This window comes from Flavobacterium glycines, assembly GCF_900100165.1.
GTDB classification, from domain to species: domain Bacteria; phylum Bacteroidota; class Bacteroidia; order Flavobacteriales; family Flavobacteriaceae; genus Flavobacterium; species Flavobacterium glycines.
Window position 1 is genome coordinate 1 of record NZ_FNEO01000006.1, and the last position, 57,671, is coordinate 57,671.

A 57,671-nucleotide genomic window follows, 5' to 3' on the forward strand; every position below is an offset into this window, starting at 1 on the left:
AGCCGAGTAGTACTAATAACCTGTAAGCTTATGTACATCCGCTTGTCCCAGTGTAAGCTGGGACAGCAAACTTTCTAATACTAAAATACTTTTCTTTATCTCAGTATGTTAAGATATTAGCTCGACGCGAGCAGTTATGGGTTGTGAGTTATCAGTTTAAAACAATAAACTAAAAACAACAAACCATTAACTAAAAACCTTAAGGTGGTTATTGCGGCGGGGCTCACCTCTTCCCATCCCGAACAGAGAAGTTAAGCCCGCCTGCGCAGATGGTACTGCAGTTTTGTGGGAGAGTATGTCGTCGCCTTTCTTTATTGAAGCCCAATCTTTTCAGGTTGGGCTTCTTTTTTTTCATTGGAACGACGTGTTCGGCTAAAGCCTCGGTTCGTCCCCTTTAGCTTCGCTCCGTTCGGGCTAATGCCCTCGGGTCTTTGAAAACCCTATCCAATTCGGATAGGGTTTTTTGTTTTATATGTATTTTTGGAACCTAATTTAAGAATTTATAAAACTATGAGTAAAGAAAAATTAGTGGACATGACCCGCGGAGCGATTACTCCGAAGATTATTCATTATACTTTGCCCTTAATTATTGGTAATTTTTTTGTGTTGTCTTACAACGCGACTGATTCAATAATTGTGGGAAGGTATATTGGTGCTAATGCTTTGGCTGCATTAGGTGCTGCGAGTCCAGTAATGAATATTTTACTTTTTTTAATTATAGGAATTTGCTTAGGCATGTCGGTATTGATGGGGCAAAGTTTTGGTAAACAGGATTATTCTAAATTGAAGAGGTTAATATCGACTTCCTTTATTGCTGGTGGTACTTTTACCTTAGTATTAATCGCATTTGGATTTGTTTTTTCAAGATCGATACTCCTTTTTTTAAATACGCCTTTGGTTATTTTAGATGATGCCACTTCCTATTTACAAATCATTTTTATTGGTTTAGTTTTTTCTTTTATTTATCATATTTATGCTTCTACTTTGAGAAGTATGGGGAATTCTAAAGCCTCGCTCTATTTTTTGATAGCTTCAGCTTTGTTGAATGTTGTAATGGATTATCTTTTTGTGGTGGAATGGCATAAAGGAATTGAAGGTGCTGCCTGGGCAACTGTAATGGCCGAGGCTATAGCTGCATTATTTTGTGTTCTTTATGTTCGATTTCGGATTCCAATTTTACGTTTTAAATCAAAGGATTTTGTTTTTGATAAAGATTTGTTGCGAACAATTGTTAGTTATAGTTCAGTGGCAGCTATGCAGCAAATTACGTTGCATTTAGGTAAGTTTTTCATACAAGGTGCGGTAAATCCATTAGGTGTGGTTGCTATTGCGGCCTTTAATGCAGTGACCCGAATTGATGATTTTGTGATGGTTGTCCAACAAAATATTGCGCATGGGACTACAGGTTTTATAGCTCAAAATAATGGTAAAAGAAATTTTTCCCGAATAAGTAGAGGATTTCGCATAGGTTTCAAAATGGAAGTTGTTTATTCTGTTTTGGCAATGCTAGTAGTTTTGTTTTTTTCAAAAGAACTTATTTCGTTATTTGTAGGTGAAGGAGCTAACGATATCATTAGTGAAGGTGTAAAATATTTAAGAGTGATGGTGTTTCTTTATCTTCTTCCTGGAATTACTAATGTTATTCAGGGATATTTCAGAGGTTTAGGAATGATGAAAATTACTTTGAATGCTACCTTTTCACAAATGTTAGGAAGAGTAATTGCGGCTTATTTTTGGGCTCCTTATTTTGGAATAAAAGGAATTGCATTAGCCTGTTTAGTGGGTTGGATTTGTATGTTGTCTTATGAATCTCCGTTGTTTTATAAGAGTTGGAAACAAGGTAAATAATTCTTTAATATTATTTTGTCTAGGGGTTTGTGTTAGGGATTGAAGCGGATAGCCCGCAGTCCCGATTTTTTTATCGGGACGAGGACTTGTAGCGGAAAGCCCGACCTCGTTGCTGAACAAAATGGAATTTTTTATCCAAAAGTTCTGCAACGAGGGAACGCCATAAAAAAAAGAGTTTAACTAAATGCTAAACTCTCTCTGATAAAATATTTTGTTGAAGAATTTATTCTTCGTTTTCTTCCATAGTGTGATAAACGTTCATTACGTCATCGTCCTCTTCGATTTTCTCGATTAATTTTTCAACATCTGCAATTTGTTCTGCGTTTAGTTTTTTAGTAATCTGAGGAATTCTTTCAAAACCTGAAGAAAGAATATCGATACTTCTGTTTTCTAATTCTTTCTGGATAGTTCCAAAGCTGTTGAAAGGTGCGTAAATTAAGATTCCGTCTTCGTCTTCAAAAACTTCTTCGGCACCAAAATCGATGAATTCTAATTCTAATTCTTCGGCATCCAAACCTTCTTTTGGAATTCGGAAGTTGCAGGTATGATCAAACATGAATTCTACCGAACCCTGAGTTCCCATAGTTCCGTTACATTTGTTGAAATAACTACGGATGTTAGCTACGGTTCTGTTGTTGTTATCAGAAGCCGTTTCAATCAGGATAGCGATTCCGTGAGGAGCGTATCCTTCAAATAAAATTTCTTTATAGTTAGCCGTATCCTTGTTAGATGCATTTTTAATGGCGCGTTCTACGTTGTCCTTAGGCATGTTAGCAGCCTTAGCATTTTGAATTACAGCTCTCAGTCTGGAGTTGGTTTCAGGATTTGGACCTCCTTCTTTTACAGCCATTACAATATCTTTACCAATTCTGGTAAATGTTTTGGCCATAGCAGCCCAACGTTTCATTTTTCTTCCTTTTCTAAATTCGAATGCTCTTCCCATTTCTGATTCTTTTTTTAACGGTGCAAAAATACAATTATTCTGTTTTTTTTAAAGTTTTAGTTTTTATAAAATGGCATTTTTACCACTTTGGCAGCTACATCTTTTTTTCTGATTCGAATAAAGATTTCACTGTCTACAGCGCTATTGTCCACAGTTACATATCCCATTCCGATACCTTTGTTCAATGAAGGCGACATAGTTCCTGAAGTTACAATTCCAATAGTATTTCCATTGGCATCAACAATCTCGTAATCGTGTCTTGGAATAGCGCGTTCCTGCATTTCAAAACCGATTAGTTTTTTAGTTACTCCGGCTTCCTTTTGTTTTGCTAAAGTATCTGAGTTTGTAAATTCTTTATTGAATTTTGTAATCCAACCCAATCCTGCTTCTATTGGCGAAGTAGTGTCGTTGATGTCGTTTCCGTAAAGACAGAATCCCATTTCAAGACGTAAAGTATCACGGGCTGCTAAACCAATTGGCTGAATACCAAAAGGAGCTCCAGCTTCGAAAACCTTGTTCCAGATTTGTTCTACTTCTTCATTTTTACAATAAATCTCAAAACCTCCGGCACCTGTATATCCTGTAGCCGAAATGATCACATTTTCGATTCCTGCAAAATCACCTACTTCAAAATGATAATATTTTATCGAAGATAAATCTACTGAAGTCAATGATTGTAAAGCTTCAACAGCTTTAGGTCCCTGAATAGCCAATAAAGAATAGTCGTCAGAAAGGTTTTTCATTTCAACCCCTAAATCATTATGAGCCGAAATCCAATCCCAGTCTTTATCAATATTGGAAGCATTTACCACTAATAAATACTGCTCTTCTTTCATTTTGTAAACCAATAAATCATCTACAATTCCGCCTTCGTTGTTAGGTAAACAGGAATATTGTACTCTTCCTGTTGTCAAGGTAGCAGCATCATTAGAAGTTACTTTTTGAATCAAGGCTAAGGCATTTGGACCAGAAAGTAAAAATTCCCCCATGTGCGAGACATCAAAAACACCAACAGCCGTTCGCACGGTTTCGTGTTCAGCGTTTATTCCTTCATAAGTTATAGGCATATTGTATCCTGCAAACGGTAGCATTTTTGCTCCCAAGGCTTCGTGTATGTGCGTTAGCGCAGTATTTTTCATTATGATTTTTGTGTAAATTTTGATGGCGCTAATTTATTGCTTTTATTTTGAGTAACAAAGGCGTGAGAGTCAAAGTTTATCGGTAATTGGTGGCAAAGAAAAATAGTTGAGAAATTTATTTTATTAACGGAAATAGAACTAAATTAGAGTATATTTTTAAAAAGTAACTTTTATGTTGAAGTCAATTGCTATCGACCGAAATGAAGTCTTAAAGCATTACAAAACCATTGCTGTGGATACGCACAAAGGAATCCAGGGACATGCTTTGCTTATTGGCGGGAGTTATGGAAAAATGGGGGCTGTTTGCCTGTCTTCGAAAGCGGCGCTGAAAACAGGCTGCGGATTAGTGACTGCTTTTGTTCCTAAATGTGGCTATGAAATTCTTCAAATTGCGATTCCCGAGGTGATGGTTTTGACCGATGCGAAGAAACGCTGTATCTCCAATATCAATTTCGATTTTCAGCCCAATGCTATTGGAATTGGTCCCGGAATGGGGCAGGACGAAGTGACTCAGAAGACTTTTTTGAAACTGCTAAGAACCAATAAATCTCCTTTGGTAATTGATGCCGATGCTTTGAATATTTTATCAAAAAACAAAGCATGGTTTCTTCTTTTACCAGCCAGAACGATACTTACGCCTCATCCGAAAGAACTGGAACGATTGATAGGGGAATGGAATTCGGAAGAAGAAAAATTCGAAAAAACCATTTCTTTTTCGTTGCAATATAATGTGATTGTGGTGATGAAAGGAGTTCCCACGCATATTGTTGACGGCGAAACGATTTATAAAAACACCACAGGAAATCCAGCCTTGGCAACGGCCGGAAGTGGCGATGTACTGACCGGAATAATTACAAGTTTGTTGGCACAATCTTATGAAGCTGTTCAAGCGGCTATTTTAGGAGTCTATCTACACGGATTAACGGCTGATATTGCTGTGCCTAAAACCGGATTTCAATCGTTTATAGCCTCGGATATTATTAGTCATATTGGTGAAGCTTTTTTGAGTTTGGAATGAAATAGTTGGTGGTCTTTCAAGATTCCACACGAAAGAATTTATGCGGAAGCGTGAGTGATGTTGTTTATAGTTTGCTTTTTAAATCCATTCTTCCATGGAGAATTCTTATGATTTCTATTTCATTCTTTGCTATAATGGAATAAAAGATAATATGCTCTCCTGATTTAAAACCTAATATTCCTTTGGTCACCATATCATAGTTTCTACCAAATTCCGGATTATTTGCTAAATCATCACAGGATGCTAAAAGTAAATAGTAATATTTTTCAGCTTGCAATTCAGACCAGGTTTCGATTGTATAGTCCCAAATGTCCGATAAGTCCTCAACAGCTTTATTTGTTAAATAATATTTAGCCATTTGATTTCTTTTTTGCTTTTAAAACAGCAAGATGTTTTTTAGCATCAAAATCTACTGCACGTCCGCTTTCTATTCCATCATTGATCGCTTTTCTTAAAGCTATAATTTTATTTTCCTCCTCTTCTAAAAGACGAAGACCGGCTCTCACTACTTCACTGGCGTTGTTGAATCTTCCATCATTTACACTCTGTTCTATAAAACTTTCAAAATGATGACCTAATGATATTGATGTGTTTTTTCCCATAATTGCTACAATTTTAAGTAAAGTTACCAAATTTTGGTAATTATGCCATCTTTGTAATGTAAAGGTTTTGACAAAATGTATCAAGAAGCTACAAGAAAGGATTGACTTCGTCGAATTTCATTTCGTGCGGCAGCGTGGGGGGACAGTTACCGCTGTTATGTGTTCGCCTTTTATAATTAGCTCATTTCACTAATTAGTTTGTTCCATTTTTCTTTGTGTTCAAATTTTAATGCATTATCGTTCTCAAGTAGATTTACATATTTATCAACAAATTCAAAAGTATTGTCAAGTAAGCGCAAATAATATTTTAATGATTGCATAATTCCATTTACAATTAACTGACAACCATGCACATTTTTAATGCGCTGTATTTCGTCTTGAATTTTACCCCATTCTTCTTCGTTAGGTTGTGGCGCAGTTGAAAGTATATAATAGCGATTTACGGGAGTTGTTTGAAATTTTGCATAAGCATCCAAGACTAGTTGTAAAGTTATAGTGATTCCATGCTTCACTTCAACTGCTTCAAAGGATCTTTCGTTTTCATCAATAATATCAATATCTCCAATTCTACCACTTCTTGCATCAGCGGAGGTATGGCTTTCAATTGGAAGTAGTTGTTTGTTTTCAAAACGCTTAGCTTCGTTTATTAAACATTCATAAATCGCATAAAATGCTAAAACAGGAAGGCGCGAAGCACCTTCTGCTTTATATGTAGCATTAAAATGATTTCCCAAAAGATATAAAATTGAATTAATAGAGAGCGCTGTTGGTTTTGCTAAATCAATTGTATGTTGATTTCGTTTAATAATTAATCCTTGAAGCATAAAGCTTAAATATTCTTTGCAATCTGCTCCTTTTTGGATATTGTCAAGTAAAGTTAAAAATGCCCCTTTTAAATTGTCTGGTTTAATTGAACCTGTATAATTCAAGTCATAAGGAACTTTTTGTTCTAGGGAACGTGTAAGCCAACCACTTTCAGCCATGGCGGGAAATTTATGCTGTTTTAAAAATGGTGTAATATTTTTGTTATCAAAAGTTCTACCAGAATATCCATTTTGAATTCCATCCTGATGATTTCTTATATCTTGTTGTGGATTCAATATTTTATAAACTACACTTGTAATAAAAACGGTGAGAACTCCTTTTGCTGATTCTGAATATTGCAAAATGGTATTTATAAGAGCCTGTTCAGTTTCAGTTAATTTTGATGTAATTGTTTCTTTTGAGCCGACGATTGACATTGCGTCATTATATTGTTCATTAAGAAATTCTGATGGTGTAGCCATTTTATAGTAATTGTTTTTTTATTTCTTTCATTATTTCTTTGACCATAGGAACGCAAACACTATTGCCAACTTGCCTATATAATTCACTTAGATTATTTATTTTAATAAAATTTTCTGGAAATCCCATGATTTTATAACATTCATTAATGGTTAATTTCCGAACTTTTCCATTATCATAAATCCAAAATCGACCAGAACTTTCTTGTGATGGTAACGCAGGGTGCAAACCATCAGAAGAATAAATACGATTAGGTTGCTTATGAACCCTTGATAGATTTTCAGTACCTGGTCTAACTCCAGCTTTTCTAATAGTTTTATTTCTATAGCCAATAAAGATTAACCCACTTGTTTGAGTTTTAGGATTTTCAATTAATGTATAAGGCTCGTTCAAATATTCAAATTCAACATCTTTATCTAAAAAACCTTTTAAAATTGGTTTAGGTATTGTTTTGATTTTTGAAAAATCAAACTCTTTCTTTTTGTGTCCAACAATAATAATTCTTTCTCGATTTTGAGGAACCCCAAAATCCGACGAATTTAGTATCTCACAGGAAGTTTTATATCCTAGTTCTTCTAAATGTTTAAGTATAATCTTTAAGGTTCTGCCTTTATCGTGATGTACTAAGTGTTTTACATTTTCAAGTAATACAACTTTTGGTTCTCTCAACTCGATTATTTGTAAAACATTATAAATCAATGTACCTCTTGTATCCTCGAATCCTTTCATTTTACCCGAGATACTAAATGGTTGACAAGGAAAACCAGCCATTAAAATATCGTGTTTTGGAACAATATTTAAATCCAATTTAGTAATATCCCCAAATGGAACTTCTCCAAAATTAATTTCGTATGCCCGTTGTGCATGATAATTAAATTCAGAAGTAAAGACACATTTACCATTTAGCTCTTGAGTAGGAATTCGGAAGCCTCCAATTCCAGCAAATAAATCAATAAATGTAAAATCGTAATTTTCAGGTGGTGGAAATGGAACATCAAATTGTATAGGTAATAATTGTTGCATTTGAGGCTCTTCAACCAAATTTAAATCTTCAGAAATTTTTTTTAAATATGATGTTGCAGGCTCAATATAATGCTGAGATACACCGTTGATATGATTCTGAAAATAATGAGTAAGATGAGCTACACCAATATTATTTTCGCGTTCAACTTCAATTTTCAACTTATCTTTTATTGCAGAATAACTAACCATTTATTACTAAAATTTAATTTCTCGCAATTTACAAAATTGGAAAGTTTTTTAAAGGGAGGAAATATTTTATTATTAACAAGATTATCTCGTGGCTTGTTTGTTGAAATCGTGTTACAGAGTTAAGCATAAATTATGTGTACTCGCTACAAAGTAGCGCTTATACAACCCAAATAGGGTAGATTGGCGAAATTTTATCTCGTTTTATACGTTCTTCAAATATAGAAATTAAATCTTATAAACTACGACTTTGATTATTAAAGTGTTTTTTGTGTTCTGCCCAGTAAAATAGGGTTTCAGAAGCAAAAAGAATGCCCTGAAACGAGCTTCGGACTCCCTGTTGCATGCTTCGGACTTCTATTTATATACTTCGATGTCTTGATTCATTCTTCCGTCAGCCTGATGCGAGCTTCCGTGTCTTTAGTACAAGCTTCTGTTGTCGTGATGTTTGTTTCGTATAGGTTAGTTGATCTTCAGCAAGACCGTTGGCATAAAAAAAGGCTTTAGCCTAATCTTGATCTAGATTTCGGCTAAAGCCTTTTGGAAACTTTAATTTGTAAATCGGGCTAAAGCCCTACCCAATTCATACTTTAAAATAGGTATTAATGAAAAAAATCAGTGTTTATCTGTTTAAATCTGTTTCATCCATGTCCCAAATTTTTTAGTATTTCCACACCAACACATCAGCTGTTTTCATGGCTTTTGTACCAATTATAATTTCGGCATTGGCAGGCAATTTCATTTCATAAACTTTATCCGAATAGTTTACAGCAATCCCAAAACCGTCGCGGTATTCTACCAATATTCCTTCCGGATAGTTTTCAATAGGGATATTTTGTTGTTGGTATAATTTGGTCAAAACCTGTTTTTCTAAATCTCCTTTTTTAGAATCAACGCCAATATAAGTCACCGTTCCTTTTCCTAATTTACGCGAAATCACAGCCGGAGTTCCCGCATAGAAATCGCCCTGGAAAGTGCCCCAGATTTCGGTTCCTTTGTTTGGTTTTAATAAATCGCCCCAGCTTACCCAGTCAAAATCCTGATTGTTGAATTTGATTTTGTCCGGTGATTGCGGCATCAATAAATCATAAGATTCTACTTCGGAACCAATTAATTTCCACATCGGTTCATAGAATTTAGCTTCCCATAAATGCCCTTTTCGGTTTTGAATTCCTGTACGGCAGCTCATTACTAAGTTTCCTCCGTTTTGAGCATAGGCAGCTAGTTTGTCAATCATTTGCTGGTCAATCATTTGATAAGCAGGGACTAGCAACACCGGATATTTTGAAAAATCAGTTGTATCACGAACAAAATCCACCGGAGCTCCAAAAGATTTTGCAGCCTTATAATATTTTGTAAAATGATTAAATGTATTCCATTGGTTGGTTTGTTTGTTCAAATCAATTCCCATTACATTATCGGCATTGAACAGAATTCCGGTTTTGCGTTGCAAATAATCTTTTGGTAATTGTGCTTTCGGATTGTATTTTTTTCTCAAAGCAGCAATGTCTTTGATGAATTGGCTGAATTCCTGTCCGCCGGGAGTAGGTGTAACTCCATCGGTGCCCACAATTCCGTAGTGGTATTGCTCATAACCGTACAAAGGCGCACGGAAACGATAGGTACAGGTAAATTTACTTCCGCCGGCAAAAACATGCCACAACCAAAGTCGCATAGCTCCCGGTAAGGGCTGCGGATTGATGCTTCCCCAGTTTACCTGTCCCGGTTGTAATTCCATTACACCGTAAGCCCCTTTCATTGGACGGAAAAAATCATTCGACATTGCAATGCGTGAATATTCGCCCACACGATAACCTTTTGGTCCAATGCCTAAATCACCACCATAAACCATATAACGGGTGTAAGAAACAAAGTCCAGTTCTTTACTGTCTCCCACATAACCCACATCATACATTGGAATGTAATTAGAAGTAACCCATTGATCCGGATTGGAATATTTGCGGATTTCTTTGGCTTGTTCGTCAAGGAAAGTAGCTGTTTCGTCATCTGCAAAGCGATAATGATCCAGTTGGGAGTGTAAATTCATTCCCCAAATGCCGTGTTTAGGAATATTAATTTCGTCAAAACTACTGTAAGTTCCGCTCCAGAAATTGTTACCCCAGGCTTCGTTAAGTACATCGATGGTTTTGTATTTATTTTTTAACCAATTGCGGAAACGTTCGTGTGCATCCTGTCCGTAATCCAGAAAACGACGCGGTTCATTATCCACTTGCCAACCAATTACATTTTTATCATTTCCATATCTTTTGGCTAATTCGGCAATCATTTTCATCGAATAGGAACGATAATAATTGCTTGAAAAAGTAGCATGCTGGCGTGTTCCATGATCCATTTTAGTGCCGTCTTCATTAGTTGCCAAAATATCCGGATGCTTGCGAACCAGCCAAACCGGAGGCGTGGCGGTTGAAGTACACATAATTACTTTAAGATGGTATTTTTTAGCCAGTTCTAAGGATTTATCGAGCCATTTGAAATCGTATTTGCCTTCTTCGGGTTCGAGTTGTGCCCAGGCAAATTCACCAAAATGAGTAAATTCAAATCCCATTTTCTCCATGTTTTGGAAATCGCGCTCCCACTGCGAAGGATTCCAATGTTCCGGATAATAATAAACTCCCACCGAAGTTAAATCTTTGGAAGGGAAGAATTTTTCTGTTTTTTGAGCAAAAGTAGCTGTACTAAACAGCAGTAACAGCGCCAGAAAGCATCGTTGATACAATGCAGTAGTTTTGTAATTCATAATAAAACGGTTAGCTAAATAGTGAATTACAAATCTAAGTTTTTTTAGCTATAAAGTGTAATTTTCTCACTTATTTGTGTAAATGGAAAAATCGCTATATAAAGCATTTCTTGTTGCCATTTGTCTTAAACCAATTCGTCCTTCAATAAGTTCTGGATGGTTTTTAAGATTCCAGGAGAATAATTTGGAACTGTTTTTTCCAACAACTTTAAAATAAAGTTTTTCATTGGTTTTAATCACTGTAATTTTATAGGTTTCATCCGTTTTGAACAATCCGGTTTCAAAATAAGGATTCGGAATTTCGGTAGTAGTGTTGAAATTTTGTCCAGGAGCTACAGGATATTGGCGCACTCTGATATAATCTTTTTTACTGTCGGTATTGTCATTTTCAAAGGAAGCATAACTAATATGCAAAGCTTTCATATTAGTAAAATAGGTTTTCATAGCCGGAATTTCTCTTAAGTGATTCCATTTCGAAATGTCTTCAACATAAGGAGCAACGCCTGTACCGGTTGCCTGCAGGTATAAAATAATAGCCCATTTAGTTTCAGTATCTTTTCTTGTGAAATTGTATTCTAATTTCACATTTCCCTTAAAGGATTCCTTTGTCCATAAAACAGCATGACCGGCATCAGTCCCAGCGGTAGTTCCTGTGCTGAATAACATTCCTGCTTTGGTATTTTTGATATTTGCCTGAAGTCCGTCTAAGAACCATTTGGATTGCCAGTCTTTTGTTCCGCTATCCTGAAATTGCAATTGCCATTGTTTAGGCTGATTGAGAATGTCAAATTCTTTAGTTTCCGTATTTTGGGCATGTATTGAAAAGGAAAGAAAGTATATTGGAATTAGAAGTTGTTTATAATTCATTTTAAAGAGAGGTATGTTGTTTCAAATGTTTTTTATGTGATAGAAATATTAATAAAGACATCAGTGTAATTGAAACAATAGAAGCGTTTAAAGTTCCTAAATCCAGACCGCCTTTAATCAGAGGTTTAGTTAAAAAATCACCAAAAGTCGCCCCAAAAGGTCTGGTGAAAATAAAAGCAATCCAAAAGAGGGCATTGTGATTGATTTTAGTTGAATAATGTAAAATAACCACAATCAAAATTATTGCTGCGGTGAATAAAGCACCATTGAGGTAACTTAGTCCAATTTCATCGCTTAAATAATCGCCGAATGCAGTGCCTAAACTGTTTGAAAATAATATTGCAATCCAGTAATAAATTTCATTGTTTTTTTCGAAAATTGGATAAACACTTAATGAGTGGAATTTTTTGTGCCAAAAAAATAAAGTTAGGAGTAATCCAATGAACAGAATAATGCTGCCCATGGTGTATCCTAAATGTAAACTTCTATCCATAAAATCAGAGATTTCAGTTCCCAATGTAGTCGTGGCAATAATTACTAACCAAAAAAATACAGGGATGTATTTTTTTGATACTAATTGAAAACTAAGAACAACCAAAAAGAAAAGTAACGTAATAAAAATTCCGGTTAGATAGCCAAGATTTAATGTCATCGATAAATAATCTCCCAAAGTTTCACCTAAGGTTGTTGCCACGATTTTCATTAACCAGAATAGCAGGCTAATTTGTGCTACTTTATTTAATTTTTCCATTGTTTTAGGGTTCAATTATTAGTTTCAAACTTAAACTAAAGTAGTCACTAAAAGTGTTAAATGATTTTTAAATTCTTAATGAGCCTCGAAAGCCTCTGGCGGCATAATAAGATTCAGCGCCATTGTGATAGATAAAGACATTTCCGTAACGGAAATCAGCAAAAATAGCTCCGCCCAGTTTTCTGATTTCGGCAGGAGTTTGAATCCAACTCGAAGTTTTGCTGTCAAATTTTCCTAATTTTTGCAATTCCCGATATTCGGCTTCTGATAAAAGCGTAATTCCCATGGCAGCAGCCATATCCTCCACACTATTTTTAGGTTTGTTTTCTTTTCTGGAATCCAGTGCCTGACGGTCATAACAAAGACTTCTACGCTCTTTAGGACTCTCGGCAGAACAATCATAAAACATGTATTCTCCGGTGTTTTTATCATAATCAACAACATCCGGTTCGCCGCCTGTTCTTTCCATTTCGTTTAGCGACCAGAGTTTCTCAGGATTGGCTTCGAGTTTGGCTTGAACTTTATTCCATTCCAAACCTTCATGACGCTGGCTGTTTTTTTCAAAACGCTCTTTCAGTATTTTTAATAAGGTTTCCAATTCTGTTGCTGCTAATTTCTTTCCCATAATTGTATTTTTTTGTTTGCTACTGTCTTGTTTTACAATTTTGCTCACACAAATCGATAATTTGAGCAATTCTGTTCTGTCTAGTTGTTGACCGTTTGGCTTGATTTAACCAATGTAAATAGCCTTTTTTATACGATTTAGCAAAATTTTGATAATGAGTAAAGGCAACAGGATTTTGATTAAAGGCCAATTGTAAATCATCCGGGATTTCCAGGTTTTCAACAGCATCCAGACTTTCCCAGGAACCATTTTTCTGAGCGATTTCAATTTTTTGCAAGCCGCTTTCGTGCATTAAATTGGACGCAATCAATTCTTCTATGTAGGTTTTGTTGAGTTTGCTCCAAACGCTTTTGTCTTTTCGGGGCGTAAAAAGTTGCAGTCTTCGGTCTTCATCCAGTTTTTTAACTGTAGAATCTATCCAGCCATAGCAAATAGCGACTTTTACAGCTTCTTCCCAACGCATACTTTCGGCTTCGTGTGCTACTTTGTAAAAAATCAAATATACTGCCTTGTGCGTACTATGATTTTCATGTAGCCAGGCTCTCCACTCGGAATCGTTTTTAAAGTATAAGGTTGGTTTTTCGTGCATGGTTCTTTTATTTTCTTTTGAATATCCATCTTATTTTTGAATCCGCTGTTGGATAACTGTTTGTACACGTTGATCCTTCACAAAATCTAATTGACCAACCTGAAGTTAATTTATAAAAATAGCCCCAACCCGGATATCTGATTAAGTTTTGTTGAATTGTAATAGGTAATTCTGTGAATAGTGTTCCTACATGATATCCTTCTTTAGTTATAAATTTAGGCTCCATTGTTTGAAGATAAATTGTATCGTGATTGCTATTCTGGACTAAATCAAAATTGATATCGTTAATTTTAACGGTTTTATATTCTGAAAGTTGGCCACTTGTTATTAAAATGAGTTTTCCGGGTTGATTTTGTCCCATTAATGTTGTAGCAAAAAAGCTAGTTAGAAGTACTAATAGTATCTTCATAGGTCTTTTTATGTTTAATTGTTATGGACTTTTTTTTTCGATTTCTTCTTGCGATATAGTATGTATAGTTGTGTGAGAATGACGATTAATAACACAAATCCAAAAAAGTATTCCATCATTAAAAGAGCCAACCAAGGCATGCCACATTTATAGGTTGCATGTTTTAAAGATTCACTCATTAGTTCAAGATTTATAATCGCAAAAACGATGTGTCCAAGCGAACTTATCAAAATTACTTCCAAAAAACTGAAAGAAGTACTGTCTTTAATCACTTTGTTCCCAAAGATAAACTGGAATAGCAATGGCGAAAATAAAAGAAGAAACCAAAATATTATATATACCATATTGTTTTTTTTTATTAGTTATCTATTAAGTAAGCTTGTCATTTCTGTAAAAGTTGTTTATCGTTAAGGGTACGGAAAACATTTAGACGCTATCAGGGGTTATTCAGTCATTAGATCTCTAATTTCTTCAAATAAATCTTTACATGTAGGATTGATAGATTGAATCAATTTGTTTTTGGAAGCTCTTGAACCTGCTTTTATTTGTTTTTCACGAGCTATAGCGTCTCCAATCCATTGAAATTGCTCATAGTAAACTAATGTGCTTATATCGTATCTGGCTGAAAAGGATGTTGGGTATTTCTTGTTTTTATGTTCTAAAATTCTTTGCGGAAGATTTGATGTAACTCCAACATAAACTACCGTTTGGTATTTATTGGTAATGATATACACAAATCCTGGTTTCATCTTTTTTTTAGTTTTATTGAGCGACTAGCGATGTAATTCGATTTTTGAGACTTGATTTACTCTTTTTTGTGCGATTCAATCTGTTTTTTTGTGAGACTTAATTTACTCTTGTTAGTGAGATTGCTTCGCTATCGCTCGCAATGACTTTGCGCCCAGTGTGTCATTGCGAGTTCCGATAGCTATCGGAACGAAGCAATCTCATCCAGTACTCGACAAAGTTGCTTATTGTTGTAAATAAGAATAATATTTACTCGCTATTAAATTTTATTTTAGTAAAAAGGGGCAAATCTCTGATTGTTTTATGTTTAATTTATAATCTTTAAAATTGTCTAAATTTTCTTTTGGCTTGTCTAAAAAATATTCACAAGTAAAGTCTTTTAAAATTTTGTATTTTACTAATGCGGTTGATAATTTTAATTTCATTCTTTCGGCATCAATTTTTTCTAAAAATTTGATTAAAATATCTGTTTCTTGATCCGATTGGAGATTTTGATAATTCGGAATTGAAATGATATAAAATTCTGTGCATTCAAGTTTATGATTATTCCAACAGTTTTTTATTTCGGTTTCTATTTTTTTTAGATTAGAAAGATCACAAGTTAAAACTTTGAATAGTTTTAATCCACTTGATTTTCCGTAACTTAAATGACGTATTTCATAAATTTTTTTATCAATTTTCAACGAATCAGATTTGATATAATCTTGAGAGTAAATAGATGTTTGAATCAGAAAAATTGATATTATAAAAAAGTATTTTTTCATTCGATTATTTTTGTTAAGTCAAATATATTAAAATATTCTTACAAAATTATTTTGATTTACTCCTAAAACAAAAAAGACCCGCAAGTTTTCACTCACAGGTCTTAATACTTAATTCTATGTTACTTGAGACTATTTAATCATCTCAAAACTACGTTTTACAAAAGTAGTCAAAGCTTCACCTTTAAGCAGGTTTTGCGATAGTTTAGCTAAATCCAAAGCCTGTTTTACCAGGTGTTCCTGATTAGCTTTGTCTTCGGTATTTAAAATGGTAGATGCCAGAGGAGAGTTGGTGTTAATAACCAAATTGTACATTTCCGGCATGTTGCCCATTCCAAACATTCCGCCGCCACCAGTTTGGCTCATTTCTTTCATTCTACGCATAAATTCCGGTTGCGTAATCATAAAAGGTGCTGCCTGACTGTCCAGAGCTTCCAATTGTACTTTGTAAGTTTGTTTAGAAACTACTGCTTCAACTGCTGTTTTTAAGTTGTTTTGTTCGTCTTCAGATAGTTTAGAAATAACCGTATCGTCTTTCTTGATTAGGTTGTCGATATGATCTGAATCCACACGAACGAAAGTTACGTTTTGGTTATCGTTTTCTAATTTCTGAATTAAATGTGAGATAATTGGCGAGTCTAAAAGTAATACTTCATATCCTTTTTCTTCAGCAATTTCAATGTAAGAATGTTGTGCTTCTTTGTTTCCTGCGTATAAAACAACCAGTTTTCCGTTTTTATCCGTTTGCTTGTCTTTCAGGTTTTCTTTTAATTCCTCAAGTGTATAGTATTTGTTGTTCACCGTTGGATACAATACAAAAGCACCCGCTTTTTCGTAGAATTTATCTTCCGATAGCATTCCGTATTCCAAAACGATTTTGATGTCGTTCCATTTTGATTCGAAATCCTCACGGTTTTCGTTGAAAAGTGATTTTAATTTATCGGCAACTTTACGAGTGATGTAGTTAGAAATTTTCTTAACCGCAGCATCGGATTGTAAACCCGAACGGGAAACGTTCAACGGAATATCCGGTGAATCGATAACCCCTTTCAACATTGTTAAGAATTCAGGAACAATTCCTTCTACGTTATCCGTTACAAAAACCTGATTTTGGTACAATTGGATTTTATCCTTTTGAATTTGTAAATCAGAACCTAATTTAGGGAAATACAGGATTCCTGTTAAGTTGAACGGATAATCTACATTCAGGTGAATGTTGAATAATGGCTCTTCAAATTGCATTGGGTACAATTCGTGGTAGAAAGTTTTGTAATCTTCGTCCGTTAAATCAGCAGGTTGTTTAGTCCATGCCGGATTAGGATTATTAATGATGTTGTCCAGTTCAACAGTTTCATTTACGTAATCTTCCGGAGCGTCTTCCGGTTTAGGTAATGTTTCTGTTCTTGTTCCAAATTTAATTGGAATAGGCATGAACTTATTGTATTTGTTCAATAATCCGCTGATTTTTGAATCTTCTAAAAACTCTAATGAATCTTCGGCAATATGCAGGATGATTTCAGTTCCGCGTTCGGTTTTGTCAGCCGGTTCTAAAGAGAATTCAGGACTTCCGTCGCAAGTCCAGTGTGCTGCCGGTTCGTCTTTGTAGGATTTAGTGATGATTTCTACCTTAGAAGCTACCATGAAAGCAGAGTAGAATCCAAGACCAAAATGACCAATAATTCCGGAATCTTTAGCAGTGTCTTTGTATTTTTCTAAAAATTCTTCGGCGCCTGAAAAAGCCAGTTGGTTGATGTATTTTTCAACTTCGTCGGCTGTCATACCGATACCCTGGTCAATAATGTGCAGTTTTTTACCTTCTTTGTCAATTTTTACCTCAATAATAGGATTACCATATTCTACTTTGGCTTCACCTATATTAGTCAGGTGTTTTAATTTTAATGTAGCATCGGTTCCATTCGAAATTAACTCACGTAAAAAGATTTCGTGATCACTGTATAAGAACTTTTTGATTAATGGAAAGATATTTTCCACCGAAACATTAATTTTTCCAGTTGTCATATTTAAAAATTTTTATAGTGTTTTACAATCAGTTAGGCTTTTGTTCAAATAAAGTACCAATTTTATTGGAGGTGACAAATTGTCTTAGTTGTGAATTTTGTAATAAAATAATAGCATTTTGAAATAAAATCTGTAAGTTAGATTGTATCTTTGTCTTAGTTTAATCATTAAAACGAGAAACGATGAAAAAAATATTTTTTGTTACAGCATTTGCATTAGCGCTATTTTCCTGCAAAACATCTTCGGTAACAGCAACCAAATTAGACAGAGGAATTCAAACCGGAATTAAAGGAAATTGGGTTATTAGCTCGGTTACTTATCCGGGTTCAGAATACATTAAGGTGAATTCTTTTCAATTAGCTGATTCAAAATGTTTTGAAGGAAGTACCTGGAAATTTGTTTCTAATAACAATAAAGGGAATATGGCTTTAACTAAATACGATTGTCCGGTTTTTAGTTCGCCAATTACGTGGTTTGTCAATTCAAACGGAGAGTTCATATTGAAAATTTTAGATGCCGGTGAAAAAGCCAGAAAAGTGAGAGATGGTTATGTATTACACGTAGCCAATCAAACAGAAAGTTCTTTTCAGTTAATTGACAAAATTAATGTTGGAGGAAAATTAACAGATGTAGTGTACCAATTTCAACGTGTAAACTAATTAGTAAGTACAATTTTTAAAGAGATAATTATGAAAAAGATATCGGTATTAGCATTAGCTTTAATCATGACAATGAGCACAGTTTTTACAAGTTGTGAGGCTGTAAAAAATACGAACAAAACGCAAAGAGGAGCTGCTATTGGAGCTGCTGGTGGAGCAATCATAGGAGGAATCCTTGGAAATAACCTTGGAAAAGGTGGAAAAGGCGCTATGGGAGCTGTAATTGGTGGTGTTGTAGGTGGTGTTGCCGGAGGTGTTATTGGTAATAAAATGGACAAACAGGCCAGAGAAATTGATCAGGCTATTCCAGGTGCTGAGGTAAAAAGAGTAGGTGAAGGAATTCAATTGGTTTTAAACGAAAATGCAATTCGTTTTGATACAAATAAATCTACTTTAACTGCTGCTGCAAAAGCAAACTTAGACAAATTAGTTGCTGTTTTCAATGAATATCCGGATACTGATATCACTATTTTTGGATATACTGACAGCACAGGACCGGCTGATTACAACTTGAAACTTTCAGGTGAGCGCGCTAACTCTGTTAAAAATTATTTAGCAAGTAAAGGTCTTTCAGCCAGCAGATTTACCATTCAGGGAATGGGAATTGCTGATCCAATCGCTACTAATGATACAGCAGAAGGAAGAAGCCAAAACCGTCGTGTAGAATTTGCAATTGTTGCCAATGCTAAAATGAAAGCTGACGCAGAAAAAGAAGCAGCGAAGTAATTAGTTGACTTTTTGAATATAATAGAAGTCGTTCCTTATTTAGGAGCGACTTTTTTTTTTTACCACAGATGATTATAAAGAAATCTGTGAATCTGCGGTGTTTTTTTATAAAAACTTATAGGAGCTAATTGTCTTTTTTCTAACATGAAAAAAACTTCAATGACTTATATGGTTATTTATTCGTCATAGATTAAAAACGATTTTTTTTGAAAATCTGTGCAATTTGCGGTTAATATTTTGAGCTATCTTTTTAAAGATATTTATTTTTTTATACCAAAGAAATCTATCTTTGCAATCCAAGAAAAATAACAATTCATACTAATGCTTCAAGTTCAAAATATCTCCTTTGGTTACACCGAAAAACCAGTAGTTCAAAATATTCATTTCTCTGTAGAAAAAGGACAAAATATAGCAGTAATTGGCGAAAGCGGTTGCGGTAAAAGTACTTTGTTGAAGTTGATTTATGGTTTGTACGATTTAGATCAGGGACGTATTTTTTGGAATGGAGAAGAAGTTTTAGGGCCTAGTTTTCATTTGGTTCCGGGAATGCCTTATATGAAGTATTTGTCTCAGGATTTTGATTTGATGCCTTATACTACTGTGGCTGAGAATGTGGGTAAATTTTTATCGAATATTTATCCTGAACAAAAAAAAGCCCGTGTTAAAGAACTTCTTGAAATTGTTGAGATGACAGAGTTTGCCGATGTTAAGGCTAAATACCTGAGCGGCGGTCAGCAACAACGTGTGGCTTTGGCAAGGGTTTTGGCTTTAGAACCTGAAGTTTTGTTGCTGGATGAACCTTTTAGTCATATTGATAATTTTAGGAAAAATGCCCTCAGACGCAATTTATTTGCTTATCTTAAAACAAGAGGGATTAGCTGTATTGTGGCTACTCATGACAGTACCGATGCACTTTCATTTGCCGATGAAACCATTGTTTTACAGAACGGAAAAATAGTCGATAAGGCTGATTCTTATAGTTTGTATAACAATCCTATTAATAAATATGTTGCTTCTCTTTTTGGAGAAGTTAACGAATTGAAATTATCTCAACTAATCAATGTAAGTGAAGAAGATGACGAATTACTTTTATTGTACCCACATCAATTAAAAGTGGATGAAAAAGGAATTATGAATGTTCTTGTAAAACAATCTTATTTTAAAGGTGGTTATTATTTGATTAAAGCAGTTTTTGACAGAAAAGTGATTTTCTTCGAACATGAATCTTCTTTAGAATTTAATCAGGAAGTGAATTTGAAAATATGTTGATTTTTCATTTTTTTCTTTGCTATTAAATTGTAAAAAATCTTTTTATTTATTGAAAAAGTAGTAATTTGTAGGTTAGAATGCAGGACGCATTCTTTGTTATTCTAATCTAAAAATACTGCTATGTATCATTCAAAAATTTCGGGTTTAGGTTTTTATGTGCCTTCCAATGTGGTCACTAATGATGATTTGTCAAAAATCATGGATACTAATGACGAATGGATTCAGGAACGAACCGGAATTAAAGAACGCAGACATATTGTTAAAGGAGAAGACACTACAACTTCTATGGGTGTCAAAGCTGCCAAAATTGCTATAGAGCGCGCCGGAATTGACAAGGACGACATTGATTTTATCGTTTTTGCTACCTTAAGTCCGGATTACTATTTTCCGGGACCGGGCGTTTTAGTACAACGGGATTTGGGATTAAGAACCGTGGGAGCTCTGGATGTTCGCAATCAGTGTTCGGGTTTTGTGTATGCGCTTTCAGTTGCCGATCAGTATATTAAAACCGGAATGTATAAAAATATTTTGGTGATTGGTTCCGAAGTGCAGTCTTCAGGATTAGACATGACGACTCGCGGACGGGGAGTTTCCGTAATTTTTGGTGATGGAGCAGGAGCGGCTATCCTGAGTCGGGAAGAAGATTTGACAAAAGGAATTCTTTCAACCCATTTGCATTCAGAAGGAATCCATGCCGAGGAATTAGTCCTGACCGCTCCGGGAATGGGAGGACGCTGGGTTAATGATATTTTAGTTGATAATAATCCCGATGACGAAAGTTATTTTCCACATATGAACGGACAATTTGTATTTAAAAACGCCGTTGTTCGTTTTGCAGAAGTAATCAATGAAGCTTTGGAAGCTAATGATTTACAGGTTTCGGATATTGATATGTTGATTCCACATCAGGCGAATCTGCGAATTTCACAGTACATTCAGAATAAATTCAAGTTGAATGACGATCAGGTTTATAATAATGTGCAAAAATATGGTAATACCACTGCGGCTTCTATCCCAATTGCATTGACTGAAGCCTGGGAACAGGGAAAAATAAAATCAGGAGATATAGTCGTTTTAGCGGCCTTTGGTAGCGGTTTTACCTGGGCAAGTGCAATTATCAGATGGTAATTTTTTAAATCGAAAAGCCCGAAGTTGGCATACTTCGGGCTTTTCTTTCACTACATAACTATCTAAAACTATTTTTATAAAACGCCACCACCCTGGCTTTCGTTTTGATCTCTTGTTTTTCGTTGGACTGCCTTGTTTTTACCGCTTCCAAATCGGTAATTGAAACCTATGTAGACTGAGCGGCTTTCCCAGTTGAATTGTCCGTATTGTTCTTTAGGATATTCTGATGTAAAGCGATAGCGCATCGTTTTAAAAATATCACTGTATCTGACAGTGAATGTTCCGGCTCCTTTCAGAACGTTGAGACTCGAACCTAAATCCATTTTCCACATGGGTTTACCCAGCATTTGCAGGGTTAAATCTTTTCCCTGATACATGGCAGAAAATTGAAAACGTAAATTTTTAGATGCTTTGAAAGTGTTGTTCATTCGTGCATTAAAAGCAGTTACATTGGCTTCGAGGAATTTACCAGAAACGACACCTCTAATCGTTTTGTTATAAGCATCTACACTCATATTGCTGCTGAACCATTTTGTAAAATCTAAATTAGCCGAAGATTCGAATCCATAAGCATTGTTGCCATTCAGATTGGCGTAAGATAATGTTTGCTTGGAAGGATCGTTAGGATTTTCGACTAAAGTTCGGGTGATTTCATTGTTGATTCGTCTGTAGAAAATCCCAGAGGTTACGGAACCTATTTTTGTTTTTCGGGTGTAATTTAGTTCGAAAGAATTAGTAAACTGCGGACGCAAATTAGGGTTTCCTTCTGAGTCTATTTGCGGAGTACTCCAATCTCTGATAGGATTTAGTTGGTTAATGCTGGGTCTGTCCACTCTTCTTGAAAAACTTAAGTTGAACGAGTTTTTTTCAGAAGGAGTATAGTTTAAAAATCCCGAAGGATACAAGGTTAAAATGTCGTTATTAAATTTAGCAGGGGTTTCATCAACTTTGTTGAAATCAGCATTAGCTTCGTATTTTTCTATTCTTGTTCCCAGTTGTGAGCTCCATTTTTTCCATTGTTTACCAATAGTAGCGTATCCTGAATAAATATTTCGGGAGAATTTAAAATTAGAGTTGTAGTTGTTGTTCAATAAAAAATTATTACGCGCATTTTCGATTCGGCTTTCCAAACCTAATTCTAATTTTAAGGTTTCTGACAGCGGATTAACGTAATCTAAATTGATTAAAGTGTTGTTTCTTTTGTTGGTGATATAATTAGTTCTGGGATCGCTGTAAAAAGCATCTTCTTTATTGTCTCCATCAGAATAATTAGCTTCCAGTTCTATGTTGTGTCCTTCTTTTTTAAAATTCTTTTTATAATCTATATTATAGGTTTGGGAAAAATTGTCAACCTTGTTGTTGAATGTTTGGTTAATATCAGTTTTTGAAGGATCTACAAAATCAATTTTGGATAAGGAACCTGATTTTCCTTTGAATAGGTTTTGATTAGTGTAGAATGACAAGGTGTTTTTTTCATTGATGTAGATGTCAAAACCTATTTTGGCTAGATGTGAAGTGTTGTTTCTGGTGAAAGTATAATCTTGAAAATCTTCCAATCCGGTTTCGGTGGTGTTTATAAAGCCATAATTGGTACGTTTTCCGGTGTTTAAACCGTAATTAGCAAACCAGTTGATTTTTCCGTTGCGGTAATTCATGTCAACTGACGAGTTTAATTTTGGTGTGATTCCAAAGGTTACACCGTTATTAATACTTCCGTTTAAGCCTATTTTAGTGTTTTTGTTTAAAACAATGTTTATTATTCCGCTCATTCCTTCCGGATTATATTTCGCAGAAGGATTTGTAATTAATTCAATTTGTTTAATGGATGAAGACGGGATTTGCTGTAATAATTGGGCCGTTTCTATGGTTGTAGGTTTTCCGTCAATTAATACCCTTACATTTGGATTTCCTCTTAGACTAATGGCATTGGTTTGTTGATCAATGCTAACAGAGGGAATGTTGTTCATTATTTCGGCAGCAGTTGAACCTGCTGAAATTAAATCTTTACCAATGTTGATTACTTTTCGATCGATTTTTTGTTCTATAGTCGATTTTTCGCTGACAATTTCTACGCCTTTTAGCTCAATGGCATCTTCCTCAATGGCAATGGTGTTGAGGTTTGCATTTGTGTTATTTACAGAGAGCGTTATAGATTTACTCACGGTTTTGTAACCCATGTACTGAATTTCGACATTGTATTTTTTTAATTCAAGATTCTTGATTCGGAATAATCCTTTTTCAGAAGTGATTCCTCCACTTACCACTTTTCCATTATCCTGAACAATAATGTTGACAAAGGGAATAGGCTGGTTAGTTTTTTTATCAACTACCTTTCCTGAAATGCTGCCTGATGCCTCGGTTAAATTTACCGGTATCGAATTTTGTGCTGCTAAGGAAATAAGATTTCCAAAGAGACAGAGTAAGATTAGTTTTATTCTCATGACTATATTTTTTTGATTGATTTTAATAGTTGATAATGCAAATATATATCTTTTAGATAATACTATGCAATGCAAAGTACTGTTTTTTGAAAAAAAGTACTTTTTTGTAATTATTTTCTTTTTATATGACTTGAAAAAGAAAATGTTCTACATCTTTAGACGTTTAACTTAGACAAATAGTTGTATGGGAAATTATCTTAGTTTCCAATTTTCAAATCAGTACATAATGACTATCTTTGCGCACTTTATAAATTCAAAGACAAAATGACATTATCACAAACACTTACTCCCTCTATACAAAAAGCAATTCAGGATTTATTTGATGTAACAGTCGAAAAAATAGAATTTCAGGCGACCCGAAAAGAATTTGAAGGTGATATTACAATGGTGATTTTTCCTTTGTTGAAAATCATAAAAAGTAATCCTGTAGAATTAGGAAATAAAATAGGGAATTATTTGGTTGAAAATGTTGCTGAGGTTAGTAAGTTTAATGTAGTTTCCGGCTTCTTAAATATTGTGATTTCAGATGCTCATTATTTGAATTTCTTCAACTCAATTAAAGATAATGCAAAATATGGTTTTGTAACTCCAAGTCCTGAGGATAAGGCTGTGATGGTAGAGTATTCTTCGCCAAATACCAATAAACCGTTGCATTTAGGTCACGTTCGTAATAATTTATTAGGGTATTCGGTAGCTGAGATTATCAAAGCTTCAGGAAAAAAAGTGTATAAAACTCAAATTATCAACGACAGAGGAATCCATATTTGCAAGTCGATGTTGGCCTGGCAAAAATTTGGAAAAGACCAAACTCCCGAATCTACAGGATTAAAAGGAGATAAGTTAGTTGGTAATTTTTATGTGGCTTTTGATAAAGCTTATAAAGACGAAATCAACCAATTGATGGCGGAAGGTAAAACCGAAGACGAAGCAAAAAAACAAGCTCCAATTATTTTGGAAGCTCAGGATATGCTTCGTAAATGGGAAGCGGGAGATGAGGAAGTGGTTGCACTTTGGAAAACGATGAACCAATGGGTTTATGATGGATTTGCGACAACTTATAAAAATTTAGGAGTTGATTTTGATAGTTATTACTACGAAAGTAATACTTATTTATTAGGAAAAGATGTAGTTCAAATTGGCTTAGAAAAAGGAATTTTTGAAAAAGACCCAGATGGTTCGGTTTGGATTGATTTGACTGCTGAAGGTTTAGACCGTAAAATTGTATTGCGTTCTGACGGAACTGCGGTATATATGACTCAGGATATCGGAACTGCTATTCAACGAGTAAAAGATATGCCGGATGTAGGCGGAATGGTTTACACAGTAGGGAATGAGCAGGATTATCACTTTAAAGTATTGTTTTTGATTCTTAAAAAATTAGGATTCGACTGGGCTGATAATTTATACCACCTTTCTTATGGAATGGTAGATTTACCTTCCGGAAAAATGAAATCCCGTGAAGGAACTGTGGTTGATGCCGATGATTTGATGCAGGATATGCAGGATACGGCTCAGCAAATTTCGGAAGAGTTAGGGAAATTAGATGGTTATTCAGAAGAAGAAAAAGCCAGATTGTATAAAATTATTGGTATGGGAGCTTTGAAATATTATATTTTAAAAGTAGATCCTAAAAAACGTATTTTGTTTAATCCGGAGGAATCAGTTGATTTTGCAGGAAATACAGGTCCTTTTATTCAATATACTTACGCAAGAATTCAGTCAATTATAAGAAAAGCTGATTTTGATTTTTCAAATGATGCTAAAGTGGATAGTTTACACGAAAAAGAAAAAGAGCTAATCAAACAATTAGAGTTGTTCCCTGAAGTAATTCAAAATGCGGCTCAAAATCACAGTCCGGCTTTGATTGCTAATTATACCTATGATTTAGTAAAAGAATACAATTCGTTCTATCAGGCAGTGCCTATTCTTGGGGAAGCCGAATTAGAAATTAAGAAATTCCGTGTGCAGTTATCTAAAAGAGTCGCTGATACCATTGCCGATGCTTTTAGTTTGTTAGGAATTAATGTTCCTGAGAGAATGTAATCAAATTGAAATAAATAAATATCAAAAAGACTCCTTTTCGGGAGTCTTCTGTTTTTTTAAGAAAAAAATTATTGTGGTTCCAGGATAAAATTGATGATGGTATTTACATTTTTTGCAATTTTATCTTTGACTAAATTTGGGATTTCAATGTTGTAATCCTGTGGATGAATATCAAAGTTTGATGTAGCGGTAATTTTTCCTGAATTCAAAACCAGATTAATTTTGGTGTTGATTTTTTTGGTTACACCGTGAATCGTTAAATCACCCTGTAAGTCATAAGTTGATTTTGTTGCTGATAATTTTTTGGCATCAAAATTTTGAATTTTTCCTTTGAATGTTGCTTTGGGAAAAGTGTTGGATTCCATATAATTTTCATTAAAATGTTCTTCCATTAAAGGTGCTTTGAATTTGAAAGATTTAATTAATACCAAAGCAACAAAATCTCCGGTTGATTCGTCCAGAATACAGGAGGCACTATTATTAGTGGCTTTGATTTCTTCGAAACTGGGCATGGATGCTTCAAAAGTAATTTTTCCGGTACGGGTAATCATTTTTTGGGAAAAACAATAGTTTCCGATTAGGAATAGCAGTAGTAGAAGGCTTATTTTTTTCATCTTGTTTATTGTATATAACCTTGGGTTTTCCAAAGTAAGATTAAGTTAATATTGGCTTGAGACATTTTACCGCTTGGGGGCATGGTTCTGCATCCTTGTGCCTGTATAGTACATAAAAGTTTACCGGCACTTGCGGCATTTTTTACCTGTGTATAGGTGCCTAATGCCGGAGATTCGCCCCCGCTAAAATGGCAGGCAATACAGTTGTTAGTGATAATCGGTTTTACATCTGTTGTATAGGTTACATTAGGAGTGGTTGTTGTGGTGCCGCTAGTTGAGCCTGTGGTACTGCCGGAAGTACTGCCGGAGGTATTATCTGTAGAACCAGAATTGTTCTGTGTTGTCGCAGCAGGATCTTGTTCAATATCCTGAAAAGTGCTTGTTTCGCATGAAAAAAGTATTGCGAAAAAAGTAAAAATTAATAGAAGGGTGATTTTTTTCATTTTTATTTTTTTTAGAAAACTCGGTACATATTAAATCCAAAGAAGATTCCTTTGCTGCCATTTCCGGTTGAATTATTAAAAACAGTAACATCGTTCATAGCCTGGCTATTTGAGAATACCAATTGAAAAATGTGTCCTCCGGTTTCAATGTCTAATCCCAGAGTTATTGGATTTTGATAAGGATTATCTTCTTTAGCATTGAGACGGGTATCGTATTCTAAATTCAGACTTAATCTTTTTGATAATTTATAGCGTCCGCCAAAACCTAACAACATTAAATTAGCATTTTCGCTAACGTTATTATATAAATTTTTATGCGTAAAAATGGGAGCTAATTCTAAAGACAATGATTCAGACATTTTTCTCGAAATCAGTAATTGAGCTGAGTAAGCCAAACGATTGGAGAATTGTAAAGAAGGATAATCATCTTTACTTAATTCAGTGTTTACATCAAAAGTATTGTAGCCTACGATTGTAACCGGAAATCCTCCTTCAAGTTGATTGGCTAATCGGTATTTTAGAGCGGTTTCATAATTCTTTTGAAAAGTATGACGGGATAAACCTACCGATAACCAGTCTGCAATTCCATAGATTCCTCCAATTTTTGTGTTGGCATTATCCAAACCAAAAAAGTTTTGAAGTCCTTCTGTTAAATCGCCAAATCGATGTGAAATTAATAAGTAAAATTCACCTTTGGCCGGTAATTTTGTCGATTGGAGGTTAGCAATTTGCAAGGCTTTGAAAGTAGCTGTTACGGCTTCTTTTTTTACAGGTTTTGTATCTAATTGTCCCAATAAATCGTCTTGGGCCATTGCAGTTTGTAAACTGAATAGAAAAAGAGTGCAAATAATTATTTTATGGATTTTCATATAAGTGAAATTTATTTTTTAGCAGTTATAGTTGCTTTTTTTGTGTGTGCAAATTTGTTATCGCTGGCGATTTCATTTTGATTATTTAGAAATAAAACATTGGTCTAATTTCAATTCTCCTAACAAATCATCATAACCTACTACACGACCTTTGATGACTACAGTTTGATTTTTTTTGATTTGAGAATCGGGATTTTTCAAAACACAAATGATTGAGTGATCCAGAGTTACTAATGAATCCTGGAGTTTTGTTATGGTTCCGGTTATGGCAACCGCTTTTTCTAAATATTTTTTATTCGAATTGTCAAGATTGGCTGTGAATTCAGAAGCAATATCAGAAGATGAGACACAATAGCTGGCTGTTTCTGATTTTAGGTCTCTGGCGCCGCCATGCATAACATAATAATAACTGCCAAGTCCAACAAAACTTATAGCTAATAGTGGGATGATAAGTATTTTTTTCATAGATATGGAATTTATTTTTATAGCGTTTATTTGTTATTCCTTTTTAGTAATTACTATTTCAAAACACAAATGGGTTGCCAATAGCGATTTCATTTTTGGATTAGATTAAAAAGTAAATAGAAGTTGTTTTTATGAATAAATACGTAATGTGTTTCCTGTAAGTGTTACATTGTATTGTTTTAGATTTGCTGATCCGGGGCCGTTTAGGTGGGTTCCGGTACTGCTGTAATTGGCACCATGATTGGGACAATGAAAACTATTTGAAGAACCTACATAATTTACAGTAGTACCTTCGTGGGTGCAGGCGGCAGAAACAGCTAAAAAAGTACTGGCGTTTTCTCTGGCTATTATAATACCGTTTTTTACTAAATAGCCTTTGTCGGTAGCTAAAGCACCTGATGAAATGTCTAATGTAAAATCGACTCCGGTAGGAGCTGTTGGTACGCTGCCCTCATCACTACTACAACTTGTGGCTAAGCCTGAAATACATGCTGGGACTAATAAGGAGGCAGCTCCAAAACCTACTCTTGCAAAAAATTCTTTTCTGTTCATAAATTGATTTTTTAGGGATTCAATTATAGAACAGTTATGAGTTTTCTTACCCTACTTTATTTTTTTGTTTTTAAGAAAAAATTAAGAAGTGTAGTTTTTAAGTTGTTGTAGATTAGTGTTTTGAGTTTTTAGAAGTTAATCCTGAAACTGATGTTAGGAGTTCTTTGTAATGAGAAAGTTTTAACTTCTTCAATTCCGTTAGTCAGATTACTTATTCTGTAATATTCACTAATTTCATTTTTCCTGTTTAATACATTCATTATTGAAAGACCAAGTTTGTATTGGATATTTTTAGCGCTTTCCCATTTGTAAGTGGATGAAAAATTGACTTGAAAAAATGAGGGCAATCTTTTATTATTTGGTGAATTGTATTCGATAACAGGATTATTTGGATCAGCGGTTTTGTTAATAGGAGTTGTTTCAGGTCTTCCAGTTGCCCACTTAGTTCCTAAAGCAATTTTAAAATTGTTTTTTTCAAATATTGCAGCACCTGAAATCATATGACTTATCAAGAAATTGTTTGAAAAAGTAGGCGGATTAAAGCTATCGAAGTTATAATTGTTTTTATTGTAGGTATAACTCAACCAGCTTAAAAAGTGGTTGATTTTTTTTTGAAACAGCATTTCGGTACCAATTACTCTGTAATTTCCTGTGATTTTTAGAAACTCTAATTGGTTTTGAAATCCTTGACTTGAGCTGGTTATTCCATCGACTTTTTTGTAAAAATTCTCAAGGTTGATCAGCCAATTATTTTTTTTGAATGAAAAATTCAAGGCAATTTGTTTACTCTGTTGAATAGGTATTGTCGAATTATTAGATAAAACCCATCGTCTTTTTTCGATGCCTAAATAGTCTTTTTGTAAATCAATAATCTGTTGGGTATTTTGACTTTTATACTCCGCTAAAACTTCTACATTGAAATGCTTAGCAATTCCATAATTAAATTGTAAGCGGGGTTCAATAATAAATTTATTGAAATTTTCAATAAAATTGAATCGTACTCCTGTGTTGAAACTAATTCTTGAAATAGAATCATTGAATTTACTTTCGAGGATTGCAGCATGGGTTCTTAACACAGATTTACTTTTTCTGTAAAATTGAGGGCTATTGACTGTATCTAGGTTGGTTACGCCAATTTCATTGAATTGATATCCGTCATTAACAGAGAATTTAGAACTCAAAAAATGATGGTTTTCAATTTTTAGAGCATTATCTAAAACATTATTTTTTTGAAATACAATCTGACTTCCTATTGAAGTTTTTTTATTGGCTATAATCTCATAAGATGAAAACGAGGCATTTATAATGGTCTGGTTGTTTTTATTCCAATTGCGTTCAAATACTAAATTTCCGCCAAAATTTTCTTGTTCTAATTCATCGTTTTGAGACTGAAAGCTATTATTGACAGCAGCCTTTTGAAAAACATTTAAATTGTCATTTATTGAAATCAAATCCAATATAAGCGTGTTTTTACGACCCAATTTTTTGAATAATTTGAATGTTAAATCATAGAAATCAAATTTTTTGTCGCTGGAATAATTTACTTTTTGGTTTTGTGAAAAATCAGTAATACTGGTGTTTTGAAAAGCCTTGTCAAAGTATTTTGTATAGGTAGGCGTTTCAAGATAATCCGTAATTGATTTACGTCCGGCAATTTCTATATAAGCAGTTTTTGAGATTGCTTTTTTGAAGTAAAAATCGGCATTAATCATGTTAATTCCGGCACTGATTTCATTTTTTTCAAAATTTTCAGCTGTTGAAGATATAGTTACCACACTGGAAACACTTTCTCCATAAAAAGCAGAATTTCCATTTTTATAAATAGAAATGTTATGAGGTAGATTAGGATTAAATGCTGAAATTAATCCAAAGAAATGTCCTGTTTGATACATTCGGATTCCGTTCCAAAGAAATAAATTTTGATCGTGTGTACCACCTCTGATATTAATGTTTGCAACACTTTCGTCATGGCTGTTAACGCCCGGAATTTGCTGCATGGTTTGTAAAATATCGGCTTCTATTAATCCGGGAAGAATACTAAACTTTTTAGGTTTTATAATAAAGGAACCATCACTATTTTTTGTAATCCCGGTTGCTAAAACAGAATTGGTGATAATTTCCTGAAGATTAGTTAATTCGGATTCCAGAACTATTTTAATACAGTCATTGTCTTTTATTTCGTTCTGATTTATTTTTTTTGTTGTAAATCCAATATGACTGATGGTAATTTCCGATTTTACAGCTTTTTTTATTTCAAAATAGCCTTCGGTATTTGAGGTAATGTGTTTATTATCAGATGTTTTTATATTCGCATTTTCTATAGGTTTATTATCTATAGATGAGTAAATATAACCGCAGAGTGTAGTGGATTTTTTTTTGGTTTTTAAAGAGATATTAATGAATTTATTGTCAATATTTTCAAAGTAAAAATCGGTTTGTTTTTCCAGATAAATTAATTGTTGTTCCAAAGACAGAAATTCTTCAGGCGCAATTAAATGTGTTTCATTAATATTCACGCTGTAATTAAAGGTTACATGATGTCTGTTTTCAATGGAAGCAATGATTTCTTTTAGGGCAATAGTTGGCTTTTTGTTTTGAGCTGAGATGCTTAAAACAGTCATAAAACAAGCAAATAAGAAATGCAATTGTTTATGTAACAGCATTTATTTCTCTTCAAAAATTATTGTAGTTGAATTTATTTTTCTTGCTTTTAAATTATAAGTTGTACTAATAATTCTTGTTGCAACTTCTAAATTATTAGAGGGTAATTTTCCTGTAAATAAAGAATTAGAAGTATTGGATTTTAATTGGATAGTAATGTCGTATTGTCTTTGAAGTTCATCTAAAATGTTTTGGATGTTTTCATTTTTAAATGCTATAATACCATCAATCCATTCCGGTTTTAAAGAGGTTGTTGTGGTATTTATTTGTTTGTTATTTTCAAAAGTTACGCTTTGACCATGTGTCAAAATAATTTGGCTGTTTTTATAATTTACTTTTACCCGTCCTTCGTAGCAGGTTACATCAAATTTGTTTTTTCTTGCTTTAACATCAAATTGTGTACCGAGTACAGTAACTTTTCCTAAATTAGTGATTACTTCAAATCGACGTCCTTTAGCGACTTTAAAATAAGCTTCGCCATCAAGTTCTAATTTTCTGTGGCTTTTCCATTTCCATTTTTTGAATTCTATTTTTGAACCTGAATTCAAAACAACCTGAGAATCGTCTGGTAAATAAAAGCTTGTTTTTTGGGCATAATTAGCAACCTGGCTTTGCGGAATGAAATTTTGCATTGCAAAAGTTAATCCTATTCCCAGAATAAATATGGCCGCAATTCTTAAAATCCATTTTTTAGAGATGGAGATTACTTTTGGTGTTTCTTTTTTATGTTGAAGAATAGTTGCCAACATCGTATCTTCATCTAATGCTCCAACTTCAAGATGTTCCGAATATTTTTTGATTTTTTGATATTTTTCAAAATCCGGACTGGCTTCAAATTCGGCTAATTCTTGAGCTGATAATTCGTTGTTAAGCCATTTGGCTAAAAGGTAATTCTTTTTCATAATATCATTTCTTGTTATATAAGAACAATTTTGTTGTTTTTTACCCTACTTTTTTATTTATAAATCAATGTTTTCGCGCAATGTTACCAGTGCCAGATGGATTCTTTTTTCGACAGCTTTTACAGTAATTCCTAGTTCCTGAGCAATTTCGCTGTATTTTTTTCCATCAATTCTATGCATTAAGAAAGCTTGTCTGTGTTTGACGTTCAGGTTTTCTATTGCTTTTAATAATTTTGTTTGAAATTGTTGTTCTTCCAAAAGATATTCAGGGTTTTCATTTGTTTGATCAATACCATTAAAATTTTTTTCATATTTCAAAACCACTTTTTTGTGAGCTATTTCGTTTATCGAACTGTTATTGGCAATAGTATAAACAAATGATTTTGCTTTTTCGATAGGTACGGAGGCGCAGTTTTGCCATAGTTTAATGAAAGCTTCCTGTGCTAAATCCTGAGCCATTTCTTCGTTCCCAAACTTGTAAAAAAGAAAATTCCGAAGTGCTTTTATATTTTTTTTAAAAAATGATGAAAAAATAATTTCGTTGCAAGTGTTTGATTTGTAGTCTTCTGTCATTTTTTGTTTGGGTTTCGACTTAACTGATTTAAAATTAATTCTAATTTAAAGTAGGGTATATCAGAAGTTAAATGTTTTATATACGAAGTAACATATTTTTTAATCTAGTTGTTCTCAATTATAACTTTTTTTTTGAAAAATTATTTTGAGAGTTTTTGAATTAATGAAGGAAGTTTTAGATGTTGAAAAATTAAAAACTATTACATTTGAAAAAAAAAATACTATGCTGATTTTAAATAAAAACATAAGTAAGTTGTTGATTTTTAGTTTTTTAATTTTTGTTTCTTGTCAGGGCGAAATTGAAGAGCAAAAAACAAATAATCAGGTATCTATTGCTAAAGATTCGCCATTTACCTCCTATTTACAAAGAGTAGTAATGGTGAAAACAGCTGATGATAATATAATAGATAAGTCGAGTTATTGTACTGTAAAATTTCCATATACAGTAACCGTTAATGATGTAACTATTGCAATTAATTCGGCTGATGATTATGCAAAAGTTGTTAGTAATATCAATGCAAATACAACAGATGATGATATTGTAAAAATAATTTTTCCGGTTACCATGATTTATTATAATTATGAAGAAGAATTAATTCAAAATGAACTTCAATTTAATGCTTTACTGGACTATTGGGAATCTTTACCGGATTTATTGGCTAAAATAAATTGTTTGAATATTAGTTATCCTATTGTTCTTAATGTTTATAATAGTTCAAATCAAAGTGCTAATTCGGTTGTAATTGCTAATGATGAAGCCTTTTATAATTTTATAAATAATTTAAGTAGCGGTAAGTTATTCGCTATTAATTATCCAATATCATTAAAAGACAATAATAATCATACTAAAATCATAAATAATAATTCACAATTTGATGATGCAATTGAAGACGCCATTGAGCACTGTAGTTCAAATCTTAATACGTCTTTGAATTTTCTTGAAACGATTATATCTGGTAGTTGGAAAGTAGCTTACTATTATGATGAATCAGATAAAACATTTTTGTATAAAGATTATCAATTAGTGTTCAAGAATGACTTTACAGTTAAAGCTGTAAAATCATCAACAGTTTTAAATGGTACTTGGGAAACAAAAGTAGAAAATGGAGTCAGGGAGTTTAAAATTCATTTTGATTCTGATAATCCTTTACATGAATTAGATGAAGGATGGAAACTTTTTGAATTCAACAATTCACAAATTAGATTTAGGGGAAATACAAGCGACAGTGGTACACAAACAGAATATTTCTATTTGATTAAGATATAAATACATAGAAAAAATAAATAACCCTCAAATAATAGTAATCATGAAGAAAACAGCAATTTTAGCAATAATCGCTTTGACGACCTTGTCTTGCACACAAGACAATACAACTGATGGTAATGTTACCCTGAAAGCTTCGGCAGTAGTCAGTAATACTAATTTAACAGCACGTACAACTACAGATCCGGTGGTGGTTCTTACCGATTTTAAAGTAAATATTGGTAGTATTAAATTTGAAATTGATGTGGAAGATGAGCGACACAGTGAAGATCCTACTCATGAAGATGTAAAATTAAATGGGCCATTTATGCTGGATTTATTAGATCCAAATACCACTTTGTCTCAGATAATTACTTCGTTAAGTGTTCCTGATGCTCAGTATGAAGAGGTAAAGTTTAAATTTACACCAAGTCTTGTTGATGGTGAGATGTTAGGAAAAAGCTTTTTGATAAAAGGGACTGTTGATGGAAAAAACTTCTTAATTTCAAGTAGTAGAGAATCCGAAGTTGAGGTTGATTTTGAAGATGCCTCGAAAGATTTTACAATTAATTCCAATGATTTGACGATTAATTTAAAAATGAGTTTAAACGGAATAATTACAAGAATTAAAACTTTGGCTGGGCAGGGATTGCTTACAGATACAGATAATGATGGTGTAATCGAAATTACAACAAATTCTGATGATAATCATCATGATATGGGGGAAGGAATGAGAGATTTGTTGGAACATGAAACACATTTAGAAGATTAATTTTGGTATAAATAAATTGGAAAGAGGCTATTCGTTAAGAATAGTCTTTTTTTTTATGGATCTTTTAAAATTAAATTTTCACAAGACTAAAAGTTTTATGTTGAAGCTGAAAAATAAATAATAGATTATATGAATAATACTTTTTTAAGTTAGAAACCAAATGCTTAAATTTGCACTTCCTAAAAAATAACAATATCATGTTCGATAATTTAAGCGAAAAATTAGACAAAGCTTTTCATATATTAAAAGGTCACGGTAAAATTACCGAAGTAAATGTTGCTGATACCTTAAAAGAAGTACGTCGTGCGTTACTGGATGCCGACGTGAATTTTAAAATTGCCAAAGATTTTACTGCCAGAGTAAAAGACAAAGCGATAGGTCAGGACGTATTAACTACTTTACAACCAGGACAATTATTGGTGAAGTTAGTTAAGGATGAGCTGACTGAATTAATGGGAGGTGATGTAGCCGGAGTTAATTTGCAGGGAACACCTTCTGTGATTTTGATGTCAGGTTTGCAAGGTTCCGGAAAGACTACTTTTTCAGGAAAATTAGCTAATTATCTTAAAACTAAAAAGAATAAAAAGCCACTTTTGGTTGCCTGTGATATTTACCGTCCTGCAGCTATCAATCAGTTGCATGTAGTGGGAGATCAAATTGGTGTTGAAGTATATTCAGAACCGGAAAATAAAAATCCTGTTGCAATTGCGCAAAATGCGATTGCTCATGCAAAAGCTAACGGATTTAATGTAGTGATTGTCGATACTGCCGGACGTTTGGCTGTAGATCAGGAAATGATGGACGAAATTGCACGTGTTCATGCTGCTATTAAACCACAGGAAACTTTATTTGTGGTGGATTCGATGACAGGACAGGATGCGGTAAATACAGCTAAGGCTTTCAACGATATTTTGAATTTTGACGGGGTTATCTTAACTAAATTAGATGGAGATACTCGTGGAGGAGCTGCGTTATCAATCAAATCTGTTGTAAATAAACCAATCAAGTTTGTAGGTACGGGAGAGAAGATGGAAGCAATTGATGTTTTCTATCCGGATCGTATGGCGGAGCGTATCCTTGGAATGGGAGACGTTGTTTCGTTAGTTGAAAGAGCACAAGAGCAATTCAATGAGGAAGAAGCCCGAAAACTGCAAAAGAAAATTGCGAAGAATGAATTTGGTTTCGATGACTTCCTGGCTCAAATCCAACAAGTAAAGAAAATGGGTAATATGAAGGATTTGGTAGGGATGATACCGGGTGCTTCTAAAGCCATGAAAGATGTTCAGATTGAAGATGATGCTTTCAAACATATCGAAGCAATTATCTATTCGATGACACCTTTAGAAAGAAAAAAACCTGCTTTGATTGATGTAAAAAGAAAAGCAAGAATTGCTAAGGGTTCAGGAACTAAGGTGGAGCAGGTAAATCAGTTGATGAAGCAATTTGATCAAATGAGCAAGATGATGAAGATGATGCAGGGACCAGGTGGAAAAAACCTGATGAAAATGATGGGAAATATGAAAGGTGGTATGCCGGGAATGCCAGGTATGCCGGGAATGAAATAATTATAAATTGTAAGTTATGAATGATGAGTTTTTATACAACTCATAACTCATAACCCATAACTAAAGATAAAAATGCAAATACTAGACGGAAAAAAAACTTCGGAAGATATTAAAAAAGAAATAGCGGCTGAGGTACAACAAATGAAAGCCAATGGAGAAAAAGTACCTCATTTGGCAGCAGTAATTGTTGGTAACAACGGAGCAAGTTTAACTTATGTAGGAAGTAAAGTGCGCTCTTGTGAGCAAATTGGTTTCGATTCAACTTTAGTTGCTTTGCCGGAAACCATTACTGAAGCTGAATTATTAGATAAAATCAAAGAATTGAATGAGAATGAGGACTTAGATGGTTATATCGTTCAATTGCCTTTGCCAAAACATATCGATGAGGAAAAAATCCTTTTAGCTATTGATCCGCAAAAAGATGTTGATGGTTTTCATCCAACCAACTTTGGGCGTATGGCTTTAGAAATGGAAACTTTCTTGCCGGCAACACCATTTGGAATTATGGAGTTGTTAGAGCGTTACAAAGTCGAAACTTCAGGAAAACATACTGTGGTGATTGGTCGTAGTCATATCGTAGGTCGTCCAATGAGTATTTTGATGAGCCGTAAAGGAAATCCAGGTGATTCAACTGTAACTTTGACACACAGTCGTACTAAAAACTTAGCAGAATTCACTAAAAATGCTGATATCATTATTACTGCTTTAGGAGTGCCTGAATTTTTAAAGGCTGATATGGTTAAGGATGGCGTAGTGATTATCGACGTGGGAATTACCCGTGTGGAAGATGCTACAAATTCGAAAGGATATGTAATTAAAGGAGATGTAGATTTTGATGGTGTAAGCAAAAAATCATCATTTATCACTCCGGTTCCGGGAGGTGTAGGACCAATGACTATTGCAATGTTATTGAAAAATACACTTTTGGCTCGAAAAATCAGAAGCAGAAAGTAGTTTTAAAAAATATTTTACAGCAGAAACCCAGGATGAAAGTCCTGGGTTTTATTTTTATAAAGCAATTTGTTGTTCTGTTTGTTTGGCTATGGTTTCTTCGAGATTTTTCATCACAATGGGTTTGCTGATAAAATCATCCATTCCGCTTGCAATGGCTTTATTTTTATCTTCTTCAAAAGCACTGGCAGTCACCGCAATAATTGGAATGTTTTTTAATTTGTATTTTTTTAACGAATGAATTTTTTTGGTGGCTTCAAATCCATCCATTTCCGGCATATGTAAATCCATAAAAATAATGTCGTAGTCATTTTTTTCAAAAAGATTCACAGCCTCAAGTCCATTATTAGCAATAGTGCTGGGGATGTTTAACTTATCGAGTAATTTCTTTAGTACTTTTTGATTGATAATATTGTCTTCTACAATCAACGCTTTTTGAATATCCTTATTGGATTTGTTGTTTACTAATTCATTCTGATTTTCAAAATGGAATAAATTTGTATTCAATTGAAAAGGAATGTCAAAACTAAAACTGGAACCGCCTTCTTCTAAGGCAATGATATTTAATTTGGAACCTCCCATTAAATTAATTAACTGATTTGAAATAGTTAAGCCAAGTCCTGTTCCGCCGTATTTTCTCGTGGTAGTCAAATCGGCTTGTTCAAAGGCTAAGAGCAGCTGTTCGGTTTTATTAACGTCGATACCTATTCCCGAATCCATAACCCGGAAATTGATTTTTTGAATGTTATCCTGCTGTTCCAGATAGCGTACTTCCAGTTTAACGTCTCCCGCGGTTGTAAATTTGATTGCATTGTCTAAAAGATTGATTAAAACCTGTTGTAACCTTAAATTGTCACAAAGGATATTACTTTCAATACTATTATCAAAATTAAAGTGTAAGGCTATGTTTTTGTCTTTTATGCGGTATTCGAAAAGTCGGATTAATTTAGAAAGTTCTTTTTTCAGATGGATAGGATATTGTTCCAGTTTCATTTTGCCCGCTTCCATTTTGGAATGATCCAGAATCATATTGACAATGCCCAAAAGATGATTGGCACTGTGTTCGGCAATTTCAATATATTCGGATTGGTCGCTGTTTAGCGGACTGGTTTTTAGAATATTCAGCATTCCTATTACTCCATTTAAAGGAGAACGAATTTCGTGACTCATATTAGCCAGAAATTGAGTTTTGAATTTGGCAGTATTGTTGGCGGCTTCGTTGTTTTTTTCCAGTGAAACCAGATTTTCGTTTAGTTTTTCTTTCAGTATTTTATAACTGTTTAGTAAAAAATCAACTTCTTTGATGGAAGATTGCTGAGGTAAATTAGAATTGGTGTTTTTGAAATTGGAAATAATAAAATTGGAAATATCCAATGAAAGTAATTTAATGTCTTTGGTGAAATATTTTGAAATATACACACATAAAAACAACGCAATAGCAATCATTAAAAGGGTTTGTCCTATTTGGAAATAAAATAAATTTGTTTTTAACTCATTAATTCGGGTTTCATTATAAGCAATAATTTGGGTAAAAAGCTTTTCGATTTCTTCGTTGGATTGATTTATTTTGCCGTTCAAACCAAGATTTTGGGCCTGACCTAATTGATTGGTCAACATTACTAGCGTATCAAAATAGTGTTTGTATGCCTGAAGTATTTGTTTTGAATCAGCATTGATTTCTTTAGAAAGAATAGTTGCATTGTATAAATTTTGAAATTTTTGGAGATAAGTTTTTTCGGATCGTATTAGGTAGTCTTTTTCGTGACGACGGAATTGTAATATGGTATAAGGCTTGAGATGTTTTTTTTCTTCTAAAAAATGGGCTTCGTTGCGCATTTTACCTTCAACACCATAATCTTTGAATCCTCTGATTAAAGCTATTTTTTTGTATTGATTGACATAAGTAATAAGCCTGTCAATGGTGTTGAAAAGTTGAAGCATGTACTTTTCGTTAATTTCGATATTGAGTTCTTTGGACTCTTTATAGATCAAATTAATTTCTTCCCTTTGTTTTTTTAAATTAGAAATATACTGACTTAAGTCTTTCTGATTGTGATTGATATAAAAGTCTTTTTCTTTATATCCATACAAGAGAAAAGTTTGAAATCGCTTGATATTGGTACTAAAGTCCTGAGAAACCTGATAAGATTTATAACTAAAATTATTTAGATGGTCTATTTTACGGTCTATAGTGAGGTAGGTAAGAAACCAGATAATGATTAAAAAAATCATTATTGAAAAAGATAAAAAGATTTGGGTTCTAAAATTGCGAATGTTTGGGAATGAAAATTTCAATGGTATTATTTTGATTATGGGGTAAAAATATCCTCTTAGTTTAAAGTGTAGATTAATTCAGTTCGAAGAAAAGGTTAACTTTTTTTCTTTGAAAAAAATACAATTTTAATAGTGTCATTTAAAAATTAAATATAACTTTGTATTTCAAAGTACTTTAATTATGAATCAAAAGCATCAAGAAGACTTATCACACATTCGCTCTATGATGGAGCGTTCTTCACGATTTATTTCTTTAAGTGGACTCTCAGGAGTATTTGCCGGCCTTTCAGCATTGATAGGGGGATTGTATGTGTGCCAATTGTTAGAACAAAATGGAATTAATTATTTTGAAGCCAGCAGTAAAGAGTTTTCATTAAGTTTGATTTATGAATTAATTACCACAGGTGTAGTCATTTTTGTCTTTGCATTCTTTTTTGGAATTGTATTTACGGTTAGAAAAAGTAGAAAAGATAATTTACCCATCTGGACTTCTTCTACAAAAAATATGTTGATTCATCTTGCTATACCATTAGTGGTAGGTGGTGTTTTTTGTTTGGCTCTTTTGTATCATCAGATGGCTGTTTTAATTGCACCCACTACTTTGTTGTTTTATGGTTTAGCACTTGTAAATGCTGAGAAATATACTTTTTCGGATATTAAATATTTGGGTTTCTGTGAAATTATTTTAGGATGTGTTTCACTATTTTATCTGGGCTATGGTTTGATTTTTTGGATAATTGGATTTGGAGTATTGCATATTTTATATGGACTAATCGTTTTCAAAAAATATAAATAAGTCTAATAATGGGAATGATCGATCAATTAAATAAGGATTTTGAAAGTCGCGTCAGATTAGGAATTATGTCTGTTTTGATGGTGAATGATTGGGTAGATTTTACCGAGATGAAATCGTTATTGAATATTACTGATGGCAATTTAGCCAGTCATTCTACCGCTTTGGAAAAAGCGCAATATATAGAAGTCAAGAAAGAATTTGTGGGTAAGAAGCCTAAAACTTCTTATCGGGTGACTAATTTAGGTAGAGTTACTTTCAATTCGCATCTAAACGCTCTTGAAAAGTTGTTTAAAGCTAAGAATTAAATTTTTTTATCAATAAACTTTGAAATACAAAGTACTTTTAAATTAGTAAATTATGAAAAAAATCCATTTTATTTTGTGCAGCAGTTTGGTTTTCACCCTGCTTTTTTACAACGAAGATTTAGGTCTGAATTGGTCCCTATTCGGATTACTGCAAATCGGTTTTATTTGTTATTTCTTTCAGGAGAAACTTAGTAGTAGGTTGCATTTGCTCTTGGTTGCCGCTTCGGTAGTTTCTTGTTTTGCGTTTGCCTGGTATAGAGATTTTGCCTCTTTTTTTGCGATGGCTTTTTCCATTGTTTTTCTGCAATTTAAAACTCATGAGCCTAATCTTAAACTGCTGCAAGTGTTCCCGCTTGTAATCTTAAATGGGATTACCACTTTAGGGCGCGTTTTTATGTTTGGTCAATATATTCCCCAACGAAAAGTGAAGAGTGGTTTAGCCAAAAAAATGATTGCATATGTGGTGATACCTGTCGTTTTTTTGAGTCTGTTTTATTTTGTTTATTCTTTTGGGAGTAATCATTTTTCGTCTTTGTTTACCGATTATTATTTGGATATCGATGCGTGGCAAATCTTCGTGCTTACTGCTTTAGGATTTTATATTTCATTTACTTTTTGGAATTATTGGATCCCTGAGGTATGCTATGAAAAAAATCAGTTATTGGATAATGAATTTAGTGAGGAAGCCAAGACAGTAAATAAAAATACATTTTCGTTTTTGGATATTGATTTCGAAAGAAAAAGTGGTGCCATTACGTTGGTTTTATTAAATATATTGTTGTTGGTTTTTATAGTGACCTATAATTATGAGCAGTTTTTTGAAGTAGTTCAAAAGTCTAATTTGAGTTCGGATACTCACGAACGTGTAAATGCGGTTATTTTCTCTATTGTAATGGCTGTAGGAATGCTTTTATTCTATTTCAAGGGCGGATTTAATTTTGATAAAAAAGCAAAATCGCTTAAAAATTTAGCTAAAGTTTGGATTGTTTTAAACGGAGTTTTGATTGTTAGTGCATTAATCAAAAATTCAGAATATGTTTCATATTATGGTTTAACTTATAAAAGGTTAGGGGTATATACTTTTTTGATTTTAGCTTTAATTGGTTTGATTTTTTCTTTTATAAAGATAGTAAGGCAAAAAACAAATGCTTTCTTGTTTAATCAAATGGTTTGGTATTGTTATGGAATAATTTTGTTATGTAGTTATGTGAACTGGGGGAATTTAATTACCCAATATAATATCGCAGTCAATAAAGGAGTAGAAGTACGGTTTTTAAGAAGTTTAGAGTATAATCATAAAGCATTTCATGAATATTTGAAATTACATCCCAAACAAGGAGAGGATAAGAGCTCTGAAATTGAAAATCATCGAAATGATTCTTTTTTGTCTAAAGCGCTCTATTATGAGTTTGTAGAAGTAAAATAAGTTTAAAAAAATTCCATCTGTTGTTTTAAAACGAGATGGGATTTTTATATTTATTGCTCTTTTCTTCTTCGAAACCTTGGATCATCCTTTTTGATGAATTCCGTTCGGCGTTTTGGTGCTTCTGTTTTAGGTAAGCTGGCTTCTTCTGTTTTGCTCGAAGGTTCGATAAGCGTATTTAATTCTTTAATTTCAGCATCGGTCAGTTCACGATAGCGACCTACCGGAACGTCCAGTGAAATATTGATAATACGGATACGTTTCAAAGCGGTAACTTCATAGCCAAGATATTCACACATTCTGCGAATCTGACGATTTAAACCTTGTGTCAAAATAATTTTGAAGATGTATTTGCTTATCTGTTCAACCTTACATTTTCGGGTTACGGTGTCTAAAATAGGTACGCCATTACCCATTCTTTGAATAAAACGATCGGTGATAGGTTTGTTTACTGTAACGGTATATTCTTTTTCGTGATTGTTTCGGGCGCGCAAAATTTTATTGACAATATCGCCGTCATTAGTCATAAAAATCAATCCTTCTGAAGCCTTGTCCAAACGGCCAATAGGAAAAATTCGTTTAGGATAATTGATATAATCCACAATGTTGTTACGAACTTCCAGATTGGTAGTACATTCAATTCCGACAGGTTTGTTGAAAGCCAAATAAATTGGTTTTTCGTTTTTTTCATGAATGAGTTTGCCATCAATGCGCACTTCATCATTTGGACCTACTTTAGTTCCCAGTTCAGGAACAACACCGTTTATGGTAACACGTGCTTCTTCTATGTATTTATCAGCTTCACGGCGTGAACAAAAACCTGTTTCGGCAATGAATTTATTAAGACGTTTTAGATTTTCTTCCATTGTGCAAAAATAAACAATTTCAATGTCAATTTCAATAGCAATAGGAATAAGTAATTATAATTACAAAGTCTAAATTAGTGCTGTTTTGCAATTGCTATTGTAATTGATTTTTTGACATTGGATAGTTATTCAAAAAGGAACTGATATACTTTCTGGTATAACTCTTCTCCGTGAAGACTGTGTCCCAAACCTTTGGTTTCAATAAAAACGGCATCTTGCCAGGAACTGGCTATTTTTTTTGCTTCTTCAAATAATACGATGGTGTCTTCGGTGTCATGGGCAATGAGTCCTTTGGTTTTTATTTTGGAAGCAAATAGTTTTCCTGAAAAATGTTCTAATTCGAGATTAAAAACTTTGAGGTAATGATTTTCTAGTTCTTTCGATATTTTAGCGTTCAAACTTAATAGACTGATGTAATTGTTAAGAATGATTTTGAAATCACTTGGAGAACCTAAAATAACGATTTTCTCAATGTTGTTGTTTTGGTAAGTAGATTGATAATAAAGGCAGGTTTTTCCCCCTAAAGAATGACCAATAAGGTATTTAGGATTGAATTTCTGGACAATAATGTCAATAAAAGCGGCATATTGCGGAATATTGAATTCTTTGCCGCTGGATAATCCATGAGCGGGAGCATCGATTGCAATAATGGTACTGCCGGATTTTTTTAAGTGAATTAAAAGTTTTTCCCAACGCGAAGCATTGCTTTCCCAACCGTGTACTAATAAAATAACGTTTTCATTTCCCTGCCAGGTATAACTCTGGAATTGTTGTCCCTGATAGTGGTAGGTCTCTTTTTGAGTATCACGAAGGATTTCAGGGAGCTTGTCTTTGTCTAATCTCCCATCTCGCGGTTCACTAAAAATAGCATAAGCGAGTTGGCTGGCTTTATCAGGTAAGATATAGCTTAGAATATTTATGTAAAAACCAATGGTTTTGGTAAAAAGAAAATAAAGTGCTTTTTTCATAATAAAAAAGTCCCGATGGTTAATCGGGACTTAAATATAATTAAATACTTGCGAATAAGTTTTCCATTTTTTCTTTTTCTTCTTCAGCTAAGCTACTGTCAACTAAAATTCTTCCTGAATGCTCATCGATGATGATTTTTTTTCTGGAAGCAATCTCCACCTGAGTTTGTGGAGGAATAGTGAAGAAAGAACCTGCAGAAGCTCCTCTTTCGATAGATACTACTGCTAATCCGTTACGAACACTTGAACGAATTCTTTTGTAAGCAGCTAATAATCTTTCTTCGATTTGCTCTTGGAATTCTGCTGACTTTTGAGTTAGGTATTCTTCTTCCTTAGCAGTTTCTGCCATGATATCATCTAATTCTAATTTTTTATGTTTTAGATGATTTGACTTTAATTCTAATTTCTCTTTAGATTGAGCAATAATCTCTTTTTTGTGTTCGATTGAAGCTTTCATTTCTTTCATTTGCTTTTCAGCTAATTGAATTTCAAGCTCTTGGAATTCGATTTCTTTAGTTAAAGAGTTGAATTCTCTGTTGTTACGAACGCTTTCCTGTTGTTTAGTATATTTTTTGATAGCCTCTTTGTGCTCGTCGATGCTATTCTTTTTAGCTTTAATTTGCTCTTCAATTACTTCAAGCTCCGCTTTTAGTTTTTCAGAACGAGTGCTTAAACCAGCAACTTCATCTTCTAAATCTTCCACTTCAAGAGGAAGTTCTCCTCTTACATTTCTAATTTCGTCAATTCTAGAGTCGATCAATTGTAAATCGTAGATGGCTCTTAACTTGTCCTCAACACTTAATTCTTTCGTATTAGTCATATTTATATTCTATAAGTACTTAACTGGATTTGTATTTTCTTCTGATAAAATGATGGCAAAATTAAGGATTTTTTTCCTAAGAAAATCAACAATATAATTTTTTGTATAGCGTTCACTTTCAAAATGTCCAATATCTGCTAAAATTAATTGATTTTCGGCCTCATAAAACTGATGGTATTTTAAATCGGCAGTCAAAAATGCATCGGCTCCGGCCTGAATAGCGTTTTTTATGGCAAAACTTCCTGAACCTCCCAACACAGCTACTTTTTGGATTTTTTTGCCCAAAAATGTAGAATGACGAATACCATCTGCCTGCATTTTTTCTTGTACCATGAGCAAAAAGTCTTTTTCATCCATAGGATTTTCCAGTTCGCCTATCATTCCTAAACCAATATTTTGATGTGCATTTTGCAAATCATAAATTTCATAAGCCACTTCTTCGTAAACGTGGTTTTTAAAAAGTGCTTTTAGAATTTTGGATTGCAAATATTTTTCGAAAGTGACTTCGATTTTGATTTCATCGCTTTCTACAAATTCAAAGCGTTCGCCAATTTCGGGATTGCTGTCTTCGTTGCCCATATAAGTCCCAATTCCTTTAGAATTAAAACTGCAATCTTCATAATTACCTATTTTTCCTGCTCCGGCATCAAATAAAGCATTGCGTAATTTTTCCGCATTTTCAGGAATCGTATAAGTGATTAATTTTCGAATAAAATTCTGCTTCGGAATCAATATTCTGGTTTTTGTCAATCCGAGTGCATCACAAACTATTTTGTTCACCCCTTCTTTATGATTGTCCAGAGCAGTGTGAACGGCATAAATGGCAATATCGTTTTTGATGGCCTTAAGTAGTGAGCGTTCCACATAATTTTTGCCTGTAATTTTCTTTAAACCCGAAAATAAAATAGGATGGAAGCAAACCACCAGATTGCATTTTTTTGCAATAGCTTCGTCAATAACATTTTCTAAAGCATCATGACAAACTAAAACGCCAGTGGCTTCGGTATTTTGGTCGCCAACTAATAAACCAACGTTGTCAAAATCCTCAGCATAGGCAAGCGGAGCCATTTCTTCGAGAACAGAAAGAATTTCTTTTATTTTCATGATTTTGGTTTTTTAGCTTAAACAAATTAACGAATAAACAAATCAACTTTAAAATAAAAAATATACTTTCGTAATATGAATTTACTTCGAAAAATACTTTTTCCTTTCGCTATTTTATATGGATTGGTAACAGCCATCCGGAATTTTCTTTTTGATAAAGGAATTTTAAAATCCTATGCTTTTGATTTACCAATAATTGCGGTTGGAAATTTATCGGTAGGAGGAACAGGAAAAACGCCTCAAATAGAATATTTAATTCGTTTACTTTCTACAAAATACAAAGTAGCTACTTTAAGTCGTGGTTATAAACGAAAATCAGAAGGTTTTGTTTTGGCTGATGCCAATGTAAATGCCGAAATTTTAGGTGATGAACCGTTTCAGTTTTTTCAAAAATTCCCAAATATTCAGGTTGCTGTAGATGCCAATAGAAAGAATGGTATTGAGCAATTACTTTCGAAAAATCCAAAACCGGAAGTGATTTTGCTAGATGATGCGTACCAGCACCGAAAAGTAAAAGCGGGATTTTATATTTTGCTGACCGCTTATGGTGATATCTATGCCGATGATTTTATTTTGCCAACGGGAAATTTGAGAGAAAGCAGAAGCGGAGCTCGTAGAGCTGATGTAGTTGTGGTTACTAAATGTCCGCCAAATCTTTCGGAAGCTGAGCAACTTTTGATAAAAAACAAATTAAAATTGGCTGTAAATCAGCAGTTGTACTTTAGTTGTATAGCCTATGATGATTGTATTTATTCAGAAAACAGCAAGATTGAGCTAAGCGAAATAAGGGAAGAACAAAAACTGCTTTTGGCAGGAATTGCTAAGCCCGAACCTTTTTTTGCTCATTTAAAAAATGCGAATGATCCCTGTTTGACTTTTCCGGATCATCATCATTTTTCTGAGAATGATATTCAGGAAATTATAGTTAAGGCTCAGGATGCAATTATTATTACTACCGAAAAAGATTATGTTCGACTGAAGGGAAGTTTGCCTGTTGAACAGCTTTTTTATTTGCCAATCCAAAGTAAGTTTCTTTCAGGAAAAGCAACATTTGATAAAAAAATTAAAGATTATGTGGGAGCTAGTACAAGAGACCGTTAGTTATATCAAAGAGAAAACTCGTTTTACTCCGGAATTCGGTGTAATATTAGGCTCGGGCTTGGGTAATTTTACCGAAGATATTCAGATTGAATATGTATTGCCTTATAGTGAAATTCCAAATTTTCCTGTATCTACTGTTCAGGGACATAAAGGCGCTTTGGTTTTTGGAACTATTGGAGAGAAAAAAGTGGTGGCCATGCAAGGTCGCTTTCATTATTATGAAGGTTATTCGATGCAGGAAGTTACTTTTCCGGTGCGTGTAATGAAATATTTGGGAATTAGTAAATTGATTGTTTCCAATGCTTCGGGCGGTGTGAATCCTAAATATAAAGTAGGGGATATTGTTCTTATTAACGATCATATTAATTTGGTTCCGGAGCATCCTTTGCGCGGAAAAAATGACGAGCGTTTTGGACCAAGATTCGTAAACATGAGCGAACCTTATTCTAAAAAAATGATTGCTCTTGCGAAAGAATTGGCACAAAAAAATAACATAGAAGTTAAAGACGGAATTTATTTGGGTTTACAAGGCCCAACTTTTGAAACCTTAGCCGAATACAGAATGGTAAAAATTCTGGGAGCGGATTGTGTAGGAATGTCTACTGTTCCTGAAGTTATCGTGGCACGTCATATGGATTTGGAAACTTTTGGAATTTCTGTAATTACAGATATGGGAGACGAAGGAAGTATCGAGGCTATTTCGCACGATGAGGTTTTAGAAGCAGCCAGAAAAGCAGAACCTAAGGTGAGAATGTTGATTAAAGATTTGATATTGAACGTTTAGTTAGCTAAATGCTTGGATAAAATTAGATAGAAGTCGTTCGGTATAAAAGGTTTGGTAATAACGTCATTCATCCCAAAAGACAGTAGCATTTCTCTATTTTCGTTTAAAGAAATAGCTGTCATTGCAATGATAGGGGTAGTGGTATCAAATTTTCGAATTTCCTGAGTAGCAATAGTTCCGTTGATACCTGGTAGATGAACATCCATAAGGACTAAATCGAATTTATTGTTTTTAATAACTTCAATGGCTTCTTCACCGTTGTCAATTACTTCACAGTGAATCTCTCTGTTTTCAAGCATTCGTTTAGTAATCATTTGGTTGATTTTGTTGTCTTCAACCACTAAGATGTTTTTGCCTTTTATTTTAGAGAGATCAAAAGTAATTTCATTTTGAGGCTTTAATTCAATTTGGTCTTTAGCTGTTGTTAATTTCAAATCAAAGGAGAAAGCAGAGCCTTCGCCAACATTACTTTTTAAATGGATTTCGCTGCCTAATAGGTTTATGAGTTTTTTTACGATTGTTAATCCTAAACCGGTACCTCCGTATTTTCGGTTGATTTCGGTTGAACCCTGAGAGAAACTCTCAAAAACACTTTCTAATTTTTCTTCCGGAATTCCAATTCCTGTGTCTTTGATTTCGAAAGATACAATAGCGGCTTGGTCTTCCAAAGATTTTAGTTTTGCTACAATGCTTACTTTTCCATTCTTGGTAAATTTAAGCGCATTGTTGATTAGATTCATGAAAATTTGCGATAATCGAATTGGGTCTCCAATTAAATTATTTGGAATTTGGGAATCAAAATCCAGAATGAATTCATTTTTGTTTTTGGTTGCAATTTCAATTAAGGAGTTTCTGATATCCTCTAATAGCTTTTTAAGATTAAAATGGATGTGTTCTAACTCAATTTTATTCGAATCAATTTTATTGATTTCAAGGATATCATTGATAAAAGCGGTCAGATAATTCCCGGAATATTGTAACGAACTAAGATAGTGTAATTGGGATTTTTTGGGTTTTTCTTCTAATAAGAGATGTGTGATTCCATTGATGGCGTTCAGCGGAGTTCGTAATTCGTGACTTACGGTAGAAAGAAATTCAGCTCTGGCATTAGAGGCTTTTTCTGCTTTTTCTTTGGCAATTATAAGTTCGTTATTTTTTTCCTGTAAAAGTAGATTTGTTTTCTTTTTAATATTATTGTTTTTGTACAGGGAAAAGCTTAATAATGAAAGAATTGCAATGAGTGCAATGGATAAATAATTGATTAATCGGGAGAATTTGTCTGTTCGTTCCTGATCTTTTTTCTTTTTTTCTGTGCGGGCTAAAGTAAGTTTTCTTTGGTTTTCTTTAAAAGTTTCATAGTCGTTTATCCCTAACTTTTCATTGTTAGAAATTGCAATATTTTCTTTTAAATTCAGGTGTAGTTTTAAATAGGAATAAGCATTGCTCTTGTCCAGCATTTTTTCATATGTACGACTGATGGCAAGTAAAATATTGGATTTTTGTTCTAAATTTTGATTTTTAGCGTTTAAATTTAAGGCTTTGTTAAAATAACTCAGCGCTAAGTTGTTGAGGTTTTTTTGTTCTTCAATGAGTCCCATTTGAAACAAAGCTTCGGCTTTAGTATCAAGAAAATTTGGAGTGTCCGGTTTAGAAATAATACTGTTTAAACGAACAGAAGCTAAGTCTGGTTTTTTTGTAACCCGATCAATAATTGCCTTTTGAAGAATAATTAAATCGTCATTATCTTTAATTTGTAATGCTTTTGAAATTTCAGCCGATTTATAAATACTGATTTTAGCTGCTGTAAAATTAGAGTCTTTTATATGACTTAGTCCCAGATAATAAAAAGCTTTAGCATATTCTGCAGTTGGGCTTATTGATTTGAAAAGATTGATGCTTTCGGTTAATTTTTCGATAGCATCATCATATTTTTTTAGGTTATAGTAGAGCTTACCTAATTTAGCTGTTTGAATGGCCTGATCTGTTGTATTTGAATGTTCTTGGGCATAATCAATAGCTTTTTGGGTAAACAAAAAAGCATCTTTGTACTTATTTGTTTTAATATTCGCATTAGCCAGATTATTGTAATGGCTAATGCTGTCTGTTTCTGCTATTTGAGAGTACAGAACTGAATTAAATAAAAAAACTAAAATCAGAAAAAAATTGATTTGTAATTTCATTCAGTTAATTAGGTTTGGTCAAAAGTATTAAATCTATTAAACGGGATGAATAACCAATTTCGTTGTCATACCATCCTACTACTTTTACCATTTTATCAATAACTGAAGTAAGTTGGGCATCAAATAAGCAGGAATTTCTGTTTCCTACAATATCAACTGATACGATTGGGTCTTCGGTGTAATCGAGTATTCCTTTTAGTTCATTTTGCGAAGCTAATTTAAAAGCTTCATTAATTTCTTCAATAGATACTGCTTTTTTAACATTAAAAGTAATGTCGGTAAGCGAGCCATCCGGAACAGGAACACGGATTCCACATCCGCCAATTTTGCCCTCTAATATAGGAAAAATTTTTGTTAGTGCTTTAGCCGCTCCTGTAGTTGTAGGAACAATAGACTGGCTGGCACCTCTGGCTCTTCGTAAATCCTTATGTGGCTGGTCGTGTAAACTTTGGTCAGTAGTAAAGGAATGGATAGTAGTGATATATGCTTGTTCAATTCCGCAAAGTTCATCGATTATTTTAATCATTGGAGCGGAATTGTTAGTGGTACAACTCGCATTAGAAATGATTTTTTCAGTACCGTCAAGAATATGTTCGTTGACACCTAAAACAACTGTTTTTATTGTGTCAACTTCTGATGGTGCCGAAAGAATTACTTTTTTAGCACCGGCAATAATGTGTTTGTTTAAGTCTTCGTAAGTTTTGAATTTTCCTGTGGATTCAATTACAAAATCGATATTTAAATCTTTCCAGTTCAGGTCGGAAATATTTTTTTCGTGGAAAAATGCAAAATGCGTTCCATCAATTGAAAATCCTTTTTCATCTGCACTTACCGTTTGCGGTAAAACACCGTGAATACTGTCGTATTTGATTAGATGTGCCATCGTTTTAGTGTCGGCAATATCATTAATAGCAACAACTTCTATTTCAGGATGATTTAAAAGTAGGCGAAACAGGTTTCGGCCAATTCGACCAAAACCATTGATGGCAATTCTTATTTTCAAGTTTCTTGTTTATTTGTTTAACTGTTTAATCGGTTAAGCAAATAAACGATTAACCGAATCAACTTTTTATAATATGTGTTTTTGTGCTTTGTATGAAGAACGAACTAAGGGTCCGCTTTCAACATGACGGAAACCTAATTCTAAACCAAATTGTTCATATCGGGCAAATTGTTCCGGTGTGATGAATTCCTTAACGGGTAAATGTTTTTTACTGGGCTGTAAGTATTGACCAATAGTGACTACATCTACATTAGCAGCACGTAAGTCTCTCATGGTTTGGAAAACTTCTTCTTCTTCTTCGCCCAGACCTAACATGATTCCTGATTTGGTTCTGTTGATTCCTTTTTCTTTTAAATAGCGTAATACTTCTAAACTTCGGTCGTATTTAGCCTGAATACGTACTTCACGAGTCAAACGGCGTACCGTTTCCATGTTATGAGAAACCACTTCAGGATTTGCTTCCACAATACGATCAATATTTCTTTCGATTCCCTGAAAGTCCGGAATTAAAGTTTCAAGAGTTGTATTTGGGTTCATTCTGCGAATAGCTCTTACAGTTTCCATCCAAATGATAGAACCACCGTCTTTTAAATCGTCACGGTCAACACTGGTAATAACTGCATGTTTGATGTTCATGATTTTAATAGAACGGGCTACTTTTTCTGGTTCATCCCAGTCTACTGTTTCCGGACGACCTGTTTTTACACCGCAAAAGCCACAAGAACGCGTACAAGTATTTCCTAAAATCATAAAGGTAGCGGTTCCTTCGCCCCAACATTCTCCCATATTAGGACAACTTCCCGAGGTACAAATAGTGTTTAGGCTGTATTTATCAACCAGACCACGAAGTTCAGTATATTTTTTCCCGATAGGAAGTTTTACTTTTAACCATTTTGGTTTAGCGATGTTTGTTTCGGATAAGCCTTGGGTTCCAACTGCTGTGGTAGTATCTAAAGTAGTCTCCATAAATCAATTTTAAGGCTACAAATATACGGAATGTTGATTTAAAAAGAGCTGTTTTAAATGCAGTAGCTTATGGAGAGTTTTGTTAAAAAAAATAAAATGATTTTTAAAGTTGGTTTTGTAAGTGAATCCCCGTAAAATAAAAAAAGCATTCGAATTAATGAATGCTTTTTTGTTTTTTATCAAAATCCATTTTATTCAATTTGTACTACAATAGGCAAGTTGTAAGCTGTTCTTACAGGTTTAGCGTTGTAAATACCTGGAGACCATTTGGCTTTGATAGATTTTAGCACTCGAACAGCTTCTCTTTCTAAAGCTGCTCCGGGATGATTTAACACTTTGATATCAGTCATACTGCCGTCTTTTTCTACTACAAAAGAAACCGTAATACGCACATTTCTGCTTTCTTCCATAGTAGGGCTTACAAAATGATTCCCTACATAGCGATAAAATTTTTCGATACCTCCGGGAAACTCCGGTTTTCTGTCTAATACACCCGAATTAATAATTTCGGTTCCGTTAGTGTCTCCATTTCCGGTTCCAACACCAGTTCCGTTAATTGTTCCGCCTTCAACGCCACCGATTACACCTCCTTCAGAACCAGAAGTAGTCATTCCGTTGGATGGATTTTCTACAGGATTTGTTCGGTCTAAGGTATATGTTGTCGCAGGAGTAGCTTGTGTAGCGCTTACTACTGTAGGATTGATAAGCTGTTTTGTGTCAATGACGTCTGTGGTAGACTGAGATTGAGCAGGAGGTGGGGCAGGTGCGGCAGCCTTAGCTTGTTTTTCAGCCTGATAAATTTCATCTAACTGTATCACCGTTTTACTCCAGTCTACATCGACGGGAATACTGATTTCTTTACCATTAAAGACATGCAATAAATTAGGGATTACAATTAATGCAGTGCATAATAAAATACCCAGAGTAAGTGCCTTAAAAGATGTTTTTGTGGTTTCCTGACGCAATTGAAAAGCGCCGTACTCTTTGTTTCTGTTTTCGAAAACTAGGTTAATCCATTTGCTTTCATAAAGACTGTGATTTGACATAAGATATAGATTTAATGGTTAAAGATTCAGTTAAATCGTATGCGAATGTGGTATTTTGTTTGTAACGGTTAAATTATGAAATTAGTATGTAAAATCCTAGCTATTGTTTAGAATAATTTTAATTAAAAATAATAAGATACCTAAAAGTGAGGCTTGTGCTGCTTTTTTAGTTTCAAACAGATGTTCTGTTTTTATTAAAAAATAAACCTTGCCTAAAAGATTTCAACAAGGTTCTTTATTTTATTAATTGGTTGAATATTTACAGCAAAAGTCAGTTTTTGTAATTGCTACAGATTTTCATTGATATTGATATCAGGGATTTGTATAAACCATTTTTTCAGGTAATTAGCTGAGAGGGTTTAATTGTTTAAACATGCAGCATGCTTGCTTTGAGTGAATAGGCAATGTACAAAACATCTTTTTGGGTTTGTTCATCGATATTATTCTTATTAAGAGCTTTCATAATGTCATCTATTGCATCCATATATTCGCCATTACTAATGTTCATTCCTTTGTGAGCCGTTGTCATGTCTTTTCCTGTATATGCTTCGGGACCACCACTACCTGCAGCTAAAAAATGGATTAAATGCTTGCGAACTTCCGAAAAATGCTGGGGATTATCCTTTAAAGGAAGAAATCTTGCTTTTATATGTGGATTAATCATGTGTAGTTCCACAATGTCATCTGCGATGGCTTCTATTCCTTTGATGCCACCTAATCTTTCATAAAGACTTGTATTGTTTTCCATAATGTTGTGTTTTGAATATTACTATTTGTTTTACCAAACATGGTAAATTTCTCTACTTCCGCTATAATACATTTCATGGTAACCTTTCATTTTTTCCTTCATCTTTTTAACTTCTTCACTGTTTTGCATATATTCCTTATAAGATTGTTCGTAGGCCGAAATGCTCTCGTATTGGCTAAGCATAATCACTTTGTTAAATTCGCCGGTAAGATCAGTTAAAATATGGATGAGTTCAGTTCTGTCAGTCATTATTTCTTTAAAAAGATTGGCTAATTTAGAAGCGTTCCCGGGCTTACAAATAAAAGTTTCTTGAACGATAATCATAATTAATTTTTTTAAGGTTAATAATTTTTTCATGATGTAATTGTATGTAGTATACAATAGCTAAATAATTGGTATTGGCTGTGGATTTGTTTAGTATCCTTTTATAATTCCGAATATATTTTGGATATCAGGAACACCTAGTTTTACCTCCATAGAATTTAGGATAGGAATCAATATTTCACCAAAAGCTTCAAAATCTTCCATACTTTCCCATACATCCAGAATGTCTACTTCATTATTGTTTCCATAGCATACATGGTAACTTCTGCCTTTTGGATTCCCTTGTCCGGCATCCTGAAGCTTTTTGATTGCTTCGAGATATTTGGTTTCGGTAAAGTTGCTGTGTTTAAATTTGATTACAATAGCCATGATTTTTGGTTTATATTGTCTGTAACGTCAGGTTTAAGTAGTAACCGTTTTTAATAAAGACAATGCGTCAGGTAACAAATCAAAATTCCGGTTTAAAAAATCAACTGAATTTGATGCGCAATCGTGGGGCTACAGGTGATGCTGTTATACTGAAAATGACTATAACAGCTTGTTTGTGTTTATTTTATAGTAAATATAAATGTATGAAAAAATACGATACAATGCTTTAAATGAGAGGGTTATTTATACTGAGGTTGCTATGTGTAATAAAAAAAAAAGAAACCTACTTTAAATTGCTTTAAAAGGGGGGGCTGGTCTTTTTGTAAAATGTTTAAAGCATCCGGGATAGGTAACTGTTTGGAGTCTTCTGTCAGTGATTTGTTTTTTTGTGGTGGTTTTGAGAGCTTGTTTTCCTTAATTAACTTCAATCAACCGTTAGTTATTTTGATTTGTTCGGGCATACGGAATTTGATAATTAGTGAAGAAATAATAGTTAGTCCTCCAATTAGAAAAATTGCATATTTAACCCCAAAAATATCGGCTGTAATACCTGATATAATAGCGCCAAATGCATAGCCCAGGTCTCTCCAAAGTCGGAATGTGCCAATACTCTCAGCTCGTTGTTTAGGACTTGTTGCTTGCGCAATGGTTGATAAAAATGTAGGATAAACCAAGGCGGTTCCTAAGCCTAAAATTGCAGAAATAGAAGCCAAAATGTAAAAGTCCCGACTGAAAGGAATAAGTAAAATGGCCAATCCCTGAAGAAGCATTCCCCAAAAGAGCATTGCTTTTTTTGAGAAATGGTCTGACATTTTTCCGGTGAATAGTTGCCCTATCCCCCAAATGGTTGGATAAATGGCGGTAATTATTCCTGTGTTTTCGTTGTTGTAGTTTAGTGAAACCAGAACAATAGGAAGCAAGCCCCAAATCATTCCGTCATTCAAATTATTTATAAGTCCTGCTTGTGTTACAGAACTTAATGTTTTGTTGTTGAAAGTGGTTTCTAAAAATACATTTTCAAGATGTGCAGTAGTGTCGGTTGCGCTTTCTTTATGAACAAAAATTCGGGTGTCTTTTATCCATAAGGCTGTAAAAATAAAACCAACAATGGAAATACCAATTCCAATATAAAAAGGATAGGGTGTAATGCCATATTTGTTGGCAATATACCCTGTTAAGAATGCAATTATTCCCACTGCAAAATAGCCTGAAAATTCGTTTAATCCCATGGCAAAGCCACGATCTTTTTCGCCAACAAGGTCAATTTTCATCACCACTGTACTACTCCAGGTAAGTCCCTGGCTTGCTCCAAGAAGAATGTTGGCAAAAATTACCCAATTCCAACCGGGTGCATAAATAAGTAGAAAAGGAATAGGAATAGCAATTAGCCATCCTAATAAAAGTAAATTTCTCCGTCCGAATTGATTAGCAAGACGTCCTGTATAATAATTGGTGATTGCTTTTGTAATTCCAAAAGCTGTAATAAATGAAAGTATCGCTGTTTTAGAAGCTACACCAAATTCTAACTCGGCAAATTGTGGAAAAATAGTTCTTTCCATCCCGATCATCCCACCAACAAAGGCGTTCACGATTACCAACAAGCTAAACTGTTTCCAGTTTTCTTTGAGTCCGAGTTGAATGTTGTTTGTCATTATTTTTTTCTGCGAATTTCGGTTTAAACTTTTTTTTCATTTGGGACAAAAGTCACAGTTTCTGTAAAAATAAATGACGAAATGTATTTAAGAATAATTTCGTGTAATTAATTATGAAATAATCGTTAATCAAAAATTATAATAGCCGCAGCAGTCCCAACCGATACATTGAAGAATGATTTGATAAAACAATAGGTCAAAATCACTACCAAAATACCACCAAAATAAGGTCTTATCAATTGATCGTTTACAAACAAAGCAATTAACGTTTCTGCCAGAAATAACAGAACCGTGAATGCAAAATAAGTTTTGTTGAAGTGTAGCAATTGGTTGGTTTGATGGTTTGAATATAACGTTTGGCTAGTAGGTGATGGTCGGGGTTAAGTAAGCGTAATATTTCGGTTAATCACTATTTTTCCAAGTACAAAACTATTTTAAATTAAGCCAAATTCCCGACTATCGCTTACTAGCGGTTAGCTGTGGTTTTTTTCTATTTCGGATGGGTTTATTTTAAATTCTGTTTTAAATGTCCGAGAAAAATGAGCAAAACTTACAAAGCCAACGTCATAATAAACTTCTACTGGTTTTTTGTTTTGTTTAGTAATTAAAAAATGTGCCAAGTCAAGTCGCTTTTTAATTAGCCACTTACTTGGTGTTTCTTTAAATATTTCCTGAAAATCTCTTTTGAATGTTGAAATACTTCTTCCTGTTAGTTTTGCAAATTGTTCTAACGGAATATTGTGCGTAAAATTTCTATTCATATAAGCTTCTAAATCAATTTTAAAATCATCTTGAAAATTGAATAGAAGATTTTGCATTTGTGTTTTTTTAATCAAAAGCTCTATGATTTCGTTGGTTTTTATTGTTGCCAAATTTTCGGTTAACGCATCTGGATTTTCAAAATAAGGGACAATAGAGTCAAAAAAACCTTTTAAAAATGGGTCGTGAGGAAATATAAAATTTGGTTTGCCTGTATACTGTCCTTTTGGTAAAATGTTATGTTCTTTAGAGAAATTATAAAGTGTTTCTTTAGGTAAAAAAATACTAATTCCCATAAATGGTTTATTGTCTTGGGGCAGTTTTTGCGTTTTTACTAATTGATTTTTTGATATAAAACCAATCTCGCCAGCATTGTATTCGGTAGTTTCTGTTCCGTTATTTATTATCATTTTTCCTGTTAAGATGAATGACAAAGCAAAGTCTTGAACAAACGGCTCAAAATCTTTTTTTGGTTCGCCTGTGCAAGAGAAAAGTATATTTATTTGTGTTCTATCTTGTAACATTTAGGATTTGAAATGTGTTAATTTTTCATAATAAATTGTCGCTCTTTCTTTTGAAAAGTAGTCAATTATAGCAAAAGCAGAACCAAATAAAATCAAAGCAATGGCAATTGCTTGCCAATGAATATTTTTTACAAAATATAACAATCCAAGTGCAACAGCAAAACAAAACAAACTAATTCCAATTGACATTGGATAAAGATATTGAAAATCTTCA

The 57,671-nt window shown here is 33.7% G+C and carries 56 protein-coding genes and 1 rRNA gene (1 of these 57 running past the window's edge); 17 read left to right on the forward strand and 40 right to left on the reverse strand.

Features of this window, described 5'->3' with window-relative positions:
- The first annotated feature begins 200 nt into the window (after positions 1-200).
- Positions 201-310: ribosomal RNA gene (rrf, locus tag BLR17_RS12690) — 5S ribosomal RNA — on the forward strand.
- A 200-nt stretch (positions 311-510) separates the two neighbouring features.
- The gene (locus BLR17_RS12695) at positions 511-1,848 is read left to right on the forward strand and encodes an MATE family efflux transporter (RefSeq protein ID WP_066328995.1); all 1,338 of its coding nucleotides are present in this window, start codon (positions 511-513) and stop codon (positions 1,846-1,848) included.
- Between the two features lie 223 nt (positions 1,849-2,071).
- Here BLR17_RS12695 and BLR17_RS12700 read toward each other — a convergent pair whose 3' ends face one another.
- Both BLR17_RS12700 and gcvT read right to left on the reverse strand, forming a co-directional pair.
- Positions 2,072-2,791: a YebC/PmpR family DNA-binding transcriptional regulator gene (locus BLR17_RS12700; protein WP_066328753.1), complete on the reverse strand. Its 720-nt coding sequence runs from the start codon at positions 2,789-2,791 to the stop codon at positions 2,072-2,074.
- Positions 2,792-2,847: 56 nt separating this feature from the next.
- Positions 2,848-3,930 carry a glycine cleavage system aminomethyltransferase GcvT gene (gene gcvT, locus BLR17_RS12705; protein WP_066328755.1) on the reverse strand — a complete coding sequence of 361 codons (1,083 nt, stop codon included), beginning with the start codon at positions 3,928-3,930 and terminating at the stop codon, positions 2,848-2,850.
- Positions 3,931-4,102: 172 nt separating this feature from the next.
- Here gcvT and BLR17_RS12710 point away from each other — a divergent pair, with 172 nt between their 5' ends.
- The gene (locus BLR17_RS12710; protein WP_066328756.1) at positions 4,103-4,948 is read left to right on the forward strand and encodes an NAD(P)H-hydrate dehydratase; all 846 of its coding nucleotides are present in this window, start codon (positions 4,103-4,105) and stop codon (positions 4,946-4,948) included.
- Positions 4,949-5,012: 64 nt separating this feature from the next.
- Here BLR17_RS12710 and BLR17_RS12715 read toward each other — a convergent pair whose 3' ends face one another.
- From BLR17_RS12715 to htpG, 13 genes are all read right to left on the reverse strand, one after another.
- Positions 5,013-5,306, reverse strand: coding sequence for a type II toxin-antitoxin system RelE/ParE family toxin (locus BLR17_RS12715; RefSeq protein ID WP_066328757.1), 294 nt, complete (start codon positions 5,304-5,306; stop codon positions 5,013-5,015).
- Positions 5,299-5,550, reverse strand: a complete 252-nt coding sequence (locus BLR17_RS12720) for a type II toxin-antitoxin system ParD family antitoxin (RefSeq protein WP_066328996.1) — start codon at positions 5,548-5,550, stop codon at positions 5,299-5,301. Before BLR17_RS12720 ends, BLR17_RS12715 begins: the two co-directional genes overlap by 8 nt.
- Positions 5,551-5,726: 176 nt before the next feature.
- Complete coding sequence (locus tag BLR17_RS12725) at positions 5,727-6,836, reverse strand: hypothetical protein (RefSeq protein ID WP_066328758.1); 1,110 nt, start codon at positions 6,834-6,836, stop codon at positions 5,727-5,729.
- Between the two features lies 1 nt (position 6,837).
- Positions 6,838-8,046 carry a DNA cytosine methyltransferase gene (locus BLR17_RS12730; RefSeq protein WP_217635907.1) on the reverse strand — a complete coding sequence of 403 codons (1,209 nt, stop codon included), beginning with the start codon at positions 8,044-8,046 and terminating at the stop codon, positions 6,838-6,840.
- 658 nt (positions 8,047-8,704) lie between these two features.
- On the reverse strand, positions 8,705-10,801 hold the full coding sequence (locus tag BLR17_RS12735; RefSeq protein WP_066328760.1) for a beta-galactosidase: 2,097 nt from the start codon (positions 10,799-10,801) through the stop codon (positions 8,705-8,707).
- Between the two features lie 66 nt (positions 10,802-10,867).
- Entirely contained in the window at positions 10,868-11,668 is an 801-nt protein-coding gene (locus BLR17_RS12740) for a DUF1961 family protein (RefSeq protein ID WP_066328761.1), read from the reverse strand.
- Between the two features lies 1 nt (position 11,669).
- Positions 11,670-12,419: a COG4705 family protein gene (locus BLR17_RS12745; protein ID WP_066328763.1), complete on the reverse strand. Its 750-nt coding sequence runs from the start codon at positions 12,417-12,419 to the stop codon at positions 11,670-11,672.
- 67 nt (positions 12,420-12,486) lie between these two features.
- Complete coding sequence (locus tag BLR17_RS12750) at positions 12,487-13,044, reverse strand: DUF4256 domain-containing protein (protein ID WP_066328764.1); 558 nt, start codon at positions 13,042-13,044, stop codon at positions 12,487-12,489.
- Between the two features lie 19 nt (positions 13,045-13,063).
- A complete protein-coding gene (locus BLR17_RS12755) occupies positions 13,064-13,633 on the reverse strand; it encodes a YdeI/OmpD-associated family protein (protein WP_066328765.1) in 570 nt (189 codons plus the stop codon).
- Positions 13,634-13,640: 7 nt separating this feature from the next.
- Positions 13,641-14,042 carry a hypothetical protein gene (locus tag BLR17_RS12760; protein WP_139068385.1) on the reverse strand — a complete coding sequence of 134 codons (402 nt, stop codon included), beginning with the start codon at positions 14,040-14,042 and terminating at the stop codon, positions 13,641-13,643.
- Positions 14,043-14,485: 443 nt separating this feature from the next.
- Complete coding sequence (locus tag BLR17_RS12770; RefSeq protein ID WP_066328770.1) at positions 14,486-14,791, reverse strand: GIY-YIG nuclease family protein; 306 nt, start codon at positions 14,789-14,791, stop codon at positions 14,486-14,488.
- 264 nt (positions 14,792-15,055) lie between these two features.
- A complete protein-coding gene (locus tag BLR17_RS12775) occupies positions 15,056-15,553 on the reverse strand; it encodes a hypothetical protein (RefSeq protein ID WP_066328773.1) in 498 nt (165 codons plus the stop codon).
- Positions 15,554-15,682: 129 nt separating this feature from the next.
- Entirely contained in the window at positions 15,683-17,569 is a 1,887-nt protein-coding gene (htpG, locus tag BLR17_RS12780) for a molecular chaperone HtpG (RefSeq protein ID WP_066328775.1), read from the reverse strand.
- Between the two features lie 182 nt (positions 17,570-17,751).
- Between htpG and BLR17_RS12785 the strand changes: the two genes are divergently transcribed.
- The 4 genes from BLR17_RS12785 to BLR17_RS12800 all read left to right on the forward strand — a co-directional run bounded on the left by BLR17_RS12785 (position 17,752) and on the right by BLR17_RS12800 (position 21,351).
- Positions 17,752-18,228, forward strand: coding sequence for a lipocalin family protein (locus BLR17_RS12785; protein ID WP_066328776.1), 477 nt, complete (start codon positions 17,752-17,754; stop codon positions 18,226-18,228).
- A gap of 30 nt (positions 18,229-18,258) precedes the next feature.
- Positions 18,259-18,954, forward strand: coding sequence for a YiaD family glycine zipper/OmpA-like lipoprotein (locus tag BLR17_RS12790; protein ID WP_066328777.1), 696 nt, complete (start codon positions 18,259-18,261; stop codon positions 18,952-18,954).
- Between the two features lie 321 nt (positions 18,955-19,275).
- Positions 19,276-20,223, forward strand: coding sequence for an ABC transporter ATP-binding protein (locus BLR17_RS12795; RefSeq protein WP_066328779.1), 948 nt, complete (start codon positions 19,276-19,278; stop codon positions 20,221-20,223).
- Between the two features lie 120 nt (positions 20,224-20,343).
- Entirely contained in the window at positions 20,344-21,351 is a 1,008-nt protein-coding gene (locus BLR17_RS12800; RefSeq protein WP_066328780.1) for a 3-oxoacyl-ACP synthase III family protein, read from the forward strand.
- 74 nt (positions 21,352-21,425) lie between these two features.
- On the opposite strand, the gene BLR17_RS12805 is transcribed toward BLR17_RS12800, so the two are convergent.
- On the reverse strand, positions 21,426-23,792 hold the full coding sequence (locus tag BLR17_RS12805; RefSeq protein ID WP_066328782.1) for a TonB-dependent receptor: 2,367 nt from the start codon (positions 23,790-23,792) through the stop codon (positions 21,426-21,428).
- Between the two features lie 264 nt (positions 23,793-24,056).
- Here BLR17_RS12805 and argS point away from each other — a divergent pair, with 264 nt between their 5' ends.
- Complete coding sequence (gene argS / locus BLR17_RS12810) at positions 24,057-25,835, forward strand: arginine--tRNA ligase (protein WP_066328783.1); 1,779 nt, start codon at positions 24,057-24,059, stop codon at positions 25,833-25,835.
- A 68-nt stretch (positions 25,836-25,903) separates the two neighbouring features.
- On the opposite strand, the gene BLR17_RS12815 is transcribed toward argS, so the two are convergent.
- The 8 genes from BLR17_RS12815 to BLR17_RS12850 all read right to left on the reverse strand — a co-directional run bounded on the left by BLR17_RS12815 (position 25,904) and on the right by BLR17_RS12850 (position 32,914).
- A complete protein-coding gene (locus tag BLR17_RS12815) occupies positions 25,904-26,386 on the reverse strand; it encodes a YceI family protein (RefSeq protein ID WP_245683140.1) in 483 nt (160 codons plus the stop codon).
- A gap of 68 nt (positions 26,387-26,454) precedes the next feature.
- Positions 26,455-26,892: a hypothetical protein gene (locus BLR17_RS12820; RefSeq protein ID WP_066328786.1), complete on the reverse strand. Its 438-nt coding sequence runs from the start codon at positions 26,890-26,892 to the stop codon at positions 26,455-26,457.
- Positions 26,893-26,903: 11 nt separating this feature from the next.
- Entirely contained in the window at positions 26,904-27,761 is an 858-nt protein-coding gene (locus tag BLR17_RS12825; protein ID WP_066328788.1) for a DUF5777 family beta-barrel protein, read from the reverse strand.
- A gap of 81 nt (positions 27,762-27,842) precedes the next feature.
- Complete coding sequence (locus BLR17_RS12830) at positions 27,843-28,226, reverse strand: OB-fold protein (protein ID WP_066328789.1); 384 nt, start codon at positions 28,224-28,226, stop codon at positions 27,843-27,845.
- 129 nt (positions 28,227-28,355) lie between these two features.
- Positions 28,356-28,778, reverse strand: coding sequence for a QcrA and Rieske domain-containing protein (locus BLR17_RS12835; protein ID WP_066328790.1), 423 nt, complete (start codon positions 28,776-28,778; stop codon positions 28,356-28,358).
- A gap of 128 nt (positions 28,779-28,906) precedes the next feature.
- A complete protein-coding gene (locus tag BLR17_RS12840; RefSeq protein WP_066328792.1) occupies positions 28,907-31,441 on the reverse strand; it encodes a TonB-dependent receptor in 2,535 nt (844 codons plus the stop codon).
- Complete coding sequence (locus tag BLR17_RS12845; protein ID WP_066328793.1) at positions 31,442-32,341, reverse strand: FecR family protein; 900 nt, start codon at positions 32,339-32,341, stop codon at positions 31,442-31,444.
- A gap of 57 nt (positions 32,342-32,398) precedes the next feature.
- Complete coding sequence (locus BLR17_RS12850) at positions 32,399-32,914, reverse strand: RNA polymerase sigma factor (protein WP_066328795.1); 516 nt, start codon at positions 32,912-32,914, stop codon at positions 32,399-32,401.
- A 163-nt stretch (positions 32,915-33,077) separates the two neighbouring features.
- Between BLR17_RS12850 and BLR17_RS12855 the strand changes: the two genes are divergently transcribed.
- The 4 genes from BLR17_RS12855 (at position 33,078) to BLR17_RS12870 (ending at position 37,448) form a co-directional block, all read left to right on the forward strand.
- Positions 33,078-34,181 carry a hypothetical protein gene (locus BLR17_RS12855; RefSeq protein WP_245683141.1) on the forward strand — a complete coding sequence of 368 codons (1,104 nt, stop codon included), beginning with the start codon at positions 33,078-33,080 and terminating at the stop codon, positions 34,179-34,181.
- Positions 34,182-34,221: 40 nt separating this feature from the next.
- A complete protein-coding gene (locus BLR17_RS12860) occupies positions 34,222-34,929 on the forward strand; it encodes a hypothetical protein (RefSeq protein ID WP_066328797.1) in 708 nt (235 codons plus the stop codon).
- Between the two features lie 197 nt (positions 34,930-35,126).
- Positions 35,127-36,494, forward strand: a complete 1,368-nt coding sequence (gene ffh, locus BLR17_RS12865; RefSeq protein WP_066328799.1) for a signal recognition particle protein — start codon at positions 35,127-35,129, stop codon at positions 36,492-36,494.
- Positions 36,495-36,566: 72 nt separating this feature from the next.
- Positions 36,567-37,448 (forward strand): bifunctional 5,10-methylenetetrahydrofolate dehydrogenase/5,10-methenyltetrahydrofolate cyclohydrolase, encoded by an 882-nt coding sequence (locus tag BLR17_RS12870; protein WP_066328802.1) that lies wholly within the window; start codon positions 36,567-36,569, stop codon positions 37,446-37,448.
- A gap of 54 nt (positions 37,449-37,502) precedes the next feature.
- Here the strand turns inward: BLR17_RS12870 and BLR17_RS12875 are convergent, their stop codons facing one another.
- A complete protein-coding gene (locus tag BLR17_RS12875; protein ID WP_066328803.1) occupies positions 37,503-39,677 on the reverse strand; it encodes a response regulator in 2,175 nt (724 codons plus the stop codon).
- Between the two features lie 223 nt (positions 39,678-39,900).
- Here BLR17_RS12875 and BLR17_RS12880 point away from each other — a divergent pair, with 223 nt between their 5' ends.
- Genes BLR17_RS12880 through BLR17_RS12890 form a run of 3 tightly spaced genes read left to right on the forward strand, consistent with a single transcriptional unit; the run spans position 39,901 to position 42,246 of the window.
- Positions 39,901-40,515, forward strand: a complete 615-nt coding sequence (locus BLR17_RS12880) for a hypothetical protein (RefSeq protein WP_066328804.1) — start codon at positions 39,901-39,903, stop codon at positions 40,513-40,515.
- An 8-nt stretch (positions 40,516-40,523) separates the two neighbouring features.
- On the forward strand, positions 40,524-40,820 hold the full coding sequence (locus tag BLR17_RS12885) for a winged helix-turn-helix domain-containing protein (RefSeq protein ID WP_066328806.1): 297 nt from the start codon (positions 40,524-40,526) through the stop codon (positions 40,818-40,820).
- Between the two features lie 52 nt (positions 40,821-40,872).
- Positions 40,873-42,246, forward strand: coding sequence for a DUF4153 domain-containing protein (locus tag BLR17_RS12890; protein ID WP_066328807.1), 1,374 nt, complete (start codon positions 40,873-40,875; stop codon positions 42,244-42,246).
- A 50-nt stretch (positions 42,247-42,296) separates the two neighbouring features.
- Here BLR17_RS12890 and rluF read toward each other — a convergent pair whose 3' ends face one another.
- The 4 genes from rluF to BLR17_RS12910 form a co-directional block, all read right to left on the reverse strand.
- Positions 42,297-43,109, reverse strand: a complete 813-nt coding sequence (gene rluF, locus BLR17_RS12895; RefSeq protein ID WP_066328809.1) for a 23S rRNA pseudouridine(2604) synthase RluF — start codon at positions 43,107-43,109, stop codon at positions 42,297-42,299.
- Positions 43,110-43,234: 125 nt separating this feature from the next.
- The gene (locus BLR17_RS12900; RefSeq protein WP_066328811.1) at positions 43,235-44,077 is read right to left on the reverse strand and encodes an alpha/beta hydrolase; all 843 of its coding nucleotides are present in this window, start codon (positions 44,075-44,077) and stop codon (positions 43,235-43,237) included.
- A 40-nt stretch (positions 44,078-44,117) separates the two neighbouring features.
- The gene (locus BLR17_RS12905; protein ID WP_066328812.1) at positions 44,118-44,897 is read right to left on the reverse strand and encodes a zinc ribbon domain-containing protein; all 780 of its coding nucleotides are present in this window, start codon (positions 44,895-44,897) and stop codon (positions 44,118-44,120) included.
- A gap of 9 nt (positions 44,898-44,906) precedes the next feature.
- Positions 44,907-46,001, reverse strand: coding sequence for a Nif3-like dinuclear metal center hexameric protein (locus tag BLR17_RS12910; RefSeq protein WP_066328813.1), 1,095 nt, complete (start codon positions 45,999-46,001; stop codon positions 44,907-44,909).
- Between the two features lie 75 nt (positions 46,002-46,076).
- Here BLR17_RS12910 and lpxK point away from each other — a divergent pair, with 75 nt between their 5' ends.
- Entirely contained in the window at positions 46,077-47,102 is a 1,026-nt protein-coding gene (gene lpxK, locus BLR17_RS12915; protein ID WP_066328817.1) for a tetraacyldisaccharide 4'-kinase, read from the forward strand.
- Positions 47,074-47,886: a purine-nucleoside phosphorylase gene (locus BLR17_RS12920; protein WP_066328818.1), complete on the forward strand. Its 813-nt coding sequence runs from the start codon at positions 47,074-47,076 to the stop codon at positions 47,884-47,886. Before lpxK ends, BLR17_RS12920 begins: the two co-directional genes overlap by 29 nt.
- On the opposite strand, the gene BLR17_RS12925 is transcribed toward BLR17_RS12920, so the two are convergent.
- The 11 genes from BLR17_RS12925 to BLR17_RS12970 all read right to left on the reverse strand — a co-directional run.
- The gene (locus BLR17_RS12925) at positions 47,883-50,066 is read right to left on the reverse strand and encodes a tetratricopeptide repeat-containing hybrid sensor histidine kinase/response regulator (protein ID WP_066328819.1); all 2,184 of its coding nucleotides are present in this window, start codon (positions 50,064-50,066) and stop codon (positions 47,883-47,885) included. The genes BLR17_RS12920 and BLR17_RS12925 overlap by 4 nt on opposite strands.
- 4 nt (positions 50,067-50,070) lie before the next feature.
- The gene (gene gap / locus BLR17_RS12930) at positions 50,071-51,069 is read right to left on the reverse strand and encodes a type I glyceraldehyde-3-phosphate dehydrogenase (RefSeq protein WP_066328820.1); all 999 of its coding nucleotides are present in this window, start codon (positions 51,067-51,069) and stop codon (positions 50,071-50,073) included.
- 66 nt (positions 51,070-51,135) lie between these two features.
- On the reverse strand, positions 51,136-52,035 hold the full coding sequence (gene lipA, locus BLR17_RS12935; RefSeq protein ID WP_066328821.1) for a lipoyl synthase: 900 nt from the start codon (positions 52,033-52,035) through the stop codon (positions 51,136-51,138).
- Positions 52,036-52,226: 191 nt separating this feature from the next.
- Entirely contained in the window at positions 52,227-53,081 is an 855-nt protein-coding gene (locus BLR17_RS12940) for an energy transducer TonB (protein WP_066328822.1), read from the reverse strand.
- Positions 53,082-53,448: 367 nt separating this feature from the next.
- Entirely contained in the window at positions 53,449-53,829 is a 381-nt protein-coding gene (locus BLR17_RS12945) for a group I truncated hemoglobin (RefSeq protein WP_066328823.1), read from the reverse strand.
- A gap of 30 nt (positions 53,830-53,859) precedes the next feature.
- Positions 53,860-54,153: an NIPSNAP family protein gene (locus tag BLR17_RS12950; protein WP_066328999.1), complete on the reverse strand. Its 294-nt coding sequence runs from the start codon at positions 54,151-54,153 to the stop codon at positions 53,860-53,862.
- Positions 54,154-54,243: 90 nt separating this feature from the next.
- A complete protein-coding gene (locus BLR17_RS12955) occupies positions 54,244-54,522 on the reverse strand; it encodes a hypothetical protein (RefSeq protein WP_066328824.1) in 279 nt (92 codons plus the stop codon).
- A 428-nt stretch (positions 54,523-54,950) separates the two neighbouring features.
- Positions 54,951-56,174, reverse strand: a complete 1,224-nt coding sequence (locus tag BLR17_RS12960; RefSeq protein WP_066328825.1) for an MFS transporter — start codon at positions 56,172-56,174, stop codon at positions 54,951-54,953.
- A gap of 125 nt (positions 56,175-56,299) precedes the next feature.
- Positions 56,300-56,500 carry a hypothetical protein gene (locus tag BLR17_RS16445; protein WP_139068386.1) on the reverse strand — a complete coding sequence of 67 codons (201 nt, stop codon included), beginning with the start codon at positions 56,498-56,500 and terminating at the stop codon, positions 56,300-56,302.
- A gap of 147 nt (positions 56,501-56,647) precedes the next feature.
- Positions 56,648-57,457, reverse strand: coding sequence for a helix-turn-helix domain-containing protein (locus BLR17_RS12965; RefSeq protein WP_066328827.1), 810 nt, complete (start codon positions 57,455-57,457; stop codon positions 56,648-56,650).
- On the reverse strand, positions 57,458-57,671 hold the 3' portion of the coding sequence (locus BLR17_RS12970; RefSeq protein ID WP_066328828.1) for a hypothetical protein. The gene runs 278 nt beyond the window's last position; 214 of the gene's 492 nt are visible here — the last part of the coding sequence; its start codon lies off the right edge, out of view; its stop codon occupies positions 57,458-57,460.

Coding starts and splice junctions, on each gene's coding strand:
- BLR17_RS12695 (WP_066328995.1), top strand. CDS start 511: ATGAGTAAAGAAAAATTAGTGGACATGACCCGCGGAGCGATTACTCCG.
- BLR17_RS12700 (WP_066328753.1), bottom strand. CDS start 2,791: ATGGGAAGAGCATTCGAATTTAGAAAAGGAAGAAAAATGAAACGTTGG.
- gcvT (WP_066328755.1), bottom strand. CDS start 3,930: ATGAAAAATACTGCGCTAACGCACATACACGAAGCCTTGGGAGCAAAA.
- BLR17_RS12710 (WP_066328756.1), top strand. CDS start 4,103: ATGTTGAAGTCAATTGCTATCGACCGAAATGAAGTCTTAAAGCATTAC.
- BLR17_RS12715 (WP_066328757.1), bottom strand. CDS start 5,306: ATGGCTAAATATTATTTAACAAATAAAGCTGTTGAGGACTTATCGGAC.
- BLR17_RS12720 (WP_066328996.1), bottom strand. CDS start 5,550: ATGGGAAAAAACACATCAATATCATTAGGTCATCATTTTGAAAGTTTT.
- BLR17_RS12725 (WP_066328758.1), bottom strand. CDS start 6,836: ATGGCTACACCATCAGAATTTCTTAATGAACAATATAATGACGCAATG.
- BLR17_RS12730 (WP_217635907.1), bottom strand. CDS start 8,046: ATGGTTAGTTATTCTGCAATAAAAGATAAGTTGAAAATTGAAGTTGAA.
- BLR17_RS12735 (WP_066328760.1), bottom strand. CDS start 10,801: ATGAATTACAAAACTACTGCATTGTATCAACGATGCTTTCTGGCGCTG.
- BLR17_RS12740 (WP_066328761.1), bottom strand. CDS start 11,668: ATGAATTATAAACAACTTCTAATTCCAATATACTTTCTTTCCTTTTCA.
- BLR17_RS12745 (WP_066328763.1), bottom strand. CDS start 12,419: ATGGAAAAATTAAATAAAGTAGCACAAATTAGCCTGCTATTCTGGTTA.
- BLR17_RS12750 (WP_066328764.1), bottom strand. CDS start 13,044: ATGGGAAAGAAATTAGCAGCAACAGAATTGGAAACCTTATTAAAAATA.
- BLR17_RS12755 (WP_066328765.1), bottom strand. CDS start 13,633: ATGCACGAAAAACCAACCTTATACTTTAAAAACGATTCCGAGTGGAGA.
- BLR17_RS12760 (WP_139068385.1), bottom strand. CDS start 14,042: ATGAAGATACTATTAGTACTTCTAACTAGCTTTTTTGCTACAACATTA.
- BLR17_RS12770 (WP_066328770.1), bottom strand. CDS start 14,791: ATGAAACCAGGATTTGTGTATATCATTACCAATAAATACCAAACGGTA.
- BLR17_RS12775 (WP_066328773.1), bottom strand. CDS start 15,553: ATGAAAAAATACTTTTTTATAATATCAATTTTTCTGATTCAAACATCT.
- htpG (WP_066328775.1), bottom strand. CDS start 17,569: ATGACAACTGGAAAAATTAATGTTTCGGTGGAAAATATCTTTCCATTA.
- BLR17_RS12785 (WP_066328776.1), top strand. CDS start 17,752: ATGAAAAAAATATTTTTTGTTACAGCATTTGCATTAGCGCTATTTTCC.
- BLR17_RS12790 (WP_066328777.1), top strand. CDS start 18,259: ATGAAAAAGATATCGGTATTAGCATTAGCTTTAATCATGACAATGAGC.
- BLR17_RS12795 (WP_066328779.1), top strand. CDS start 19,276: ATGCTTCAAGTTCAAAATATCTCCTTTGGTTACACCGAAAAACCAGTA.
- BLR17_RS12800 (WP_066328780.1), top strand. CDS start 20,344: ATGTATCATTCAAAAATTTCGGGTTTAGGTTTTTATGTGCCTTCCAAT.
- BLR17_RS12805 (WP_066328782.1), bottom strand. CDS start 23,792: ATGAGAATAAAACTAATCTTACTCTGTCTCTTTGGAAATCTTATTTCC.
- argS (WP_066328783.1), top strand. CDS start 24,057: ATGACATTATCACAAACACTTACTCCCTCTATACAAAAAGCAATTCAG.
- BLR17_RS12815 (WP_245683140.1), bottom strand. CDS start 26,386: ATGATTACCCGTACCGGAAAAATTACTTTTGAAGCATCCATGCCCAGT.
- BLR17_RS12820 (WP_066328786.1), bottom strand. CDS start 26,892: ATGAAAAAAATCACCCTTCTATTAATTTTTACTTTTTTCGCAATACTT.
- BLR17_RS12825 (WP_066328788.1), bottom strand. CDS start 27,761: ATGAAAATCCATAAAATAATTATTTGCACTCTTTTTCTATTCAGTTTA.
- BLR17_RS12830 (WP_066328789.1), bottom strand. CDS start 28,226: ATGAAAAAAATACTTATCATCCCACTATTAGCTATAAGTTTTGTTGGA.
- BLR17_RS12835 (WP_066328790.1), bottom strand. CDS start 28,778: ATGAACAGAAAAGAATTTTTTGCAAGAGTAGGTTTTGGAGCTGCCTCC.
- BLR17_RS12840 (WP_066328792.1), bottom strand. CDS start 31,441: ATGCTGTTACATAAACAATTGCATTTCTTATTTGCTTGTTTTATGACT.
- BLR17_RS12845 (WP_066328793.1), bottom strand. CDS start 32,341: ATGAAAAAGAATTACCTTTTAGCCAAATGGCTTAACAACGAATTATCA.
- BLR17_RS12850 (WP_066328795.1), bottom strand. CDS start 32,914: ATGACAGAAGACTACAAATCAAACACTTGCAACGAAATTATTTTTTCA.
- BLR17_RS12855 (WP_245683141.1), top strand. CDS start 33,078: ATGAAGGAAGTTTTAGATGTTGAAAAATTAAAAACTATTACATTTGAA.
- BLR17_RS12860 (WP_066328797.1), top strand. CDS start 34,222: ATGAAGAAAACAGCAATTTTAGCAATAATCGCTTTGACGACCTTGTCT.
- ffh (WP_066328799.1), top strand. CDS start 35,127: ATGTTCGATAATTTAAGCGAAAAATTAGACAAAGCTTTTCATATATTA.
- BLR17_RS12870 (WP_066328802.1), top strand. CDS start 36,567: ATGCAAATACTAGACGGAAAAAAAACTTCGGAAGATATTAAAAAAGAA.
- BLR17_RS12875 (WP_066328803.1), bottom strand. CDS start 39,677: ATGATTTTTTTAATCATTATCTGGTTTCTTACCTACCTCACTATAGAC.
- BLR17_RS12880 (WP_066328804.1), top strand. CDS start 39,901: ATGAATCAAAAGCATCAAGAAGACTTATCACACATTCGCTCTATGATG.
- BLR17_RS12885 (WP_066328806.1), top strand. CDS start 40,524: ATGGGAATGATCGATCAATTAAATAAGGATTTTGAAAGTCGCGTCAGA.
- BLR17_RS12890 (WP_066328807.1), top strand. CDS start 40,873: ATGAAAAAAATCCATTTTATTTTGTGCAGCAGTTTGGTTTTCACCCTG.
- rluF (WP_066328809.1), bottom strand. CDS start 43,109: ATGGAAGAAAATCTAAAACGTCTTAATAAATTCATTGCCGAAACAGGT.
- BLR17_RS12900 (WP_066328811.1), bottom strand. CDS start 44,077: ATGAAAAAAGCACTTTATTTTCTTTTTACCAAAACCATTGGTTTTTAC.
- BLR17_RS12905 (WP_066328812.1), bottom strand. CDS start 44,897: ATGACTAATACGAAAGAATTAAGTGTTGAGGACAAGTTAAGAGCCATC.
- BLR17_RS12910 (WP_066328813.1), bottom strand. CDS start 46,001: ATGAAAATAAAAGAAATTCTTTCTGTTCTCGAAGAAATGGCTCCGCTT.
- lpxK (WP_066328817.1), top strand. CDS start 46,077: ATGAATTTACTTCGAAAAATACTTTTTCCTTTCGCTATTTTATATGGA.
- BLR17_RS12920 (WP_066328818.1), top strand. CDS start 47,074: ATGTGGGAGCTAGTACAAGAGACCGTTAGTTATATCAAAGAGAAAACT.
- BLR17_RS12925 (WP_066328819.1), bottom strand. CDS start 50,066: ATGAAATTACAAATCAATTTTTTTCTGATTTTAGTTTTTTTATTTAAT.
- lipA (WP_066328821.1), bottom strand. CDS start 52,035: ATGGAGACTACTTTAGATACTACCACAGCAGTTGGAACCCAAGGCTTA.
- BLR17_RS12940 (WP_066328822.1), bottom strand. CDS start 53,081: ATGTCAAATCACAGTCTTTATGAAAGCAAATGGATTAACCTAGTTTTC.
- BLR17_RS12945 (WP_066328823.1), bottom strand. CDS start 53,829: ATGGAAAACAATACAAGTCTTTATGAAAGATTAGGTGGCATCAAAGGA.
- BLR17_RS12950 (WP_066328999.1), bottom strand. CDS start 54,153: ATGATTATCGTTCAAGAAACTTTTATTTGTAAGCCCGGGAACGCTTCT.
- BLR17_RS12955 (WP_066328824.1), bottom strand. CDS start 54,522: ATGGCTATTGTAATCAAATTTAAACACAGCAACTTTACCGAAACCAAA.
- BLR17_RS12960 (WP_066328825.1), bottom strand. CDS start 56,174: ATGACAAACAACATTCAACTCGGACTCAAAGAAAACTGGAAACAGTTT.
- BLR17_RS12965 (WP_066328827.1), bottom strand. CDS start 57,457: ATGTTACAAGATAGAACACAAATAAATATACTTTTCTCTTGCACAGGC.